Below are 57,671 nucleotides of genomic sequence, written 5' to 3'. Positions count from 1 at the left end.
TTTGGCGCTAGCTACGCGTACGGATGTCATTATGGGTACCGGACGGTCGGATTATCCGAATCAAGTAAATAACGTATTGGGGTTCCCGTATATTTTTAGAGGAGCTTTAGATGTTCGTGCAACCGCCATTAATGAGGAAATGAAAATTGCGGCCGTTCATGCCATAGCAGCGCTCGCAAAGCAACCTGTTCCGGAAGAAGTTAATCAAGCTTATGACACTAGTAATCTGAAGTTTGGGGCAGAGTATATTATTCCTAAACCAACAGATCCTCGTCTCATCACGGAGGTGTCTGTGGCGGTGGCAAAAGCAGCCATGGCATCGGGTGTGGCCAGAATAGAAATACAAGACTGGGAACAGTATAAAGAAGACCTACGCAAGCGTTTGGGTAAAGATGATCGGATTATCCGTAATTTGACGAGCAGAGCCAAGAAAAACCCTAAACGGGTGGTCTTTGCAGAAGCGGACAATTACAAAACACTTCGGGCTGCACAGATTGTAAAAGAAGAGGGAATTGCATTTCCTATCTTGTTAGGTAGTAAGGAAAAAATCCAAAGCTTAATCCAGGAATACGATTTCGATTTTGGTGATGTAGAGATCATCGACCCTACCGAAGAAAAAGGTTCCGAGCGCTTCAACAGGTTTGTACAACACCTTTATACCAAAAGGCAACGACGCGGTATGACAGAGCATGAAGCAACCAAGTTGATGGCCACTAATCGGAACTATTTTGCTGCAAGTATGGTACAGTTTGGCGAAGCGGATACTTTGATTTCTGGATTAACACGCAACTATGCAACAACTATCCGCCCGGCATTGCAAGTTATCGGTGCGAAACCGAACAGTCGCGTAGCAGGTATGTATATCATGCTCACTTCCAAAGGGCCTCTTTTCTTTGGTGATACAACCGTTAATGCAGATCCAACGCCCGAAGAGCTCGCAGATATTGCTATATTATTGGACGAAGCGGTGAGACGCTTCAATATAAAACCCCGTGTCGCGCTGCTATCGTATTCCAATTTCGGATCGAATGATGGACGAACCGCGGATAAAGTTCGGGAAGCCGCAAAAGCACTGCGGGAAAAAGCCCCACACATCACCGCGGATGGTGATATACAAGCGAACTTTGCTTTAAATAGTAGTCTTTTAAAAGCAAATTTTCCATTCAGTACACTAAACGGCGAACCTGCAAATACATTAGTATTCCCTAATCTGGAATCGGGTAACATTGCGTACAAGCTGTTGCAGGAAGCAGGAGATGCTGAGGCCGTAGGACCTATTCTGCTAGGCATGAACAAACCGGTACATGTATTACAACTGGATAGTTCCGTTCGCGAGATTGTCAACATGATCACTATTGCTGTGGTAGATGTCCAGGAGCACGAGAAAAACAAATAGACATGTATGATTATTTTAATGGGAAATTAGTAGTTAAAGCCCCTACCCATGTTATCCTCGACGTGGGTGGGATTGGCTACCACATCCATATTTCACTGACCACCTATAGCCAGATCAAAGATCAAGAGCAGTGTAAGCTATACATTTCTTTTCAAGTCCGGGAAGATGCGCAGACACTTTATGGTTTTGCGACGGAGGGCGAGCGTCAACTATTCAATCACCTCATTTCGGTGTCGGGTATCGGACCTAATACGGGGCGCATGATGCTTTCCTCTATTACACCGGAGGAAATCCAGAGCGCCATCATTAATGGACAAGTGCAGATTATCCAAAAAATAAAAGGGATAGGTCCAAAATCAGCACAACGTGTTATTTTGGAACTGCAAGACAAGCTAAAAAAGCAAGGGCCAGATACACTCATTCCACTTCCGCTCGCAAAACAGTCCGTACCCGAAGAAGCGCTCACGGCGTTGGTTATGCTGGGTTTTGGGAAACCACAGGCAGAGAAAGTGCTCAACAGCTTAGCGGCAAGCGATGCCGAGCAAACGGTAGAACAACTGATCAAAGCCGCATTGAAACGTTTATAAAAAGCTCACATCATGGCAGAAGACCTACAGATTGCAACCGGAACAAAAGAAGATCAGTACCGCTTACTAAGCAAACAAATAGAAGCCCTCATCAGTGGTGAGAAGGATACCGTTGCTAACCTCGCGAATATCGCTGCTGCTCTCAAAGAACAGTTTAACTTTTGGTGGGTTGGTTTTTATTTAGTAAAAAATGAGGAGCTCGTGTTAGGGCCTTTTCAAGGACCTGTAGCCTGTACGCGTATAGGTTACGGGAAAGGTGTCTGCGGATCGGCTTGGAAAACCGGAGAAACATTGATTGTTCCCGATGTGGACGCTTTTCCGGGACATATTGCGTGTAGCTCCTTATCCAAGTCGGAAATTGTCGTGCCTTTGTTCCATGAAGGACATTGCATAGGTGTGTTAGATGTAGACAGCGAACATCCCGACCATTTTGATAACGTGGATAAGAAATATTTGGAGGCTATCTGCCGGTTGATTGCGTTTTAAACCGTCTTTTATACCATTTCCTGCAGGGACACATTCCACACTTTCACCAGTTTGTCGTCACCGGCCGTAACCAGTTGATTATCGACCCAGGTTGCCGTATTGATAGATAAACGATGGGCGTCATATCCTCGTTCTATGCTGATGTTTCTAAGCAATGACAATGACAACGAATCCCATATTTTTATTGATTTATCCCGACTGATGCTGGCGACAATGGGTAATGTAGGGTGTGGAAGTATACCGTACACCGTAAACATATGCGGGGTTATGGATTGGAGAACCGATAGATCTTTTTTCGCTAGCCGAACGAGCTTCGCGTCCCGTCCGCCCGAGAGCAAACTGGTATCGGTGGCGGCCAATGCCGTAACGGGTAGACTATGGATCTGTTGTTTGGTTATCTCTCGAAAGTCCGTTGTATCATATAAATGTACAAAGCCGTTTTTATCGCCGAAGGCTACTTGATTCACTTGCGGATAAGGCTCGATAACACGTACCGTGGCGTCTGCTACATGAAATCTATATAACAGCGCATAGGTGTCCAATGACCAGACATAAGCAATACCTTCCTCTCCAGTAGCGATGAGCTCTCGTTTTTCCGTAAGCACTTTTATCGCAAAAACCGCTCCCTTTTCCGTCTGCGTCTTAGCTACAAGAGCCTGTTTTTCGATGTCTACAAACCACACCTCGCCATTCCGCAAACCAATAACTAAAATTCCCTCCTCCTTTAAGAGGTGTAAAGCATACACCGAGGCCGGAACAGCACACAAAATACGCTTAAACTTACCGTTTACCAAATCCCACTCCACGACACCTTTATCGTTTCCACCTGTGAAAATCGTCGTAGAATCTATCCCAGGAGATACGACAAAAATCGGGTTTTGATGACCGGATAGTGTATTAGATAAAGAAATATCGATTGTATGCATATCCCCACATTATTGATGTCTGCTTTCCAAGTTCTTAGCAATCGTCTGTAAATCTAACCCTTTTTCCCGAAGCAGCACTAAGAGATGGAAAAACAGGTCTGAAGACTCATTGATAAAATCATGCTCTGTTTCTGCCAATGCAGCAATGACTGTTTCCACAGCTTCTTCCCCTACCTTTTGTGCTATTTTATTCAACCCGCGCTGGCGTAACTTATTAACGTAAGATTCTTCGGTGGGCATATCGTAACGCTGTTGTACAATACGTTCCAATTGTAACAGAAAGTTGTGGTTGTACTCCGTTTTAAAACAACTGCGAGCACCTGTATGGCACGTAGGGCCCGCCGGTTTAACTTTTATTAATAGCGTATCTTGATCGCAATCAATATGAGAAGAAACCACTTCCAGAAAATTACCGCTTTCCTCCCCTTTTGTCCACAATCGATTTTTGCTTCGCGAGTAAAAGGTTACCCGTCCCTCTTGCTGGGTTTTCGTCCAAGCCTCCTCATTCATATACCCCAACATCAACACTTCTAGTGTTTGATTATCCTGTATAACTACGGGAATTAATCCGTCTCCTTTCGCGAAATCTACCTTCATTTTCTTTTTATTGTTAAAACTATCGTACCACAATCCCATTTGTCCGCAATGTTTCTTTCAGCTCTGGGATCAAGATTTCTCCATAGTGAAATACGGACGCTGCTAAAGCCGCATCCACATCCGTCTGCTGAAATACATCCACAAAATGCTGTTGCTGTCCAGCTCCGCCCGATGCGATCAAGGGGATATTTATGGTGTCGTTAATCTTTTTTAAAAATGTATTGTCGAAGCCATTCTTTGTTCCGTCATGGTCCATCGACGTTAACAAAATCTCCCCTGCTCCGCGCTGTTCAGCTTCCTTAACCCACTCCTCGGTTTCTATATCCGTCTTTTCCCGGCCACCGCGTAGAAAAACAAAGTTCTTGCCGTCGACGACACGGGTATCTATCGCTATCACGACAAATTGACGGCCAAACGAGCGAGCGAGCTCATCGATCAACGTCGGATTACGTACCGCAGCAGAATTAATCGAAATCTTGTCCGCCCCCGCGTTAAGCAGCACTTCGGCGTCGCTCAATTCATTAATCCCACCACCTATCGTAAAAGGGATATTGACCTGGCGTGCTACTGCTTTGACCAGTTCTATGGTCGTCTTCCGCTTTTCGTGTGTAGCTGTAATGTCTAGAAACACCAATTCATCTGCTCCTTGCTCCGAATATTGCCAAGCGAGTTCCACGGGATCACCCGCATCACGAAGGTCGACAAAATTAACCCCCTTTACCGTACGACCGTCTTTTACATCCAAACAGGGGATAATACGCTTCGCCAACATATTAAATACTGATGAGTGTCTTCAGGTTCCAATCTTTAATCTCATCGATGGAAATCTTGTTCTCGTAGATGGCTTTACCTACTACGCAGGATTCCATTCTGCCTAACGCATTTAGCGCTCGGATATCGTCCATAGAGCTGATGCCGCCAGAACCAATCAGTTTGATGATCGGAGAATGGTCTAAAAGCTTCTGATATAGTTCAACACCTGCCCCTCCTAACTTACCGTCTTTACTAATATCGGTACAAAGAAAACGGAAGAAACCTAAAGAAAGACATTTGTCTATATAAGAGATAAGTTTAATCGGCGAGCTTTCCAACCAACCGGAATATTTAATAACCTCATCCAAAACGTCAATCGCGATAACGATATGGTCAGCATATTTTACACGCCCTTCGTTCAGCTTGGCCAGTTCCTCTAAAAAAGTAGGATTGGTAATTGCCTGTGTTCCGACAATGACACGATAAATACCTGCATCAACCAGTTCCTTTACTTTCTCAATACTTCTCACCCCTCCGCCGTACTGCACCTTCATATCCGTTTTACGGATAATGTCAAACAGATAATCCTGATTGCTGAAATCGCCCTTTGCACCATTCAAATCGATGATGTGTACGAGTTCGGTGCCGTTGGCGTGATACATTTTTATTTGTTCTTCCAATGATATGTCATACGTCGTGACGTCATCGTAATTGCCCTCTCTCAGACGGACAACCTTTTTATCCAAAACATCAATAGCAGGAATGATATACATATTTAAAGTAATAAGTTAAAAGTCAAAAAATGTAACGTCGACCGTTAATGATCGACAATTATAAACAATATCCCCTATAATCGGGAAAAATTAAGCAATATCTGCTCGCCAGCTTTTCCGGATTTCTCGGGATGAAACTGTACACCGTAAAAATTTCCTTTTTGTATCGCAGCCGAAAAAGCGACATCATACGTGCAAAATGCACAAGTATATTGTTCATCCGCCTGAATAAAATAGGAATGCACAAAATAAAAATAGCTATTATCTGTAATATTCTCAAAAAGAGGACAATCCATTTTAGGCGATATACTATTCCATCCCATGTGGGGGACCTTTTTGCCGATACGCTTATCAAAATGTAACGTCTTCAGCGGTACAATATCCAAAAGCTCGGCCTGGCCTTCTTCCGAAAAAGAAGTTAGCAATTGCATACCTACGCAGATTCCTAGTACAGGTTTTTTTAGGGATATGATATGCTGTACTAACCCTGTTTCTTCAAGCTTTTGCATGGCAGCGCCTGCATGTCCTACACCCGGAATGATAATACGGTCGTACTGCTCGAAATCATCGACATTATTGACCATCCCGTACCCTATCCCGACCCGATCGAGTGCCGCTGTCAACGAAAAAATATTTCCTGCCCCGTAGTTTACTATTCCAATCATTTTTTACAATCTACAAAACCCCTTTTGTGCTTGGCAACTGCATGTTTTCTGCATCTCGCCGTACGGCCTTTTTTATTGATTTAGCAAAGGCTTTAAAGATAGCTTCGATTTTATGGTGTTCGTTATCGCCTTCTGCTTTGATATTCAAGTTCGATTTTGATGCATCGGAGAATGACTTAAAGAAATGGAAAAACATCTCCGTTGGCATGTCTCCTATTTTTTCCCGCTGGAAAGCTGCATCCCATACAATCCAGTTCCTACCTCCAAAATCGATCGCCACTTGCGCTAAGCAATCGTCCATCGGTAAGGTATACGCATAACGTTCGATACCCCGCTTATCGCCTAACACTTTCAGAAAAATTTCACCCAGTGCGATACCGGTATCCTCAATGGTGTGATGCTCATCAATATGTAAATCACCCTTAGCCTTAACCGTAAGATCAATTGCTCCGTGTCTGGCGATTTGATCTAACATATGATCGAAAAATGGCAATCCGGTGTCTATGTCCGATTTTCCTGAACCATCAAGATTCAACTGAATAAAGATATCTGTTTCATTCGTTTTACGATGATGTTCTCCCGTACGTGTGCCAAGTTTCAAAAACTCATATATGGATTTCCAATCGGTCGTTTCCAGTGCTATGGATTCACTTTGTAAATGGAGGTTTTCGGCTTTGCCCAACTCATCATTATTACGCAACCAAATGGCTTTAGCACCTAGATTTTCGGCTAGTTTTACATCATTGATACGGTCACCTATGACAAAAGATTCGGCTAAATTATATTGCGCGGCATCAAAGTATTCGTTTAACATACCAATACCGGGTTTGCGTGTTGGCGCGTTTTCATGTGGAAACGTACGATCGATATGCTCTTTAACGAAATAAACGTCTTCCCCCGCAAACGTATCGAGAATAAAATGGTGTACGGGCCAAAAATTCTCTTCAGGATGGGACGCCGTGCCCAATCCATCTTGATTGGATACTAAAACCAGCTCGAAATCCAGTTCTTTAGCGATACGGGGTAAATATTGCAGCGCTCCTGGGTAAAATTTGAGCTTGGCAAAAGAATCGATTTGCTCGTCTTCCGGTTCTAATATCAATGTACCGTCACGGTCTATAAATAATACTCTTTTCATCACTAAATATAATTATCTGCTATGAGCTCTCCGTCAGTTAACAGTTCGGTCATAACGATTGATCGTAAAATTTCCGAATATTTTCCAATAATGTTATATTTTCTTCAGGTGTGCCAATAGTGAAGCGTAAACATCCTTCGCATAACGCCACTTTAGAGCGGTCACGCACAATAATTCCATTGCTTACCAAAAAATTGTAAAGCGCTCTAGGCTCCTCCAACTTGACCAATATAAAATTAGCATCCGATGGTGTCACATGTGCAACTTGAGGCAATGTCTGTAAAGCTACAGCTAACTTCTCCCGTTCTTCGACTACTTCCTTAATCCATTCGTTTACGATGTCTACACCTTCCAGCGCCTCTAATACAATATCTTGAGTCGCTTGATTGATGTTGTAAGGTGGTTTGATTTTGTTGAATACCTCAATAATTTCTTTTCCCGCAAAGGCCATACCTAACCGTAAAGCTGCCAATCCCCAAGCCTTCGAAAGCGTCTGCAAAATCACTAAGTTTGGGAACTCCGCAAGATCCTGGGTAAAAGATGGTTGCCTCGAAAAATTGATATACGCTTCGTCCACGACCACAATTCCATCAAAATTGACTAAGATGGTTTCAATATCTTGCCGATGGATACTGTTTCCGGTAGGGTTATTGGGCGAGCAGATAAAAATCATTTTCGTATACGGATCAATCGCTTCCGCTATACGATCTAAATCCAACTGATAATCAGCTGTTAAGACCACCTTTTTATACGCTACGTTATTGATATTGGCTGAAACTTCGTACATGCCATAGGTGGGCGGCACCAAGATAACGTTATCTCTTCCGGGCTCACAAAATGCACGGAAAAGGATATCAATAGCTTCATCACTGCCATTCCCTAAAAAAATGTTTTCTATGGGAACGCCTTTTATATGATGCAACTTTTCCTTTACCCGATGCTGTAATGGATCTGGATAGCGATTATAATTTTTCGAATAGGGCGAACCGAATGCATTCTCATTCGCATCTAATAAAATAGAGGCTTCTCCCTTATATTCATCCCTTGCCGATGAATAGGGCACTAATGTTTTTATATTATCCCTCAGCAGCAGGTTCAGGCTAAAAGACGTCTTCATATTTTATTTTATTGAGGGTGTAAAGATGGGGAAAAATCTACAAAAACCCTATACTAAAAACCACTTACCTTCTTCAGACAGTTCTGTATGCGGGAAAACTGCTCGAGATTCGTCCAAAAGAGGTTGTAAATCTTTATATCGAGCAGAGAAATGTCCGAGAAGAAGTTTCTTTGCTCCAACGGTTTGGGCAACCTGTGCTGCTTCCAAACAAGTGGTGTGAAATGTTTCTTTGGCACGTTCTACACGATCATGAAGAAATGTCGCCTCGTGATATAGTAAATCCACTTCGCTGATAGCTTCAAAATAGTCTTCATTCATCACCGTATCAGAGCAGTAACCATAGCTCCGCGGACGCGGTGGTGGGTTTGTTAGGTCTTTTGCTCGATATACCGTACCATCATCTGCTACATAGTCTATCCCTTTCTTCAATAAACGCAAGTAGGGAACCGGTATATTTAACTTTTCTATCTGTTCTTTTTTTAGCGATGCAGATCCCACTTTTTCGTCAAACCGGAAACCCGTGCAAGCAATGCGATGCCGTAACGGGAAACTACGCACGCTGAGGTGCGTAGTTTCGAAAATTACTTCTGGAAGGTACTGATTCGTAGGGTGAAAAACCAATGGATAGCGTAGCCGCGTATCCGAGTGCTTAAATTGCAAATCTATTATTTCTTTTAATGCGGGAGGACCATATAGATGCAATTCACGCTGACGCCCCACCAGATGTTGCGAAGAAAGCAGCCCGACAAGCCCCAAATAATGATCTCCATGCAAATGGCTGATAAAGATATGGCTTATCCGGCTCCCTTTGATTCCGTAACGGAATAATTGCATCTGCGTTCCCTCGCCACAGTCTATTAAGAACAGTTGTTCGTTAAAGTTTAGAACCTGGGATGTAGGATGGCGACCATACATTGGCGTCGCCGAGCTATTTCCCAATATCAAAACCTCAAACTTTGTCATGTTGGTCCATTCTTAGATCTAGTCGCAGCTCATTGCCAAAAATCATGTCTTCAGCATTTGATACTGTTGTTGCGGTTTTGAAATAACCCTCCATATTGGCCATTTTTAGCAGGGTCTTCAGTTTCTCGTTCATCCCGGTAAGAATAAATAGCCCACCAGAAGCCTTACATAACCTACGTGCCAGTAACCCCATACGTAGTCCATCTTCATCCGCATCGGATACGTTACAAAGATCCAATACAATGTTACGTTGGCCGCCCGTATGACGCAACATAAACTCACCTTTCAATTTCGCTGCCGCTTCCCCATTGAGAAAATCTGTAAGTGGTTCAATAACCACATAGCGCTCGTGCTTGTCAACCGTAAATTTCATATATAATCTATAACAATTTATTTAAAGCTTCTGTAACGTTTTGTTCTACCCGCAAAACGATGTCTTCATTCGCCGGGTATTGAAACGCCTCGCCTGTAATATGCTCATAAAGCTCAATATAACGCTCGGATATGGATTGCACCACGTCGTCGGTCATTTTAGGCACTATCTGGCCTGCTTTTCCTTGAAAACCGTTATCCATTAACCATTCCCGTACAAATTCTTTAGACAGCTGCCGTTGCGGCTCGCCATTCGCTTGCCGTTCTTCGTAGCCCTCAGCATAAAAGTAGCGCGATGAGTCCGGAGTATGGATTTCATCCATCAAATATATTTCGCCATCTTTTTTTCCAAATTCATACTTGGTGTCTACCAGTATCAGCCCCCGTTCGTTCGCCATTTCCGCGCCTCGTTGATATAACGCACGAGTGTAGTTTTCTAACCTCGTGTAGTCTTCTTCACCTACAATACCTTTAGCGATAATGTCTTCTCGCGAAATATCTTCGTCATGTCCTACATCAGCCTTCGTAGTAGGTGTTATAATAGGTTCGGGAAGCTTATCGTTTTCGCTCAACCCCTCTGGTAAAGGCACTCCGCAAAGGACTCTTTTCCCATCCCGGTAAGTTCTCCACAAATGCCCTGCCAAATAACCTCGAATCACCATCTCTACCTTAAATGGTTGACACTTATACCCTATGGTCGCGTTTTGGTCTGGCACAGTAATGACCCAGTTTGGAAGGATGTCTTTCGTAGAAGAGAGAAACTTTTCCGCAATCTGATTGAGCACCTGTCCCTTGTAGGGGATAGGTCTTGGCAAAACGACGTCGAAAGCGGAAATTCTATCTGAAGCGACCATGACGAGGTATTCCTCGCCTATAGTATATACATCACGCACCTTACCTTTGTAAAAGGCAGTCTGCTTATTAAAATTAAATATTGTTTCTTTTATTGCGTTCATGTCATTTCTAATTTATAACTCATCCCTCATCACTTACAACTCTTAACTCAAATATCTCCGTAAGCTTCCAAAATACGTCTCACCAGTTTATGGCGAACAACATCTGATCCACTTAAATGGATGATATCGATGCCTTGAATGGCTTCCAAAAGCTTTACAGCCGTCGCCAGTCCTGACTGGGTTTTCTTCGGTAAGTCTATTTGCGTAAGATCACCGGTAACGATAAATTTCGCCGTTGGGCCCATTCGGGTAAGGAACATCTTTAATTGCATATCCGTAGCATTCTGTGCTTCGTCCAAAATAACAAAACAATTGTCCAGCGTTCGTCCTCGCATAAAGGCCAGTGGTGCTACCTCTATTACCCGGCGTTCCAGATAATCTTTCAATTTGTCCGCTGGAATCATATCATCCAACGCGTCATAAAGGGGCCGTAAATAGGGATCCACTTTCTCTTTGAGGTCGCCTGGCAAGAAACCCAGATTTTCCCCAGCTTCAACGGCCGGACGGGTCAGTATGATACGTTTTATTTCCTTATTCCTTAATGCTCGAACCGCCAATGCTACCGCCGTATAGGTTTTACCAGTGCCCGCTGGGCCAATGGCAAACAAAATGTCGTTTTTCCCTATACTCTCCACCATTTTAAGTTGGTTCGGCGTCCGGGCACGAACGATCAAGCCATTAGGTCCATATACAATCGGCTCTCCTTTAAAAACAGTTGGTTCTCCGACTTTCTTTTCGGTCGGCTTCTCGACAGTACCGTTTGCTCCTACTAAGCCCTCCAATACATTCGCGTTCAAAGTCTGAAATTGTTCGATGTGGCGTAATATGTCTTTGAACACCCGTTGAAATCGTTCCTGTTCAGACGTTTCTCCTAATACTTTTAATTCATTACCCCGGGCTACCAGTCGAAGTTTCGGAAAGCCTTTCTTTATCAATTCAAAATGCTCATTTTGGGCACCCCATAACGTCACCAAGTTAACGTCATCTAATGGTATAAGTACTTCGTTCAAATTGTTTGTTTTAATTTTATGTAATAAATATAAATGTTTTCCGGCAATCCGCTGCGTTTCTTCGTCATCTTTCTTGTAAACCGCTAAATTAAACCATTTAGTAAATCAAAAATACGAACTATAATTATCTATTTACGCACAATTATAAAAAATGGAAATTTAGCTATGCAACAATTCATATTGCATTTTCTTTTATTACTTTTGTAGTTCTTTTGCCGAGAGGGCATCACCGTATTTTAACGTTTTTAGTATCTTTACGAGGATACATAGTGTATGGGAGTAATAACGCTTACAACAGATTTGGGGCACCGTGATTTTTATCAGGCGGCATTAAAGGGCAGCATTATATCGCAATTGCCGGATGTTCGCTTGGTTGATATTACGCATGAGATCCCCTCTTTTGATATACAACGCGCTGCCGTTGTACTTCGCAATGCGTTCCGCTACTTTCCCGAAGGCACGGTTCATCTTATCGGAATCGATACGGTATTTCAGGAGGACTCCCATTATGCCATGATGAAATTTGACGATCATTTTTTCGTCGGAGCCGACAATGGCATTTTTAGCATCATCCTTGGAGAAAGCGACCCACAGGAGCTGTATGAAATTGATATTATGCAGGATTTACGTTACTTACACTTTCCTCTTGCTGATATTTTATCGAAAGCAGCCTGCCATATAGCCAAAGGAGAACCATTGTCCGAAATCGGGCAGCCTATCGACAAGCCCCTCAAAAAAGTCTTGGTACAACCATTGGTAGGGCCTAACACAATAAAAGGCCATGTTTCGTATATTGATGCATTCGGAAACGTTATCAGCAATATCAGCAAAGAACTTTTCAACGAAGTACAAAAGGGCCGGAGCTTTAAATTACACTTCAAAAGGAACGAGACTATAAATAAACTGAGTTGGCATTATAATGAGGTACCTGAGGGAGAAAAGCTCTGTTTATTCGGGATTAGTAATTTTCTGGAGATCGCAATCAATAAGGGGCATGCTAGCCGCTTATTAGGATTACAACAGGACGAGGTTGTTATGGTGGAATTTTTAGATAGTTAAATGAAACAGCTTTCGCTACTTCTTATTTTTTACTTCGGCATGCTTCACATGAGCAGGTCCCAAACGGACTTGGACACGGATTCCATCAGCTTCGAACAGCAACGCGAGCGCGTAAACAATCTATTAGAGAAACGCAGCAGGCGTTTCGGAGAGTTTGATAACAGCTTACGACAAAAGACGGGCGTATTTGGTATTTTCAAAAGAAAAAAAGATATGCAGAAGTCTATCGATATCCTTCGAGAGATCGTCTTGTCGGACAATGCTATCTTACTGGAAACAAAGAAACTACTCTACATAAAAGGGAACGAAAGCGACAAAAACGAGAATTTGGCCGCAGCATATGACAAGCAGTTATCAGGCTACATGCACACGGTCATGAAGCTGCAGACGGAAAACGAAAAACTGCGCAACCAAATTGATAATATAGAGGCTAGGCAAAGAAACAGTCACATCATCATCCTCGTACTGACGATTACCGTTTTGGCGCTGTGTGTCGCCTTTTACCTCCGGCTTAAACAGCATAAACACCAAAATTTGACGCAAGAGTGATAAGCTCACATAAATAATACTGTATTTTTGTGGCCTAATAATTCCAGTTAAAGAATGGCGAGATCGCGTTTGAACAGTGGCAATACACAGTCGGAAGACTTACCCAAACCCAAGCTTAGTAAGGATTTACTGAAGAAGGCATTAAAAATTTCCAGCTATTTAAAACCGTATAGAGGTAAATTTATATTGGGCATGTTTTTCCTTATCCTGTCTAGTTTGACCATGCTCACTCTCCCTGCCCTGCTCGGTGCTATGGTTGACGCAGCTCAGGGTCGACAGACCTATCCTTGGTTGCCCGCCAGTGTGTTTAGCATTGGTGCAATTTCGATGGTATTGCTTTTGTTTCTATCTATCGTATCTTTCGGTAGAATTCGACTGTTCGTCGAAATAGCAGAAAAAGCGTTAGCTAGTATTCGTAAAGACAGTTATCATAAGCTCATTACCTTACCAATCGAATTCTTTGCCAATAGACGAGTAGGAGAATTAAACAGCCGCCTTTCTACCGATTTGGCCCAGATTCAAGATACGCTAACAACGACATTGGCAGAAATACTACGACAGGCGATTATTCTGGCTTTTGGGGTCTGTCTTCTGGTATTCGTTTCTCCCAAAATGGCGCTGATGAACCTCTCCATTCTACCGGTTATTATTGTCATCGCCATTATCTTTGGCCGCTTTATACGTAATTTATCTCGCCAGGCACAAGATCAACTGGCAGACTCCAATACCATTGTACAGGAGACATTGTTAGGCATCAGCAATGTCAAGGCATTTGTAAATGAATATTACGAGACCAACCGTTATGCTAACAAACTGGATGCCGTCGTGAAACTGGCTGTTAAAGGAGCAACCTATCGTGGAATGTTCGCCTCCTTTATCATCTCCTGTATTCTTGGCGCGATTGTCGTGGTTATCTGGTACGGTGCCTCACTCGTTTCACAAGGAGATATTTCTGTAGGTGATCTTACAACCTATATTCTATATTCGATGTTTGTAGCCGGTTCGATGGGGAGTTTCCCCGAACTATATGCTAATATACAACGCTCCATTGGTGCCAGTGAACGTGTCCTTGATATTTTGGAAGAAACGCCAGAATTGATAGAAATATCGGAAACCAATAACGATATAGCAACGCCGATGCAAGGTGCACTCACCTTTAAGCATGTAGGATTCAGTTATCCTTCCCGTGCGGACATACCTACTTTAAAAGATATTTCATTCCATGTGGATGCAGGAAAAAAATTAGCACTGGTGGGGCCGAGCGGAACGGGAAAATCAACCATTGCTTCACTTATTTTACAATTTTACACCCCGACTTCTGGAGTCATTGCTTATGATGGTAAGGATAGCGCATCATATTCACTAACAGATATTCGTAATCAAGTTGCACTAGTTCCGCAGGACGTGTTATTGTTTGGAGGCACCATCCGAGAAAATATTGGGTACGGTCGGTTGGACGCAAATGCGGAAGACATTATTGAAGCGGCAAAGCGTGCAAATGCACACGACTTTATTATGGCTTTCCCTCAGGGTTATGATACCCTTGTCGGAGAACGAGGGGTAAAACTATCGGGCGGGCAGCGACAGCGTATTGCAATTGCGCGTGCATTGCTGAAAGACCCCGCGATTCTCATCCTGGATGAAGCAACCTCTTCCTTAGACTCCGAATCGGAAAGATTAGTCCAATTGGCTTTAGAAGAACTGATGCGCAACCGCACATCTGTCATTATCGCACACCGGTTGAGTACGATTAAAGATGCAGATCAAATTGTAGTCATAGAAAATGGTGAAGTATCCGACATCGGAAACCATGTGGAGCTTATGTCAAAAGGTAGCAGCCTCTATCAACATCTGTATTCTTTACAGTCCATCCAGCATATCACAGAAAGAGATTAGCTATTTTTTCATCAAAAAAATAGAAAAACACGCTTTACCAAAACTTTTATTAGTTTCTCTTGTTAACTTAAGAAAAGGGTCGTTAATTTTTAGAAAAGAAAAAAAGAATATTATGGAAAATAAAAATGGACTAATTGCATTTGCGCTTCTAGGTTTAGCTGCCGGTGCAGCAGCGTATTATTTGTTGGCTACAGACGACGGAAAACACCAATTGGAGCGTGCAAACAAAGGCGTAAAAGACCTTACCAAATCTATCAAGGAACTTTCTGAAAAAGAGGCTAAGCGGGCCGCTAAACTAGCGAAGTCTACTAAAGTCGAATTAGATAACTTAAAAGCGAAAGCGAAAGACGCTGGTGTACGCGCCGTGGACGCAGCTGCTGATAAGGCGCACAAACTGGCGGACAAAGCGTCACACGCTGTACACAGCGCGGAAAATCAGGCCGGACAAGTCGTTGAGAAAGCGAAATCAGAATTAGATAAAGCCTAATACTTAATGCGGGGTCAGCGCGGTTTCGAACGTAAGTATTCGTATCTTTGCTGTATAGATGAATATACTCCGACAGGTAAAAACTTTAGTTTATAAAGATATCGTTCTTGAATGGCGTTCAAAGTATGCCATAAATGGTATCTTATTATATGTTGTATCTACAGTATTTGTTTGCTATCAAGCATTTAAATCTGTAGATACACTTGTTTGGAATGCGTTGTTTTGGATCATTATGTTGTTTGCCAGCGTTAATGCTATCAGTCGGAGCTTCACGCAAGAAAGTCAAAACAGGCAACTTTATTACTATACGTTGATCAACCCCCGTGCGATCATATTATCCAAAATAATCTACAACACGCTGGTCATGGTACTCTTGTCGGTAATTGCTTACGCAGCCTATAGCGTAACATTTAGCAACCCGGTTAGCGACCCTCTTTTGTATACAGCGGCAGTTTTTTTGGGGAGTATCAGTTTCGCTTCGGTATTCACCATGGTGTCCGGCATCAGCTCCAAAGCGGGGAACAACAGTACGCTTATGGCGATCTTGAGCTTTCCCGTTATCATTCCGCTGCTCATCGTCTTAATTACCTTATCCCAAAATGCGTTAACAGGGGCTCCAAGATTTGAAAGCAATAATGAAATACTCGTTTTGCTTGCAATTAATGTAATTACGATTACTATTTCTTTGTTGTTATTTCCTTATCTTTGGCGTGATTAATTCTGTGTAACCGAGCTTTAGCAAGCTCATCTTTAGATAATTTTTCGAATCATGAGACAATCTTGGTGGAAGATATTGGGACTGGTAATGGTTGCTGCTAGTATAGTGGTGGGCTTCCTGGGTCCGGTTCCTGCTTTATTCCTCTTACACGAGACCATCCGCAATGTGTATTTTCATGTACCCATGTGGTCTGCTATGTTTGCCCTCTACCTTATTTCCGTTATTTATAGTATACGGTATTTAAGCAGGAGCCGTGTCAACGACGATTTAATGGCTGTCGAAGCTGTTAATACCGGTATTGTCTTCTGTATCATCGGTTTATTAACCGGCATGCAATGGGCCAATATCACTTGGGGAGATTTTTGGCCCAACGATCCGAAAACCAATGGTTCTGCTATCGCCACGCTTATGTATTTGGCTTATCTCGTATTACGAAATGCGCTAGAGGAAGAACAAAAGAGAGCTAAGATATCTGCGATATACAATATTTTTGCATTTCCTATTATGATCGTACTGATGTACATCATGCCTAAAATGACGGATTCACTACATCCAGGAAGTGGGGGGAATGGAACATTTGGTGACCTTGATATGGACAATCAGATGCGTCCTGTGTTTTATACCGCCACTATTGGCTGGATTCTCATAGGGGTTTGGATATGTACATTGCGTTATCGCGTGCGCCTGCTAGAAAATAAAAGAAACCTTATAGATTAATCTCAGACACCATGATCATCATGAAAAAGATCATCACGATTTTATTGTTTTGCATAACAAGTCATTATACTTTTGCCCAAAATCAGATAGAAATGGCCACAGGCCTACGTAGCTCCGGAAAGATATATGTCGTGGTACTCGTGCTATTAACTATCTTCGTCGTTTTAGGCGTATTTTTATTTATGTTGGATAAACGCATAAAGAAACTGGAGAAGTAGTTAGGCATGATCATAAGCCAACATCGAAAATATACACCAGTCAATATTGTTTTAGTATCGGCCATCGGTTTGGTGCTATGTTTAGGAATTTTTTTTGACCTTCCGGAACATATTACACCGGTTCTATTTGAACCTGCCATCAACAATCTCATCGGAATACGTTTAGGCACAGGTCTCGCTCCGGGAGAAAACGTGATAATTACATTAGCCCTTACGCTACTACAGGCTTTTTTCCTAAATAGGACGGTCAATAACTTTAATCTATTGGGTAAACCTAATTTTACCCCGGCATTGATGTATATGACGTTAGTCAGTTTGTTTACCCCGTTTTTAGTGCTTTCCCCTCCCCTGATCTGTAACTTTATTGCGATATGGATGCTTGGCAAACTATTCAATATCTATAAGCAGCATGATATAAAAGGATTGATGTTCGATTTAGGAATGATTGTCGCCGTCGGCAGCCTAATTTATTTCCCTTTTATGGTGATGATAATCCTTTTGTGGATAAGCTTACTGATTTTTCGGCCCTTTAATTGGAGAGAATGGATAACGCCATTATTAGGTTTTTCGACTGTTTACTTCCTCTTAGGTGTTATTTATTATTGGACAGGACGTTTACAGGAATTTATTGCTGTATTCAAACCGCTCGGTTATGCTTTCCCTACCGAGTTATCCTTAAGCATGTACGATTACCTCGTTATCATTCCGATCGTCGTCGCTTTATTGTTTTTTTTGGCGGTACTAAAAGAGCATTTCTTCAAAAGCGTTGTCCATTTACGTAAATCTTTCCAACTCTTATTTTTTATGGTGTTGTTGATTTTAGGGTCTTTTTATCTCAACCAACATATTACCATCAACCATTTTTTACTCTGCGCTCCAGCAATCGCCATCTACCTTTCGTTTTATTTCACCAATTCGAAATCAAAGTGGGTGTACGAGACACTATACCTTGTTATCGCGGCTGCAATTATCTATTTTCAGTTTGTTTAATCGATCGAATTCAGGTTCCAAAACAACAAATCATACATCTCTTACCGACCGCTTACACAAATCACTCGATATCAGTCGATTAACCTTTTTTAACAAATAGAACTAACGGAATAGTTAAAATTTAGATAGTTTTGTAGCAAATTTGGACCATGCACAGAAATTCAATAGGAAGTTTTACCAAAATAGCACTGCACTTGTTGTTAGGATTAGGCTTATTTGGCGCCGATCAGGTACACGCACAAAGATCTACCTCTCATTCTCCTTATTCGCAATTTGGGTTGGGACAAATGCGAAACGATTTGTTGCCACAGACGCGTGCTATGGGTGGTATCTCCACTGGCGTGAGATACCTCACCGGGCTTCCTACGTTAAACATTGCCAATCCTGCTTCCTATTCGGGACTAAATCGTACTGTCTTGGAAGCGGGTATGTATGGTAATTTCACGCAGCTATCAAGAGATAATTTAAGCGACCATACGGCCGATTTTGCTTTCGGACACCTCGCGATCGGAATACCATTACAAAAATATGGTGGATTTTCATTTGGTTTACTCCCCTTTTCGGATATGGGATATTCATCAAAAAATGTAGAGTCCATAGACGACCTCGTTTATGAAAAACAGATATTTGGCGAGGGGGGGATCAATAAAGCTTATTTAGGTTACGGTGTATCGCCCATTAAAGGATTAAGCATCGGCGCAAATGCCGGTTTTCTTTTTGGAAATCTCTATGATATCACACAGGTTAAATTTGTAAGTGACCTTTCCGCCTATCCGGCGGAGCTAAAGGAGACCCGCAACATCAGGGGGCTGGCCGTTGATTATGGGATTCAATACAGTAAGTCCATCAACAAGAAGTACAACTTAACATTGGGTTATACCGGGACTTTAAATAATAAGATCAATGCGAAGCCGAGTAGAATCATTACGATTTCGGAAAACAATTTTGATGATGATTATATTGCGCCCCCATTGGACACTATTAGTACAGGTACTTTCGCTACCCGAAAGATCCAACTTCCGCTAAAGCATAATGTTGGGTTCACGCTATCAAAAGGGTATAATTGGTTGGTAGGTGCTGACTTTAATTACGCAGACTGGTCGAAGTTTGAAGTACTGGATGGACAGAATAAACTGGAAAAAAGCTATGGCTTTGCTGTCGGAGGACAAATCAAACCTGACCCCACTTCCGTACGTTACTGGAATCAGGTAGATTATCGCTTGGGATTCCGTTACAACCAAACACCTGTTATGTATCGAAATCAACGTATTAACGACATGGCTGTGAGTGTAGGTCTTGGCCTACCCCTACCCGAGACAAATTTTGGACGTACATTTTCTCAAATCAATATTTCGGCCGAGTTCGGACAACAAGGTTCGCTTAACCATAATCTAGTACGGGAAAGGTACATCAATATCAATTTTGGTTTCACCATTAACGATTCCTGGTTTATTCGTCGAAGTTTAGATTAACCATGCGCTTTCGTCCTATCCATAATAGTTACAAAAAACTGTCCTTAACGATAAGTATGTTGTTTGGGACAATTGTATTTATGGCTTGTGAAAATGATCTGCGCGACGTAGAGAAAATTGCGAATATTCAACAAGAGGAGAATGTAAACGTTTCTAAAGACGTAACGGTCGTATACAGTGATTCGGCGAAGGTAAAAGCAGAACTAACAGCTCCTGAGCTGCGGGAATATCCAGACAGTATTGCTATGTATGAATTTCAAAAGGGGGTGTTAATACGCTTTTTCGACGAACATGGTAGCGAATCTCAACGTATACGTTCGGAGTATGCGATTCAAAAAATAAACGAAGGACTAACCGAATTTAGGAAAAATGTGGTGGTTAATATGGTCGACGGCTCTGTAATCAAAACAGAAGAGCTTTATTTTGACGAGAAAAAGAACATTTATTATAACACCGTTCCGATTACCTTTGATTTCAAAGATCAACGCGGAAGCTTGCAGGCAACCTCTTTCATTTCAGACACCGATTTTAAAAAAATTGACGGGCAAAACATGACCGGTTTCTATATTCCTTCGGGCGATCAGCAACTTCCTTCTTTTGGCAACTAAGATGTAGCACAATTTTTTATATTTTCCTCTATAAAATAGTCCTTAATGGCTGAGGAGAGCGAAATAAACCACGCAGTGCTCATGAATGCCTTTGAGAGTATACACTCATGAATAATTCATTTTATATTATGCGCAATTAACCTACATATAAAAAGAATTTATTTAAGTTTATTTCATAAAAGTTGTATCTTGCGCCTTGTTTTTAATAAAGGTCAATTAAGTAACTGAATAAACAGAGTATACAGACTATGGGATTAATGAGCTATTTGCGGAACCGAGCAGGACTGGTAGTAACGGTCATTGGTTTAGCAATTATTGCGTTTTTATTGGGAGATATCATCAGCTATGGAACTCCTTTTTGGATGAAGAATCAAAATCAAGTTGGTAGTGTAAATGGTGAATCGATCGACTACCAGCTATTTAACGCACAGGTTGATCAAACGACAGCGATGTATCAACAGCAAATGGGGGGAACGGCATCTCCACAGATGCGTAACTACGCGGTGCAACAAGTTTGGAATCAATTTATCTCGCAAGAGCTTTTAAAACAGGAGATCGAAAAAATAGGTCTTTCAGTTGGAAAAGATGAGTTAAATGGCTTGGTGTCTGGCAACAATCCTTCTCCACAAATTGTTCAGGCATTTACCAACCCCGAAACAGGTGTCTTCGATAAAACCCAGTTGAACACGTTCCTTTCACAAATCAACAGCCAGGGAACGCCAGAAATGCGTCAGCAATGGGAAATGCTGCTAGAAAATATTCGTAACGAGCGTTTGAATGAAAAATATTCGAATCTATTAACCAAGAGTGTATATGTTACTTCGTTGGAAGCTCAAGATGAATATAATCAACGCAACAAATTAGCAAATTTTAAATATTTGATGCTTGACTATTCTTCAGTGAAAGATTCTGAAATCAAATTAACAGACGCAGATTACAAAACGTATTACGATGCGCATAAAAACGCATTCAATAATGAAGAAGAAACCAGGACGATAGAATACGTATTGTTTGATGCCAGGCCTACTGCCAATGATACAGCGGCGACCAAATCGGTTATTGAGCAATTAAAATCGGAGCTAGTAAACGTTACCACAGACTCGTTATTTGCTTCAGTCAACTCTGACACCAAATATCCATATACTTATCTACGCAAAGGACAGGTGAGCCCAGCGCTGGATTCTGTGCTTTTCAATACCCCGGTTGGGACTACGGTAGGACCTTTCCTATCAAACGACAGATTTGAAATTGCTAAAGTTGTGGATGCGAAATTCAGTCCAGACTCGGTAAAAGCGTCGCATATTCTATTGAACACGACAGCAGAAGGCGGTATTGATAAAGCACAAGCGAAAGCAGATTCTATCAAAAGATTGGTTCAGCAAGGAGAAAGCTTCTCCGCTCTTGCTATACAATTCAGTTTGGATGAAGGCAGTAAAATAAATGGAGGAGATCTAGGCACCTTCCCGCGGGGACAGATGGTACCAGAATTTGATGAAGCGGTGTTTTCGGGTAAGACGGGTGATGTCGTCGTCGTTAACAGCAGGTTTGGAACACACATCATCCGAATCGAAAAACAAATTGGTAATTCGAAAATTGTCAAAGCGGCTATTGTAGATAAGGTGATTAACAGTGGGAAAGCTACTACTGATGCAGCCTATGCGAAAGCAAACAGTTTCTTTGGCGAAACAAATAATAACGACTTTGCAGAGATAGCCACTAAACAGGGCGCTACAGTCCATAAAGCAGAGCGCGTCGTACCAATGGACAATACATTCAACGGTGTTGAAGTGCCTAGAGATCTTGTACGTTGGAGTTTCGAAGCGAAAAAAGGAGAAGTTTCAGAACGTATATTCGATACAGAAGATCATTTTGTTATTGCCCGTGTAGTTGATGTACAGCCTAAAGGTACCCTTTCGTTAGCGGCAGTAAAACCACAAATCGAGGCACGCGTACGCAATGAGGTAAAAGCAAGAATGCTTACGGAAAAGCTAAACAATGCATTGAATGGTACCTCCTCCATTGATCAAGTGGCACAAAAGCTGGAAAAAGCGGCAGTGGATATAGAGAATATCGTTATGGCTAACCCCGTTCTGCCTGGAATTGCGATGGAGCCTGCTGTGGTAGGAACGGCTTTTGGTCTACAACCGAACAAATTGTCTAAAGCGATAAAGGGTGAACAGGGAGTTTACGCGGTACAGGTGACGGGTTTTGTTAATCCGGCTGAACTTGTAGCCAGTGATATGAACAACCAAAAACAGCAAATGCAGACGGCAAAAGGGCAACGTTCTTGGAGTGCAATTTATCAAGCCCTCCAACACAAAGCCGATATTTCTGACAATCGCATTAGATTCTATTAGGATATAATAGTTAACTTTATAGCCGGACAAAAACATGTCCGGCTTTTTTTGTTTTGATAGTATATGGACATTCAGGAAAATATCGTTAATAAAGTTGCCCAAAGCGGTCTAATTACCATTGATTTGGCGCATTATGCACCAAAAGAAGAAGTTGTCGTATATGATATTAAGGACAATCTATTTCACGGACTTATATTAAAAGAGAAAGATTTTCGTACGTTTATTAAGGAACACGATTGGACCCAATACCAGCATAAGCATGTCGGTATTATCTGCTCAACAGACGCTATCGTTCCTACCTGGGCGTATATGCTCCTCGCCAATAAGCTTGAGCCCTATGCGCTTTCGGTACATTTTGGAAATAAAGAGACCGTACTGGATAATCTGTTCGGCCAAGCCTTAGACCAAGTCGACTTCAGCACCTATCAGGATGAGCGCGTGGTAGTAAAAGGATGTGGCGATATCTATGTGCCTGAATCTGCTTTTATTAAATTCACCATAGGTTTAAGTAAGGTTGTCAAGAGCATGATGTATGGAGAACCCTGTTCCACGGTACCTGTCTATAAGCGTAAAAGTTAAACTATTGACGACGATTTTTGTCCATTATTATATGAAAAAGATTTATACGCTTATCGCGTTTTTCATCTGTAGCGCAAGCTTGGCTATCGGACAGACCTTACCATATCTTCCACAACCTACGTATCAAGCCGGGGAGAAATTGACTTACAAGTTAAAGTACGGCATTTTATCCGTGGCTACCGGCACGTTAAAGGTGGAAAAATCAAAGTTACGCTTCAGCAATCCTAACGCCTTCCATCTATCGGCTTTCGGTCAGACCTCCGGAATATTCGCGGTTTATAAAGTACGAAATAAGTACGATTCCTATATTGACGGCGATACCTACCTTCCATATCTCTATATAGAAGATATACATGAAGGAAGTTATACACGCGAGGAATATGCCACTTTTGACCATCGGAGTAAAAAAGTTTCGGGTAAGAAGGGTACGTTCACCAGTCCAACATCACAATTTTTTGATTTATTATCAGCCTATTACTTTTCTCGTAACCTAGATCTTTCGTCTCTTAAAAAAGGTGATTCCTTTAAAATCACCTATTTCCTGAACGACGAGGTCGCTCAATTAGGGGTTAAATATATTGGTATCGAAAAAATTAAAACGTCGCTGGGAGAGCTGGAGTGTATTAAATTCAGCCCGGAGATTACGCCCGGCCGTATCTTCAGAAAAGATAGCCAGCTTTTCCTATGGGTCACCAACGATGGCAACCGTATTCCCGTAAAGGCACAGGTAGAGATTTTGGTAGGCAGCGTAACGATGGAGTTAATTAGTGCAAAAGGATTAAAACACACGCTAGGAAAACGCGTTAGTTATTCAAAATAAACAACATGATTGAAGTAGGCAACGTATTGGTTCATGAAGATATCATCAAGAATGACTTCGTTTGTAATTTAAATAAATGTAAGGGCATCTGCTGTGTAGAGGGCGACTCGGGAGCACCTCTAAATGAAAAAGAAACGGAGATTCTTCGAGATATTTATCCACATGTCAAACCCTATATGACCGAAAAGGGTATCCAAGCTATCGAAGAACAGGGGACACACGTCATTGATGCAGATGGTGACCTAACCACTACTTGTGTGGATGGCAATAAAGAATGTGCTTACGTAACCTGGGATAACGGTATTACGAAATGTGCAATTGAAACCGCCTACGAACAAGGTAAAATTACGTGGAAAAAACCTATTTCCTGCCACCTCTATCCTATCCGCACAACACGTTATCCGGCATTTGACGTGCTACATTACGACCGTTGGCATATCTGTAGTGATGCATGCACATTTGGTAAGGAGCTAGGCATCCCTGTATACAAGTTCGTCAAAGAACCACTCATCCGTGAATATGGTGAAGAATGGTATAACGAATTAGAATTAGCTATCGACGCTTTATAGCGTATATTATTTACTTTTCCTTTTTTATCCGCCAAATCGTATATCCACATTATTTTCTTTCGTATTTGTATCTGCGCTACATGGATATTTCTTATATTTATTGCAATTTTAACTGCTTTAAAAGCCATGGTTATATAACCATTTTTCATGCTGAAATTAAAAGATATACAAAACCCGATAGCACAAGAGCTAAAAGAATTTGAAAGCCGATTTAAAGAATCGATGCACAGCTCTGTACCTTTGTTAAATCGCATCACACAATATATCTTAAAACAGAAAGGGAAACAAATGCGTCCGATGTTTGTTTTTCTCTCGGCTGGATTATGCGGGAACATCAACGATTCTAGCTATCGGGCAGCCTCATTGGTTGAATTACTGCATACGGCGTCCTTAATTCACGACGATGTGGTGGACAATGCAAATGAACGCCGGGGCTTTTTTTCCGTAAATGCTTTGTGGAAGAATAAAATAGCCGTACTGTTAGGCGACTTTCTACTTTCAAAAGGCATGTCTCTCTCTGTTAAGCACAATGAACTCAACCTACTAAAAGTCATGTCCAACGCTGTAGAAGAGATGAGCGAGGGTGAGTTGTTGCAAATAGAAAAAGCACGCAAGCTCGATATTGAGGAAGAAGTATATTTTGAAGTTATCCGTAAAAAAACGGCATCCCTTATTGCCGCTTGTTGCGCCTGTGGCGCTTCTTCTGCTAAAGCCTCACAGGAGACGGTTGACCGCTTACACCTATTTGGAGAAAAAGTAGGCATAGCCTTTCAAATAAAAGATGATCTTTTTGACTTCGGTTTAGACGATATTGGAAAACCTGTAGGGAATGATATCAAAGAGAAAAAGATGACGTTACCACTCATCTACGCGCTCAAAAACACCGATCGTGCAGAGAAGAGGCGTATCATCAATCTCGTAAAAAACCATAGTGAAAACAAAGATAAGGTCGCCGAAGTTATTACCTTTGTCCGGCGTAGCGGAGGTTTGGACTATGCAAAAGAGAAAATGTTACAATATCAACAAGAGGCCTTCGATATATTAACCGCATTTCCTAACAATACGTATAAGGATGCGCTAGAACAATTAGTTAGATTTACAACAGAAAGAAATAAATAGAATCACATTATGAGCCACGAACTGTTATTTTTTGGAGGGTTTATTATATTCATCGTCCTTATGCTCGCCATCGACTTGGGATTATTCTCCAAGAGTGACAAGCCAGTGTCATTCAAAGCCGCTGCTATCATGAGTGCAATCTGGGTTTTCTTTGCGCTGGCATTTGGTTTGGTATTGTATGTCTGGGGAAACGAGCTCCACAATGTTCATGATATTGCAACGCTTAAAGAAATCATTGCAAAGCATTATCATAACATCCGCATTAATGAGAACGATTTAGCAGCAAGTATTCAGTTGTATAACAAGACATTAACTATCGAATACCTCACGGGTTATGTCGTGGAATATGCCTTATCAGTAGATAACATCTTTGTTATGGTGCTTCTCTTTTCTTCCTTTGGCATTCCAGAGAAATACTACCATAAAGTGTTGGTATGGGGAATTATTGGCGCTATCGTTCTTCGTTGTATATTCATCTTCGTTGGAGCAGCATTGATTGCAAAATTCGGATGGATACTCTATGTCTTCGGGGCCTTCTTGGTGTATACAGGGATCACCATGTACATCAATCGCAACAAAGAGGAGGAAGTTGACCCCCAAAACCATCCCGTGGTAAGGTTTGCATCCAAATATTTTAAGGTTACACCTCGGTTGGACGGTGGCCGTTTCTTTCTTGTAGAAAACGGTGTGAGGTATGTTACCCCCTTGTTTTTGGTATTATTAGTTATCGAATTTACCGACTTGATTTTTGCCGTAGACTCTATTCCGGCTATCTTTTCGGTGACGAAGGATCCTTATATCGTATTCTTTTCCAATATCTTCGCCATTTTGGGATTACGCTCTATGTTCTTTCTTTTGGTGAATATTATCGACAAGTTCCATTACCTGAAAGTCGGTTTGGCATTTCTATTGATTTTCATCGGAGCAAAAATGCTGTTGCATAGTTGGTTGGAAGAATTCGGTTTCCAAACGGTTCACTCCTTGATTATTATTATATCCATTCTGGCGATTAGTATCGTGGCGTCGTTGATGTTTCCGAAAAAAGAAGAGATTTAATTCTTTTCTTTTTTCCTTGATGAAAAAAAGAAACAAAAAGTCAAGACTTGCATCGTTCCGCTACCTTTACTAGTCTATTCCTAAATATTCTTTAATTTCTTTTTCCTTGACGAAAAAGAAACAAAAAGTCAAGACTTGCATTGTTCCGCTACCTTTACTAGTCTATTCCTAAACAGAATGGAACTCGCTAGCGCTCAGACAACATGCTGTTTTAACTGAATATTCTGCGTAAAGCTGGCCGCGGAACAATGCTAGGTCGTTTATTTCCGCATCACCGCAATCAAATATCGATCGCGTTTTTATACGCGTTTGCAGTATCCCCTCTTTAACTCCCCATGTCGCATCCGGAGATTTGACAACTGCACAAATTCATCCTTAGTACTATCCCGTCCTGTCAAATCTCCGAAGCGACGATTTTTTTGTGTACTTTTTTGAGGTAAAAAAGTACACAAAGATCAATTGATAAAATCTCCTTGTTGAGTGACCGCTTTAACGTAAGGGTTAGCATATCGATCCATAATAACAGCAAATTGATAGCGGCTGACAAAGGCTTCTTCGTCGAAACTACCTTCAAATTTAAGCTTTGACGACCACTCTTTTGCTATCTGCTGATCCATTGCATCCCCACGTAGTCCTACAAATTTGATTAGGGACAGGAAATCTTTCCATTGGAAATAATCACCTTGATTATCCAAAAACCATAATTGACTTCGGGAATACAATCTGTCAAAAATAGGTTCTACTTCATCAAAACTCACGCGCTCATCTTTTTGAAAACGAAAACCCTCACCTTGATGTAGATGTGGCAACACACTCGCTAACCCAAAGCGTTGTAATGCGTAAAAGTGTACATCACTAATGGCAACATCTTGATAAGGTAAAATGCGGGCGCTATAGGTCATTAATTCTGTTTGCAATTTTCGCACATCCACCTTATCAGCAGAAGTTTTGAAAAATGCTAAATAAGCTGCCGTTGCACCGACAGCTTGTCCTACCGCAGCCCGAAAAGGACTTAGCGCTATATTTTCATTTAGCAACTCCGCTACCCCTCGAAAGTTAAAAAAGCCATCCTTTTCTCCCTCCAAAATATTTGCCAGTTGCGCTCCGTATAGCGTATCACCAATTTGGCCCGCGGTCACTAATGTACGCACTTGTGCCAAAGACAATGCATGAAGCGGCTGCATCGGTTCGATATCGTCATTCCACGTTATATCCGCTAGTCCCGATAGCTTTTGGTTTTGGGATGCGTCTACCACACATCTTACAACATATTTATGTTTACTGGACAATTGGACTTCCCAATCTCGCTTTCTTCGTTTAATAGATAACACATCTTCTCCTCTCAATACCGTTAATTGCGGTAGCTTTCGCAACACCTTTTCTACAGCATTCTGAAATAGCCGGGGGTTCATCTCCCGTTTGACAACCTTCGCCAATGAATCATCTGGAGACTTTGCAAGCGCCATTTCCATCAATAGTTCCATCCAAATCCCACCATCTATGTGCGGCATGGTTTCTATTTGTACTTCCTCCGTGGAAAACTCAGGCAGCAGTTGTTCATCTTCCATTAGCCATATCGTTGGAACACTCGATTTAGCGCTCTGTACAGCCACAGAGAATGCTAAAAGATCCGATCCGTATACAATAACTTGGGGTTTCTTTGCTTTTTGTCCGAAACAAGGTTGTAAAATAATAATCAGTAAAAGAAAACTATTGCTTATGAGATGTTTCATATTCGAAAATACAGAATTTTTGTCTTTCTTTTTTTCTTGACAAAAAAAGAAACAAAAAAGTCAAGGCTTAATATGGTTTTGCTATTTTCCTTTGTTTATTCCTAAACAAAATAAAACTCGCTTCGCTCAAACATTATTTTGTTTTGAACGGAATAACCTTCAGAAAAATAACCGCAAAACAATATAAGGCCGTTTTAATCCGCGTAAAAGCTGCTTGTTATTGTTCGCGTTTATCTACGCATTATGCACGGTCCGCCCTTAACGTCTGATGTCGCCTTGGAATTTTGCATCTGTACAAATTTGCCTTTTGCACTGCCCATTATGCAAAGATTCCCAGCGACGAGTTTTTTTTGGTTACTTTTTTTTGAGGTAAAAAAAAGTAACTTTGTAGTTATGTTAAACGAAGAAAAACCACTCAATTTCATTGAGGAGATTATCGAAGAAGATCTACGCAAAGGCAAACATGACGGACGTGTTTTGACACGTTTTCCGCCTGAGCCTAATGGTTATCTCCATATCGGTCATGCAAAGTCCATTTGTCTAAATTTTGGACTTGCTCAAAAGTATAATGGAAAAACCAACCTGCGGTTCGATGACACTAACCCCGTAACAGAAGATACGGAATATGTGGACAGCATCAAACAGGATATTCAGTGGTTAGGTTTTCAATGGGCTGAAGAATTATATACTTCCGACTACTTCGAGACATTATATACATACGCTATCGATTTAATACAAAAAGGACTAGCTTACGTAGACGATAGCACATCCGAACAAATTGCGGCTTCGAAAGGTACGCCTACAGAACCTGGGGTACCGACTCCATATCGTAATCGTAGCATCGAGGAAAACCTAAAGCTTTTCCAAGAGATGCGTGAGGGGAAATATAAAGACGGTGAAAAGGTTCTCCGCGCAAAAATAGATTTGGCAAGTCCAAATATGCATTTACGTGATCCGTTGTTGTATCGTATAAAACATGCGAGTCATCACCGTACCGGCGACAAATGGTGTATTTATCCTATGTACGATTTTGCTCATGGTCAATCAGATTCCATTGAGAAAGTTACGCACTCTATTTGTACATTGGAGTTTATTCCGCATCGCCCGTTATATGATTGGCTGATTGAAAAACTAGAAATTTTTCCGTCCAAACAATATGAATTTGCCCGTTTAAACATGACCTATACCGTGATGAGTAAACGCAAATTATTGCAATTGGTCAAAGAAAAATATGTAGAAAGTTGGGATGATCCCCGTATGCCTACTATTTCGGGTTTAAGACGCCGTGGTTATACACCTGGTTCGATCCGTAATTTCGCTGAACGAATCGGCGTACAAAAACGGGAAAATATGATTGATGTTGGCTTATTGGAGTTCTGCATCCGGGAAGATCTTAATGCTACCGCATGGCGACGGATGGCGGTACTGAATCCGATAAAGCTCGTTATTACCAATTATCCAGATGGACAAACCGAGGAATTAATCGGGGAAAACAACCCGGAAGTCGAAGGTGGCGAAGGCTCTCGTGTACTTCCGTTTTCCAAGGAACTTTGGATAGAACGGGATGATTTCATGGAAGAACCTCCGAAGAAATTTTTCCGCCTTGGCCCTGGCCTTTCTGTACGTTTAAAGCATGCATACATTGTACAATGCCATGATTTTGTGAAAGACGAAGATGGTAATGTCTCAGAAATACATTGTACTTACGTTCCTAACTCAAAATCAGGCGAGGATACATCGGGACTGAAAGTAAAAGGAACAATTCACTGGGTATCAGTAGCGCATGCCCAAGAAGCAGAGGTTAGGCTTTATGATCGTTTGTTTAACGAAGAAAACCCCGCTGCCGCAGAAGATTTCAAAGCGTCTATCAATCCCAATAGCCTGCAAATCATTAACAAGGCTTATATCGAACCTGATTTAGCAACAGCGGAAGCAGGTAAAGGGTATCAGTTTATCAGATTAGGCTATTTTACCTTGGATAGTAAATCTACAGCAGCACATTTGGTATTTAACCGTACAGTTACGTTAAAAGATAGCTGGGCCAAAGAGGTAAAGAAGGGATAACAAGCAAAACAGCTAGGAGACAAATTTTCATCTCCTAGCTATTTGCTTATATACTTTTCTCTATAGTAAGTGAACGCCTCATTCACCTGGGTGTATAGTTCTCTTTCATTTGTATCTTCCAAAATAATATTATACATCTCTAGAGCGGCCAGAGAAAATCTTATCTTACGCACATCTAAAGCATCGGGCTTATCCCGAGCGAGGGATTCCGCATAATCTAAATAATCACTAACGAACCCTACATTGCGCTTCACTACCTGATTAGCCAGGTCAATTTCCCCTGTTTTATATAAAGTATCTACAATATCCGTGTAGGTAAGCGCCTCATTTAAGCTATATTTCCGTTTTGGTAAAATATCGACAGCTTTAACGGCAACAGCTTTCGCTCGTTCCATGTCACCTTGCTGTTTCAATAATTGCGTCGTTTGCGCATAAACATCCGGATAGATAAAGTTCTCCATCATACGACGGGAATCTGTATCCACGAAGTTCAGCAAACCATATTTCCCCCACCTAAAATTTTGGGTTGCGTGCTCATATAACTTTTCCACATTCGCCATCATTTGCCCTTCTTGCCGATCGGGGAGCTCTACCGGCATCAGTTTACGAACGATACCTTCATCTACAATGTACTTATCCAGCCCTGCCATGAGATTTGTAGGCGTGTAATTCGTAAAGTAAATAGGTCTCTCCCAGTTATTCGTCAAAACAATCGACAACAAACTCAATTCCGCTCGTGAAACGTGATTCTGAGGATAATCCCATTTCATCTTGTCAACAACATAATCAGACCAGTTCGACGGAACGACATGATGCTTTATTACCGCCTGTTTATCGACCGCCATTTCTATCTTTTTCGCCGGCAAATAGCTTAACATCCTTCCTTTTTGGACTGAAACTTGATTTGTAGGGTTATCGGACAATAAGAACGCTAACAAGGAATCGAGGTGAACGTAATTTTCTATTCCCCTATCCACAAAAGGCATGTAATCTCGAACACCTTCCGCTAGCTTAGCTGTATCAAAATTTAGTTTAACTGGAGCAGCGTCATTCACCTGGTTAGACAATTGCCTTACATACCAATGTGACTGCAGATAACTTAAATTGACAATGCGTACGTCGGTACGGATTCCCTCTACTTCTTGTAAATACCATAGTGGAAAAGTGTCGTTGTCGGCGTAAGTAAACAAAATGGCATTGGGTTCGCAAGATGTGAGATAATTGTAGGCCATATCGCGTGCTAATGATCTACCAGACCGGTCGTGGTCATCCCAGTTTTCTGAAATCAAAAGGACAGGCGCTGCTAATAAACACACCAGACCCGACGTAATTGTCGAAATCTTTAAACTAAACTTCCTACTCAGAAAGTCCATAAGCCCCAACACTCCTAAGCCTATCCAAATCGAAAAGGCATAGAATGATCCAGCGTATGCATAATCGCGTTCGCGAGGTTGAACAGGCGTCTGGTTAAGATAAATAACAATAGCTGCACCCGTAAAAAAGAAAAGCAATGCGACTATAGAAGCAAATCGCTTATCTTTTCGGAAGTGCCATATTAAACCAACCACACCTATTAACAGGGGAAGAAGATAATACACATTTCGACTAGGATTGGCATACATTGATTCCGGGAGATCCGTTTGACCACCGACAAACCGATTGTCTATTGACTTCAATCCTGAAATCCAATTGCCCTCACTATATCCACCATAATTCTGCTCATCATTTTGCCGGCCGGCAAAATTCCAAAAGAAATAACGAGTATACATGTTTCCTAATTGATATCTAATGAAAAAATTTAGATTATCGGAGAACGTAGGTCTTTCGTTTGTCGCCAACCCGAGGTAGCTTCTATAATAGTCCGCATGCTTCTCACTGTAAAGACGCGGGAAGAGCATTTCATTATCATAAGTATATTGGGAAACACCATCGATTTTTTCATATTTTTTCGTTCCTCTTTTATAGGTTTCCGTCGGTGTTACCTCCGTTACTTGTGCATCAAAAGTCTGTCCCTTTAATAAGGGCTCCTTACCATATTGTTCGCGATTGAGATAACCCAGAAAAGCGTAGATATTATCAGGTGAGTTGTTATTCAAAGCAGGGTCAGCATGTGCACGGATAGCAATCATCGCATAGGATAAATAGCCAAAACAAATAAAACTCAAACTCAATAAACTGACATTTAAAATCGGTTTGTTTAGCTTTACACTGTACCGAATACCCCATATTATACCACCAACAAGAAGCAAGAAGAAAAAAACAATTCCAGAGCCAAATCCCAGCCCGAGTTGATTCACAAAAAAGACATCAAAGGCAGCAGCCATACGTATAGAATACTGAATAACGCCCCAAAGTATCAACGCCAGTACCATGACACCTATCGCTAATGATTTTACGGTCCCGTTCCAAGTGATATGCTTATTTTTCTTAAAATAAACCACCAAGGCTATCGCCGGAATAGTCAATAAATTTAGCAAATGCACACCGATAGATAACCCCATAATATAGGCTATCAAAATCAGCCAGCGGTTAGCATCAGGTTCTGCTGATCTTCTCTCCCATTTCAAAATCAACCAAAAGACGACAGCGGTGCATAACGAAGACATGGCATACACTTCCGACTCGACAGCAGAATACCAAAATGTATCCGTAAAGCCATAAGCCAAAGCACCTATTACGCCCGCCAGCATCATTTGAATTATTGTCCAAGTTGATGGCGTTTCTCTCCTTCCAATGAATATCTTTCTTGTAAGCGCTGTAATTGTCCAAAAGAGGAATAAAATCGTGAGCCCACTGCATACTGCAGAACCTATATTCATCCAGTACGCAACCTTTGACACGTCCCCTAAAGCAAAATTTGAAAATATATTTTGTATTATTAAAAACAGGGGTGCCCCCGGCTGATGAACGATTTGGAGTTTATAAGCAGAAGCAATAAATTCCCCCGTATCCCACCAACTGGTAAAGCGATCCGTAGTTATAATATAGACAGTCGTTGTGAGGATAGCACACAGCCATCCGGTTAGATTATTAATTTTATCGTAGCTTTTCATTAAAATAATTTTTCTTTTAATGGTAATGAAGCTATGTTAGCCCATTAAAACTACGTATATCTGTTATCAAAACCTGTATATTAACAAATTTTAACAGATCAAAAATCTATCGCTAAGCCAGTCGTTCGACAATTTTCTTGGTCGGCCCTGGATTACTCATGGTGTAAAAATGTAACACAGGCGCCCCAAATTTAATCAGCTCTTTACATTGTTCCACTAACCATTCCTCCCCTACCTGTCTTACCTCAGCATTCGTTTTGCACGCTTCTACCGCTTCGCTTAATTCCTCTGGAATATCCAAATGAAAAATCTTGGGTAGCATAATCAACTGCCTTTTGGTCGTCATGGGTTTTAGTCCGGGGATAATAGGTACATGGATTCCATTGTCCCTACATTTCGTGACAAACTCTTTGTATTTTTCGACGTTAAAAAACATCTGTGTTACGATGAACTCGGCACCCATCTCTACTTTTTTCTTCAGCCATTTAAAGTCCGTATTAAAATTCGGTGACTCAAAATGCTTTTCTGGATAACCCGCTACGCCTATGCAGAAGTCTGTTTTCGCCGTACTTTCAATATCTTCATGTAAGTACTTCCCGCTATTCATATCAATAACCTGTTGGAGCAGTTCCGTTGCATAACCGTGTCCGCCCGGTGTGGGGACAAAGTCAGGATCGCCTTTTCTGGCGTCACCACGGAGTACCAATACATTATCTATACCCAAAAAGTTTAAATCGATAAGCGCATTTTCTGTCTCTTCTTTCGTAAATCCACCACAGATTAAATGAGGCACGGCATCCACTTTATACTTATTCATAATAGCCGCACAAATAGCGACTGTGCCGGGCCGCTTTCGGTAAGCAACACGTTCCAACAGCCCGCTCTCATGCTGCTTATACATATAATCTTCCCGGTGATAGGTCACGTCAATAAACGGAGGTTTGAACTCCATAAGCTCATCCATCGTTTTAAAAATACTCTGGATACCCTGCCCTTTTGCAGGTGGCAATAACTCGAATGAAAACAAGGTTTTTCCGTTTGCATTCTTTATATGGTCTATAATCTTCATTTTTATCTAAAAGTTACGAAAGATATGGAAGTTATAGGAGTTATGAAAATGAAATTCAACTTTGATCAGGACTCTCGATATAGGTCGATCAAGCCTTCCGGCAGCTCCACTTCTATAATATGTTCGTCTTCATCAATTCCCAAAATAAGGTCTTCACTCAAAGGAAACATTAATTCTTTTCCCGCAAAATCAACAGTAGCGATAAATTGTTGTGGAAACTCTTGTACGTCGATTATTTCACCGATTTCGCCGTCGTGCTCATCTACCACAACGTACCCAATAAGATCGGTATATCGAAAATCGTCTGGATCCCTTTCAGGCATTTTATCCTTGGGCAGATAGACCTTCTTTTTTATAAGCTCTTTCGTTTTGTCCACATGATCTATGTCTTCCAGATTTAAATACGCTGTGCTGTTGTTGTGCAACTTTATACTGTCTACAAAATAAGGGACTAACTTTTTGTTCACCTCCAAAAAGAGGACATCGAGATCTAATTCATCATAATCCTCGAATTCAAAAAACAGCTGCAATTCGCCTTTTAGTCCGCGTGTTTTTGTGATATAGCCTATATAAAATGCTTCGTTAATGTTCATAATAGTATTTTTTATCTTTTTTTCTTGACAAAAAAAGAAACAAAAACCGACCGTAGGGAGCTCATGGATACCAAAATAAACACGAGTCCATAAATCAAGACTGAATATGGTTCTGCTATTTTCCTTTGTCTATTCCGAAACAAAATAAACTCGCCTCGCTCAGACAGTATTTTGTTTTTTACGAAATAGCCTGCCGAAAAATGGTCGCAGAACAATATAAGGTCGTTTATAGCCCGCGTAACCGCTATCATTACTGATCGTGAGCGTTCCGCTATTGTACTATCCCTCCTTACCACTCCAATGTCGCATCCGGAGATTTGAAGTCTGTAGAAACTCATCCTTAGCACTATCCACTATTTCAAATCTCCGAAGCGACGAGGTTTTTGGTTCTTTTTCACGGGGAAAAAGAACATAAGAAAAGCCGAATTTCATAAACTCGGCTTTTCCTGAATCTGTATGAATAAGATTTATCCTTCAGTTTCTTCTGTGCTTGCAGCGTCTTCTGCCGTTGTTTCTGGAGCGTCAGCAGGTGCTTCTGCTTCCGTTTCTTCCACAACTGGTGCATTTTTAGCAGCAAGAGCAGCAGCTTTTTCTGCATTTTTCTTCGCTTCGGCAGCAAGAGCAGCTTTTTTAGCTTCTTCTTTCGATTGAACTAATCCTGTTTTCTTGCCTTCAATCTTAGCGGCTTTCTCTTCCAACCACTTAGCGAATTTCTCTTCTAATTGACTTTCGTCAAAAGCGCCTTTCTTCACACCACCTTCTAAGTGTTTTTTATAAAGAACACCTTTGTAAGAAAGGATAGCACGAGCTGTGTCGGTAGGTTGTGCACCTACGTTCATCCAGTACAAAGCTCTGTCGAAATCCAAAACGATAGTCGCTGGGTTTGTGTTTGGGTTGTAAGAGCCTAAACGCTCGATGAATTTACCATCACGTGGAGCACGTGAATCTGCTACTACTACGTGGTAAAAAGGTTTTCCTTTTTTACCATGTCTTTGCAATCTGATTTTAGTTGCCATTCTTTTTAATTGTTTATGTATTCAACATATCCCCCGTGCTTCGCGCAAGAGGGGACGCAAAGATAAAAACTAAAAAGGAGAAATTAAAATTTATATAAAAATCAGGTTATTCATAGGTAATTACCGTGCGCTGCATAGTACCATCCCCTTCTCCAACAATTTCAATGGGTAGTTCCAATACATTGAAACGATAGCTATATGTTGTTTTTCCTTCAAAGGAACCAAGCCCCGTGCTTACCGAGATATCTTCTGCTCCAACATCAGTCCAATGAATCCCCCCTTCCTCAGGAGGTGTAAACTCTACATCTTCAACATGTTCCGTTTCGATTTCTCGTTGGATCGTACTAACACAGTTTAAAGGAATAACTCCCGCAAGATCAGTAGGATGAAAACCTAATTGCGTATATAACTTCGCTAAGGGGTGTATATTAGGCAAATATGCATTTACCGTCGTTATCTGAAAAGGACGTCCTTCAGGTGAAGTCGGCGAGATAGAAACATCCATAACCCCCGTTAATAGACTGGAAGAAGGGTTCTCACCCGCATACCTATAATCTATGCGTTCTTCAGCTTTTATCGCGATAATATTTGACCCAGAACGCGTCAGCGGACGATAGACAATACTAGATGGCTTCCGATTGACACCTTCATAAGTATACGTTGCCAACAAAGTATTTTCCAGCAAATTTTCGGAATCGCCTATTACAATCCCCCCTGGAATAGCCGGTGTTTTTTTGTAAAGACTGTCCAAATAAACCTCTTTCAGCCGTCCCCGTTCGTCCCAATGATAAGATAATCGCTCCGTATACACCGCCTTGCCGTGCGGATGAGGAGATTCCAAGAAAACACGGCTATATGTTACTTTGCCGTCTGTTCCGTAATAAAACACCTTATCATTTACCTTTTTCAAACGACCTTGCTCATCATAAACAAATGTAAGACGTCCGTCAGATGACGGAAGTCCATAACCTACCGTGGCAACGGTCTCCATACTCGAAATCCTATCCGATAAAAGCGCTTCCATATCATCCGATGCACAGGCTGTTAACAACCCGCAAACGAACAACATATAGAGCAGTCTTTTCATAACTTTAATTAATCAGTAGTTATACTATTACATTCAAATATATGAAAAACAAGTTGTTACTTGCTACATTTTATTATTTTTCTTTCTATATATTTACTTTTTTGCCGTTCTCATTTTTACTCCTTACTTTGTATTATGAATCCTGTTGCTCCTTTAAAAATATTAAAAGCCTCGGCCGGTTCGGGGAAAACTTTTAGTCTTACGCTTCATTACCTTACCCTATTGCTATCTAATGAAAACAGCTATCGGGAGATTCTTGCCGTAACGTTTACCAACAAAGCGACGGCAGAAATGAAGGAACGCATACTTAGTGTTCTACAAGGATTAGCTACCGCTGATAAAAACCAAAAAATAGCCGATTTTAGGCAACTTCTACTTGGACAATTTCCGGAATGGGATGCATCGCAATTGCAACAAAAAGCATATAGCGTCTACCGTAAAATCCTACACGATTACAGCCGTTTTACGGTTAGTACCATAGACGGGTTCTCGCAAAAGGTTATCCGCAGCTTTACCTATGAACTCAATCTTGACGCGGCGTATAAAATAGAGATGAATACCTCAAAAGTAAAACAGGATTTATCCATTATGCTCAACCAGCTGTTGGACGAACGTCCTGATTTACTCGAATGGATTATCGACTACGCTGAGAAAAAAATAGCGCGCAATGAAAACTGGAATTATCGGCAACAACTCCTTAGCCTCGCTAACTTAATTTTTACGGAGAATTTTCAAGAGTTTAATGCTTATTTAGCCTCTGCCCAAGGAGGGGATATATTTACGCTTCTTAACAATGATGTGCAGGAAAAAACCAAATTTTTTCTCGATACTTTAAGCCAGACCATCCAGACCTTTACGGTAACCTTTCGATCATTTGATGTCACCGCCGAGGAACTAAAAGGAAAATCTCGCAACAAGCTTATCGCCGCTAGCAAAATCAGCGAGCATATCCATAAACAATCCGCCTCCGAACTTCAGAAGCATTTTGATCGTTTCTTGATATTATTGGATAACGAAGATGCCTATACTACAACCGATAAAAGCATACGTTATGATATCAAGCAAGCGATGCAGCCCATCCTCCAACAATTTGCCGACTTATACCGACTATTTCCAACATTCATCGCCTACCAGTCCGTACAAAATAATCTATATTATTTACGGTTGCTTAAAGAGATGAGCGATCTGCTAAGTCAATGGCGAAAAGAAAACGGTGCGCAACTCATTTCGGATGCACAGATACTACTAAATAGATTAGGGCTGGACGAACATAACGACCCAACTTTCATTTGGGAAAAAATTGGCAATCGGTACAACTATTTTCTATTTGATGAGTTTCAGGATACATCCCGTATTCAGTGGAAAAATTACAGTCCGTTATTAATTAACGCCCTCGGGAACGCCAAACGAAAAATTAATGAACACCTCATCGTTGGTGATGTAAAACAAAGTATCTATCGTTGGCGAAATGGCGACTGGCGTATTTTACTACAGCAGGTAGAAGATCAAATAGCACAGACTTTCCATTTATCCGAACAGCAACGCGCCGACTTTATAGAGAATGGCTCTTTAGAAACAAATTTTCGGAGCTATCCGCATATTATTACCTTTAATAATTACCTCTTTGGTGCCATTCCGCAAAAGCTACAGGACGTTCTCAACGAGAAAGTGATGGAGTGTCTGGATGAGGAAGGGCAACATTGGTGGACGGCTTCCGGCAACGTCGATATGCTCGTCAAGGCCTATAAAAATAGCCAACAGCAAATCCCTCCTCATCGGCAAAATGACCCAAACAAAGTAGGTTCGATAGAAATTCAGTATCTGCCTGTGCAGGACGGACGCTACCGGCGGAACCAAGTCATGGAAGACGCTTTACAGCTCCTCTGCGACAAAATCCAGAATTGGATTTCTTCAGGTCGGTATGAGGCAAAGCAAATCGGTATACTCGTGCGAAGCAATGCCCAAGCACGTCAGGTCATTGAGACATTAATGCTTTTTAAAAACAGTACAGATCAGGATTTTGATGTTATTTCGGGCGACGCATTGTATTTATCCTCCAATGATGCTATCCTATTGCTTATCGAAACACTCAAAGCACTGGTATATACAACAGACAAACATGTCATCCATCGGGCAAAAATGGCTTATCTTTATCAAATCATCAGCCGGCAACAAACATTTGATCACGCATACTGGTTAGTATTCAAAAACAACAATCTTAGTGATATCGAGTCCATTCTGCCTACCGAACTGCCAAAGCAATGGTCCAAACTACAACAATCTCCTCTTATACATCTTGTTGAACAATTGATCGAAATCTATGGACTACAGAAAACCAACAATATCCATATCCCTTATCTACTGGCATTCAAGGATATCGTTTCCACCTTTTCCGCCGCAGGCGAACGCGGTATCACGCAATTTTTAACATATTGGGAAGAAGACGGTAACAACACGGCCTTACCAACAAACGGAAAAGTAGATGCAATTGAAGTGACGACGATACACAAATCCAAAGGGCTGGCTTATGATGTCGTGATGCTCCCTTTTTGCTCTTGGGATCTGGACGGTATGACCAACGGTGATTTTTGGATCGATACCGCAGATTCGCCATTTCAAGCTTTAGGCAAAATACCTATAAAATACAATGGCGCCATTGGTAAGTCGATTTTCTACAAGCAATATTTTGAAGAGATGTTGTTCAATTACATGGACGCACTGAACACATTTTATGTTGCAACCACCAGAGCCGTGCAACATCTGTACGTATTAGCGCCATCGTTCAAGGAAAATGTCGATAAGAAAACCGGCGAAGTACTTGGGTCTGAAATCAAGAATGAATACATCAGCGACTTGCTGTATCAAGTCTTAACGGACAAGCGCTCTCCCTTTCCTTTCCTCGAGAACCAGCTATTGGAAGACCACCCCAGCTCCGAAACACCAGAAGAACCATCAAAACAAAATCAGGATGATCCAATGTCGGTCGAGACGAAAATGATACACCGTAATATCAGTTTGTCGTCCTACCCTGTCTCATCGGAATTACAAAATGCTTTCGATAAATCCAACAAACGAAGTATCAACAATATCTTGATGTTGGAGAAAGCCGCGCAATATGGTATTCTTGCACACGAAATTATGGCGGAGATCACCATAGAACGGGAAATAGGTGAACTCGTTGACAATTATATTGAAAATGGCATTCTGACAACGGAAGACCGCCCGTTTCTTTTGCAAGAAATCCATCAGATATGGCATCATCCTATGATCAACCAGTGGTTAACGGGTAACTACAAGGTATGGAACGAAGCGAGTATCATCCTGGAAAACGGGGAGACCATCCGACCGGATAAGGTTTTTACCAGTGAGGAAGAAACGATTGTGCTCGATTTTAAATTTACAAAAGGTGATTACGCCGACCACCAATGGCAGGTGGACAGTTACAAAAAAGCGCTGCGTAACCTCGGATATACCCGCGTAAGGGGATACCTCTATTACGCAAAGATTAATGAATTAGTTGAAGTAAAATGAACAAACCTTTCTTATATATTGTTGCAGAAGATATTTATCAGCGCTTTGGGAATGATTTAGCCGACATCGCCATCATATTTAACAATAAGCGTCCCATTACCTATCTGAAGAAGCATCTGGCAGACGTATACGGTCAAGCGATATGGTCTCCGCAGTTTTTTACCATTCAGGAATTTTTCAAACAGGCTACCGATGCAGCTGAGGCTTCACAGCTCACGCAATTCTTTTATCTATTCCAACTGCACAATGAATTGCTGGTTACAGAAGGCGTCGAACCAGAAACACTAGAAGATTTTTATCCGATCGCAGAAATTATCTTAAGCGATTTTGGGCAATTGGACTATGAACTGGTTGATATTGACCAGATTTTTATGGAACTGTATGATACAACCAAGATTGACATCACCTTTCAGCATTTTACCGTTGAACAGCAACATTTCATCCGTCAGTTTTGGCAATCGTTCAGCATCGCCGGTCATAGCGGTCTGCAGCAACGCTTTCTGAAACTATGGAAGCGACTCCCTAAGCTTTATAAGGCTTTCAAACAAAAATTAGCACAGGAGAAACAATTAAATTATCCAACGTTGTATCGCAATCTGGTGGAAGGGCATGTAACCTACCCTTCTTTTACGCATCGTTATAAAAAGATCCTATTTGTAGGTTTTAATGCGCTGAGCAAAGCGGAAGTACGGTTATTTCAAAAATGGCAGGAAGAGGAACGGGCACTGTTCTATTTCGATACGGATGCCTATTACATAGACGACCCTCAACAAGAAGCTGGTCTGTTTATCCGTCGTAATATCAAAAGCTATGGATTATTAAATGCGCTTGGTGCTCCCCCCGATATACTAGGCCATAGAGACACGGCAGTACAGCTTTATGCCGCTAATGGCAAGAATAGTCAGACAAAGATTTTACACGATGTTTTAAAAGCATCCGAATCACCTGATCAAAGTGCAGCTATCCTGCTAGCCGACGAAAGTCTTCTCGTTCCCCTACTACAAAGTTTACCTGACGCGAAGCCCAATATCACAACGGGCTATCCGCTTACACAATCGCCAATATATGGACTTTTGAATCTATGGATGGATGTGCAAGAAGAAGTTTCCCATCGCAATAGACTAAAAATTCCTTTTCAGTTTATAGAAACATTCATTAACCACCCCCTAACCGGTGTTGCTCCTGTCGAAAGAGAAATTTTGTTAAAAGAAATAACCGACAAGCAACTATTGGAGGTTGATATTCGCATGGTAACGGTCGCAAGTAGCGTATTCCCTCAATTTTTTAACCCATTACCCGGCCCCGCTATGCTTATACCAACGCTGGTACACTTAATCGAGGGTTTACTTGTATCCATAGCTGCACGCGACCGCATTAGCCAAATCGACAGCAACCTGCTAATTGAAACAAAGAAGGTGCTGAATCAGCTAAAACAAGGGATAGATAACATCGCGCCTACTTCCGTTGCTTTCCAAATTGGATTAATCCGGAAAGCCATAGCCCCCATCAACTCAGCAATCGAAGGCGATCCTTTAAATGGCTTACAGATCATGGGGTTATTGGAAAGCCGTTGTTTGAATTTCGACCATATTTATATACTTGGAGCCAACGAAGGTATCCTGCCAAAAACAGCAAGTTCTCCTACTTTCCTTCCTAACAGTTTGCGTCGGGCCTATGGCCTCCCTGTTTTGGAAAACCAAGATGCGCTTTCCGCTTATCTATTTTATCGACATTTTCAATATAGCCATAAGCTACACGTCTTTTACAACAGCTTGGTCGATGAGAGCAGCACCGGCGAAGAAAGCCGTTTCATCAAGCAGTTGCAATTCGAGAGCAATTTCCATTTCACCGTTAATACACAGCAGCAACCTATACGTTTTCAAGAGGCTGGAGAAGAATTGGTCATACCGAAAGAAGGCGCCATATGGAGAAAATTATGGAACAGCTTTATTATGGAAAAGAAAAAATTCTCCGCTACCGCACTGACCACCTATTTACAATCGCCACTACAGTTTTTTCTGAAACATGTTGCCGAGATCAAAGAGCCACCGGCTATTTCTCATGAATTCGAGATGAACAAGCTGGGTATCGTTATTCACAATGTGATGGAAACCATCTTAAAACCTTACAAAGGATTATCGGATTTCACCCCCACAAAAGTGTTGGAAACAAAACTGTCGGATATTGACGAATTGGTTGTTCGGGAAATCGGCACGCAATATTATACAGAAATCACCTCTGTTAATGCGTTGAATAGTATGCAACGTATCATGCACAAGATTGCTACAGCATACATCGAGGTGTATTTAGCATACGACATAACGCATTATAAGGGCTTCCGGATCATCGAATTAGAGAACACGGAAGATTATACATTCGATTTCCCGATTCTTGTCAACGGGAAAGAAGAGACGGTCCGCTTGTTTGGTATTATTGATCGCGTGGATGAGATGTTGACCCATGAAAACCAGGTTATACCACGTATTGTGGATTATAAAACCGGAGGAGATAGTGTCGCGTTTAAAAACATCGACAAAGTATTTGCGGCAAACACCGAAAACAAAGCGATGATACAAACGCTGTTCTATGCTTATGTATTTGAGCAAGTAACGGGTCGAAAGCACCTAGAACCCCATTTATATGTCGCACGGCGGATGCGTGAAGAAGGAACTTTATTTTGCAAGGGAAGTGATACATTAGCAGGAGAGACCTTGCATGCCATAAAAGCGGATTTCGTAACTTTTCTCCGCGCGACGCTGGAGGAAATCTTTAACCCGGATATCCCTTTTAAACACGATCCTGAAAGTATGGTTTACCCATCAGATCCTTATACGTTGTTTTATCGGAACGCCTTGAAAGATGTGGAGGAGTGATTACTCCTCACCCTCCACTTCTTTGCCAAAAAGTTTTTCCAGCAGGCTTCTTCGCCGGGCTTCGTCCCTTTCCATCTCCCGCATAATAGCTTCTTGTTCGGGGTCTATTTCGTTGAAAGTTGTATCTATCAATCCTTTTGGTCTTGGCGGTCGTAACCCCGGTTCGAGCACAACACCGTAAAAACCATAGGCTTCCGGTACTTGTTCGTCTTGCAGCTGTCCGAGTTTATTCATGATATAACCATAGGTATTGAAATGCCGCTGTACCCACGGTTTAAGGCTCCCTGTATAATCAAAAGACGAAAGCCCGGTCTTTGGACGTGGAATAATACTGGAAAGGAATAAGCTCTCGCCAATGTTTAACTGAGCAGGCGTTTTACCAAAATAGTAAGCCGATGCTTCATGGATACCGTATACATTTTTACCCCATTCGATTACATTTAGATAAACTTCAAACATACGGTCTTTGCTTACCTGTCCGGAGCTTTCCATCAACCATACCAACAAAATCTCTTCGAATTTCCGCATCATCGTTTTATTGCGGTTCAAGAATACATTTTTCACCAATTGCATTGTAATTGTACTCGCCCCGCGTTTGAATGCACGTTCCTTAACATTTGTAGCGATAGATAGCTTAAAAGCTTCTTCTTCAAATCCTTTATGTTGGTAGAAATACGGATCTTCCGTATTCAGTACTGTTTTCTTTAGAATAGACGCCACCTGATTTAAAGGTGTGAATTTAGGATTTTGCGGACCTACCACAATCTCTCGCATACGTATCGTATCTTCATATGCATTGTAGGTAAATGCAGTGTTTAACTGGCCGATATCCGCTTTTCCCCATTTGACTATTTTCAGCTCCTTATCGTCGATTTTGGAATTGAACAGCAAGCTATCTGGCTCTGCGAGGTTAATGGAGAAGTCCAGATCATACGCTATCTTTCCCTCCACTTGAATGCCATCTAATGTTTCAAACAAGCCCTGCGGAATAGCATCAAATAACTTTTTTGCTTCGAACTTACCCGTATGAATAGATAAACTAACCACTTTATCCGGTTTGGGAATAAATTTGATGTAGGGATGAAATTCAAATTCCTTTACCCGGATTTTGCTTGCTGGATCAATTTCTATCGCCGCTTTACCAATATTGAGTTGCCCTTCACCGGTAGCTTCAGGAAGAACAACCTCATCTTCGGAAAGTCGTGGATGCTGCACATGCAGGTTATCAAAGGACCACTTGCCAGCAAGTGTTAAAGAATCTTTAGTGACACGCTTCACTTGTGCGAGATCGAACATTATTTTATCAAACCTTACCCCCAAACCAAACTTTCTCCGTAAAAAAGGAAGTTCAACGTTCTTTTCTTCAGATGATACTTCTATTTTTAATTGTTGTCTGCCGGGATTCACACGTCCACTCACATTCCATTGCGCGTCATGATCATTCAGAAAAAGACTTGTCTCGAAATCGCCACCATCCATCACGGCTTTCGGCAAACGAATTCGTTGGTGGACGCTATCGTCCTGATAGGAGAGCTGAAAGTTTTCCAATTCCATATTTCGGGGAATCTTAAAAAACACCTGCTTTACCACCCCGTCAATCAAAGAAGCGTAATTACTTTCTATATCTTCTTCCACCTGAGCCGTCGTATCTTTGGTTTGCCTTTTAAACAGAAAATCGTAGTTACTGGTAGAATCACGTTTTAGAAGCGTTACATCCGCTTTTTGTAAAATCAGATTACCGATTTTCACATCGCCGAACAGCAGCGGAAACAAGCGAACCGACACGGCCATACGTTCAATTTTTGCTAAGGTATCCCGCTGTTGCGGTATAACTTCAATATCCTGGAAAGTTACGGTAGCCAGACCTGTAAACGAATACGCTTGTACATTAAAATCAATATGATAACGCTCACGTAAAGTGTTCTCCACTTTCACCATAGCCTCATCAAGCATTCGCGTACGAACGGACAGTGCTACAACAAGGCCAATTATCAACAGCAAAAGAAAAGTGCCCCCAGTTATTAGGGCAATTCTCTTTTGCTTCAGTGTTAAAGAAGGTAACTTTTCAAATATCCGCATACCAATCTATTTCCGTTCTAAAAATAGGGTATTTTTTCTGAAAAGTATATATCCTCTTCCCTTATGGATTCAGCAAATCGTAAACGCGTACATAATCAACCTGATATCGAGCAGGGAACGCTTCATCGTCGATGCCCTGCTGCCCGCCCCAGTCGCCACCAACAGCTAGATTCAACAGCCAATGGAACTTCTGATCAAAAGGCCAAGCTCCATACCCAGTCCCTTCGTTGGGGAAGTTAAATAATTGGACATCATCTACAAAACCGCGGATATAGGTTGGCGTCCAATCCACTCGGAAGATATGAAACTCGGTCGTCGCATTTTGTATCTTCTTAAAAGCCGTCTTCTGTGTGCCGATGGAATGGTTATAAGCTTCCGTATGCACGCTGATATGCACGACGTCTTGATCATATCCTACGTGCTCCAGAATGTCAATCTCGCCCGATGCCGGCCAATCCCCATAGGTCCACTCAGTAGGTAACATCCATGCTGCCGGCCAAGTTCCACGGCCCTGCGGCACTTTGGCTTTCACTTCAAATCGGCCATAGAGAAAATCACCCTTTCCTTTGCTTATCAAGCGCGTGGACGTATATCCGCTACCTTCGTAAGCTTCTTTACGGGCGGTGATCGTCAATAGGCCATCTGCTACTTGCACATTTTCCGAACGCGCTTCTGTATAATATTGTAACTCATTATTTCCCCAGCCGCTCCCTCCTATATCGTAGCTCCATTTATCCGTATCTGGAAGCCCTTCGTAATCAAACTCGTCGGCCCAAGACGGTGTACTCGAAAACTCATATTCCTTTGGTGCTGGAGGTTCGGGAATCACGATATTGTTCACGTACGACTTTTCAGAACACGACAACAGGACTGCAAAAGGTATTAGCCAAAAATTCATATTTTTTTTCATTTTAATTTAATCAAAGGATTGTTTCAAATTATCATATCACTTAAAGGATCTTAATGTAAATGTCCACCAACCATCGCCTCCGATATTGACCCCAATTTTCAATAAGTCGTACCCCTGTCCGTTCACATCTTTCTGCATATCCAAAATATCGTATAATACATAATCCCTTACAGGACCTGTATCTGTTTCGCCGCCGTTGTGCGCTTTCTTTACACCGATATGTGCGCCTTTGCCCATTAAGCGAAGCTGCCCTAATTTCTTTATACCTGTTCCTTCTACGACACCGAACTGAAATGTTCCAGAATTCCAAAGTAGCTGCTCTCCTTTCAGATTGCTGGCAGGCTCGCAACCTGCCGTTTTATTCCCAAGGTAGCCATCGGCAAAAAAATCACCTTTATTGTCATAAACAAATGTGCCTTCGGCATTAAAAGAAAAGGTAAATTCATCATTAAATTCACAAGATCTGGTAGCGATATCTGCCATACTACTGCTCCACCATTCACCATTATCTGGCCCTGGCCCTACCTTAAACGCCCCTGCTTCTGGATTTAGTCTCCATGTTTTCTGTGTACAACTAGCTAGAAAGCCTAGTAATTTATCATCGCTGCACGCCTGTGGATCGTCCGCAGAGACCGATACTGTTTTGGTGACACTCGCCATCCCTCCTTGTCCTGCCACATCTAACTTCACGTCATACGAGCCTTCAAAAATTAAATTAATCTCCACCACATCTCCTTCCAGTTTCTGTCCGCTACTCATCACCGTCCATCTCGCAATGGTTGGTGTGCTGGTTTTATTTATCAGTTTAATACGTCCTGGGCCTATCTCCTCAGCATCAAAATCGGGCTGTGGTAAACCACTCAGCGATAAGTTATCACCTTCAATCTGACAGGATTGCACGAAGAACAGCAGGAGCAAAGCACTCCAGATTTTCACTTTCGTTAATACTTTATAATCGATTATCATGATATCATTTCTTATTTTGTTCCACCGTATTCTTTATTTTGTTCCAATAGGGTATTATCCAACTCCAACAACGGAATAGGCAATACCTCGTGTTTACCCGCGACAAAGCCTCGGTCTCCGAGTACTGTCGGAGCATCTCCCCAACGTATAAGATCAAACCAACGATGTCCTTCACCCGCTAGTTCCAATCTACGTTCACGTTTGATGTTTTCGAAAGTAGCTGATATAGCAGCTAGTCCCACCCGAGCGCGCACCGCATTTAAGAGCGCCGCCGCTCGCGTGGCATCGCCTCCTCCTCTTACTAAGGCTTCCGCTTCAAGCAGATAGGTATCTGCCAATCGGATTTCCAAAATGTTTTGTGGAAAATTGAGTTCATATGTGCCCGCACCAGTCCAACGATTAGATTCCCTACCGGCATATTTTTCTAGAAAATAGCCCGTATCCATGTAACCCGGCGTATAAGATGCCTTTCCTTCCGCTACCAGTTGGTTCATATCAATGATCGTATAGGGGTATCGCGGATCATTCCGCATCACATCTGCCAAATTTTGTGTTATCGGTAAAAACCCCCAGCCGGCCACATAATCCGGCGCTCCTGCGCCTTGTCCGTAACTACGTGGACCTGCCATGATGTTCAGGATGTTCCCTTCGGTACATTGGATACAATCCCAAATCCCGACGGACGTATTGGTAAATGAAATTTCTAGGATAGATTCGGTATTGAATTTATTCTCAACTTGGAAGATGTCTCGATAATTGTCCAATAGCCGGTAGCCATATTGGCTACTTTGGCCGGGTGTTCCGTTCACGTCGGCAAGTTCCGCTGCGGCTTGGGTAAATTTTTCCTGCTGCAGATATACTTTTCCCAAAATGGCCTTAGCCGTACCTTGAGAAAACCTTCCTGCTTCTTTCTCACGCGAGACGGTTGATGGGAGATCAGGTATCGCTTCATTCAAGTCTTTCTCCATCAATGCATATACATCGGCAGGATTGGCTTGCGTTACCTGATATATCTCATCTCCTGCTAACGGCACTTCGATTAACGGGATATTACGGAAATAGCGAATGAGATCGAAATAAAAATAAGCTCTCAATGCTTTCGATTCAGCCGTGAACCTCGCTTTTTCCTGTTCGTCCATCGGAATATCTGGTAATTTTTGCAACAACACATTGGCACGCATAATGCCCATATAATTTCGTTGCCAAAGATCTTCCTGCGGCCCTACCGCCGGCGTAAGCGAATAATTCGACCACGCCTGAAGATGTGGAAGATCAGATGAACCTCCTCCCCCTGCATAGTGGTCGTCAGAAGCTGCCGACGTGGTTAATATTTTTGTGGTGTAGTTGGACGCCTGATATCCTACCACATCGTAGATGGCCACCAAACCATTGTAGGCTTCCTGCCTGTTTTTATAATAATTCTCCTCCAAATCCGTTCCACGCGGTTTCAATTCTAAAAAGCTGTCTGAACAGGATTGCAGACCGAGAAAAGAAAGACTTGCTATGGCGGTAAATACTTTGATATATCGTTTCATTGTAACGTTATTTAAAATGCAACATTAAGCCCAAACATAAACGACCGTGCTTGTGGATAAATACCCCGGTCAATACTCATGACGTCGCCACCGATTTCCGGGTCAAAACCGGAGTACCGGGTAAAGGTCAGCAAGTTTTCCGCCATGACATATATCCTTGCCTTTTGCAATTTGATACGCTGTGTCCAATCCGTTGGCAAGGTATAACCCAACTGCACCGTTTTAAAACGGAAATAACTACCATCCTCCAAATAGAAATCGGATGGATTCGTGAAATTGTTGTTATTATCTGCATCCGTTAGGCGTGGAAAATCAGCGGAAGATCCCTCCCCTGTCCAGCGACCTAAAGCACGCTTTGAATAGTTGGCGTTGTTCACGTCCAATCGGCGTAAACCTTGAAAAACTTTGTTTCCTGCAACACCTTGCCCGAAAATTACAGCATCTAAATTTTTCCATGCCAGGTTTAATGTGAAACCGAACGACCAGTTGGGTGTCGGATCGCCGATAAAAGTGCGATCATTCTCATTGATAACACCATCGCCATTGATATCTTCCCATCTAAAATCACCCGGACGTGCATTGGGTTGGATCAAATTGCCTTCACTGTTAGTATATGCATCAACTTCGGCTTCGTTTTGAAATATCCCAGCAGTTTGGAAGCCATAAAAGGAATTATAGGCTTGGCCGACAATAGTTCGCGTAATCTCATAACTGGATGCCTGAAACCGCTCCCCGCTTAAAAAGCTTACGCCTGCGCCTATATCGGTTACCTTATTTTTTAAATAAGACACATTTCCGTTCAGCGAAAATTGAACCTCCCCTATCTTATCGTTATACCCCAGTTCCAATTCCACACCTGTGTTTTCCATATCCGCTACATTTGCAGCGGGATTTCCAATAGCGCCTACATAAAATGGAATACGGGGATTCTGTAAAATACCGGTAGTCACCTTTTTATACCAGTCAAAGGTCACACTGAACTTTTTGAGGACAGTCGCCTCCAATCCGATATTCGCTTGGCTTGTTTGCTCCCATCGCAAGTCTGGATTGGAGGGTGCATTTGGGCTATAGCCTATGGTCGGCATGTCGCCTGTACCAATAGTGTAATTTCTTCCGCCGCTGACTGTTGAAAGATAGGCAAAATCACCGATGTTATCTATACCCACTACACCGTAGCCTCCCCTAATCTTCAACATATTGATATAAGGATTGCCGGCTAGAAAATCTTCCCGACTGGCGACCCATCCCAATGAAAAGGAAGGAAAAACACCATATTTATTATTGGACCCAAAGCGTGAAGATCCATCACGACGCACCAGTCCCTCCAACAAGTACTTTTCTCTGTAGTTATAATTGATACGGGCAAATAAAGATGATACCGTATGTCCAACATCTTCGTATCCCGTTGCCTCCCGTTGGTCGGACGGTAGGTTGTAATTGAGAGACGCATCTTCATAATTATTGACTGGCAGACCGAAATAGGTTACATAAAGGCCTCTAGCCCGATTGTCATAATACGCTCCCTGCCCTAGCAATACGGTAAAATTATGTCCTTCGATATCACGGGTATAGGAAATCGTATTTTCCAAATTCCAATCGAAACCCCTATGGTTCGCACGACCAAAACTATTTTCATCTCTTTTGACTAGGCTATTCAGGTAATGAACGGGTGTAAAGTTCTCGTCGCCCCAGAATGATAGCTTCGAACCCAATGCAGACCGTATTTTCAACCCTTCCAAGGGGCTGATTTCTCCATATACATTCCCAACAATATTATCCGACCACCCATGGTTGCCCAATCGGGTTTGCATATACGCCAGCGGGTTTGTCAATTCCTGCAATACCAGGGTAGATATTCCGTAGGGGTTACCGAATGCATCTCTTGGCACCGCTTCTGTAAGATACGGCCTATCCGTATCATTTAAGACATCTGGATCGGTTTCTATGACGGGCGTAACGGGATCAAGGTTGATAGCCGACGAAAGGGGACCACCATATTCACTGTTGGTATTTCCGATTCCTTGGCTTCGCTCATGGGAATAACCCAGGTTCTGTCCTAAAGTCAGCCATTTTGCAATTTTGTGCTCCGAGTTTAGACGAATGTTTACCCGCTTATAGTTCGAAATTTCTGAAGCTACAATCCCTTCTTGAGACAGGTAGCCAAAGGAGCTATAAAACGTAGATACATCATTTCCACCGCTTACACTCAATTCATGATTCTGCCGAAAAGCGCTATTATTGAAAATTTGTTCTTGCCAGTCTGTGCCTTCGCCCAATGATAGTGGATCACTGAATCTAGGCGTTCCCCCTGCTGCTATCGCCGACTCGTTGCGTAGCGTAGCATATTCGGCGGCATTCAATAAACTTAGTTTTCGTGCCGGTGCCGAGGTACCTAAAAAGGTATTGTAATTAATTCTAGGGGTACCTATAGCACCTTTCTTAGTTGTTACCAAGATAACGCCCGCGGCTGCCCGTGCACCATAAATCGCCTGTGAAGACGCGTCTTTCAGTACTTCAATAGATTCGATATCCGATTGATTAAGGTAACTGATCCCCCCAGCATCGACGACAACGCCGTCAACTACCCACAACGGATTATTATTACCGAAGGTCGTAATACCCCGAACACGGATGGTAGCTGCTGAGCCCGGTTGTCCCGAATTAGCAGCGATAGTCAAACCCGAAGTTCTTCCTTGCAGGGACTGTTCAATACGGGTAACAGGCATTGTCTCGAGATCACTGGCTTTCACACTGCTGATCGCGCCTGTAACAACGCTCTTTTTTTGCGTTCCGTATCCTACTACAACGACTTCTTCGAGTTCATCCCGATTTTCCTGCATCTGTACGTTATACGTTTCCCCTGCAGCTACTTTTACTTCGAGCGCATACATACCCACTTGCCTAAATATTAATGTGGCTCCTTCAACAGGTACTTCCATAACATAGGATCCGGAAGCATCTGTACTTGTGGCTACTGAACTTCCGCGGACAGCGACTGTAACTCCTGCCAAAGGTTCTTGGTTGGTCGCGGACGTCACCCGTCCCCGTACTTGCCGTGTTTGCGCAGTAAGTTCCGTTAGGGAAAAGTACACACACAGCAGCAAACATGCATGTAAAATTCTAATTCTCATAAGCTGAAATCATTTAACATGGTTTATAAAATTTTGGTTCACTCCGATTCTCTGTGGTTGCAAAGAATATGGTTCAAAAGTAGCGCTGTAATCGATAAAGTATATTTTTTTCGTGACTACAATTACCACTACAAAAAGTTGTTTTGTACGTAAAAAAGGAATAAACACCCCTACAAAAACCCTACACACGAAAATCAACAGACTATCTACCAACTACTTATAGAAAAGAATCGATAATTTAGCCGGATATATCACGCGTCACTTCTGGCGTACTGCATCAAATAGTCATATAGGTTTACTTCGGAATCGATTTTCAATTTTTTCCGCAAGCGGTAGCGACTCACTTCGACAGCCTTGACCGTAACATGCATAAGCTGTGCAATTTCTTTGGAGAGGAGATTCATCCGTAGCAAGGCGCATAATTTCAATTCATTTGTGGTGAGATCAGGATGTTGCTGTTTAAGCCTTAGGAAGAAATTTTCGTTAGCATGGTGGATATGTGCATTAAATTTTTCCCAATCGTCATTTGTTCGTTCCGCAGACCGGATAAGTCGAATCAGTTGTTTAAAGTTTTGTTGCGCGTCTTTATCTTCCAGGCGGTTCATCGTTTGGTTAATATTGTCTTTGATCTTACTCAGCACCTCACCCCGCTGTATGATATTCATGGTTAAATTTGCCAACTCTTTGTCCTTGAATCCAAGTTCTGCTTCGAGGTTTTCATTACGGAGTTTGATAACCTCTTTCTCTTTCTTCTCAATTTCCAATTGTCGTATATGAAGCTCATCCCGGTGCCTTTCTTTTAGCTTCTTACGTTGTATCCCCAAAAGCCAGAAAATAAATACGAGGAACAACACACCGTACAATATATAGCTTACCGGATGCGCATACCACGGTGGTGCAACACGAAAGGAAAATGTCTGTTCCTCTGATTCATTCCCCATCCCATTTCGGGATTTCACGCTAAAAACGTACGTCCCTGCCGGCAGATTGGTGTACTCTTTTTCACTCCTGTTGCTCCATGCTGACCATTTTGTCTCTAGCCCCTTCAACATATAACTGAACTCTACTTGATCCTGTTGATCGTACATGGTTGAACTAAAGTTAAACTGAAGGGAATTAAAGGCATACTGCAGTTTTTTACGTGAAATCTCTTGATACCGATATCCCCCAAACAACAGTTCCTCCTTCTTATCGCTATCAAACGCTTTGACCGTACGGAGCAGCATATTAGGTTTAGATGCACGTTCCTGATAGGCTTTATAGTTAAGTAAAATTCCCCCCTTTTGTCCACTTATAAACACATTTTCTGCGTCATGCACATAGACCGATTCAAACCCTCCCAATATTTCTCCGTTCAATTCCGGAAAATAAGAAACCGTATACGGAGATTCTGCTAGTGGCTGGGAAAAGTCTAGTACGCCTAGTCTCTTATTGCTGGCAAACCATACATTTCCCATCTTATCCTCCATCATGTACTGAATGGGCATATCAACAAGCGCCTGATACTGTTGTGCTGGTATAAAAGCATCGTGTCCGGCATCGTATATATATACACCTTTTGATGTCGAAACAAGTATATCATTTCGAATATGAAAAACATGATTGTGCAGTATAGCGGGTAATCCTTCCGCAACATCATATCGTTTCTGTCGAATGATTTTCTTAAAGTCTGGTGATAAGGATAACTTAAAAACGCCTCGATATGGGTGTGATACCCATACCACGTGGTTTTTATCATCATAATACACGAATCTTAAAGATTCGTCTGAACCGTCTATATGTCCATTATCCACAAAATGCTGACCGTCGAATAAGAGATGTCGTAGTCCCAAATAGGAACCGACCACAACGTTCGAAGATGGGGAAACCCGGGAAGCCGCTTGATACGTCCAAATTCCTGTGTTTGTATGGATAGGTTTTACATCACCATCTCTCACTTCAAAACTCCCCTCTTCATGTCCAATCAACAACCGTCCGTTTACCTCTTGGATAGACCATATCTGCCCATCACTATGAGGCACCTTTTCAAACCGTGCCGCTGACATTCCTATGTTTTCCAAGCCGTTGCCTTTATAAGGTGTTACATACAAACCATTGGACGTTCCGAGATACAGCTTATGGTTGAAAATACGGACACTATATGTACCCAACTTTGTATGTTGATCGGGATAAATATATTTTACGGCACTGTTGATCGCGATATAGTCTATTCCATCATCCAAAGCTAACCATAGATTGCCATCTCTGTCTTTAAATATATCGCGGATATTATTCGTCTGCAAACCCTCTCCGTAACTATAGCGCTGAACGACCGCTCCACTTTTATCCATGATTAACATGCCACCAGGATACATGCTGAGGGCAAACAGATCATTTCCCAAAAATCGGATACTTGAAATTCGGTTTGTTAAGAATCGGGAGTCCATTGGCGTTGCCTTCGGAAAAAAATGACCATTTGCTAAGTAAAAAAGACCGTCTTTCATCGTCGCAACCAATAAGGTATCAACCCCGAATGGTACTATACCCGTAATGATCGACCCTTTTTTTAGGGAATTTTCTTTGGCGACCGGTTTCCAAACACCATCTTCATAATGCAGAAGCCCGATTTCCATATCCTGCGCATATAACCTGCTCCCAACGGATGTCAGATATTGCCAACTGCTGTGTGGCCGATCAACATTAATCTTGCCTTGATAGTAATGAAAAATATGATTATTAGCTTGAAAAAAGACATGTTCCCCTGCTGCAGCGATGTGCCATACATCGGCAAATTGTCTTTCCTTCGCGGGGATTTTATCCACTAAGGAATTGTAAACCAAGCTACCATTCTCATCGGCTTCGAAATATCCTATTTCATCTTGTCCGCCTACATAAATTCTTTCATTTCCGTCAAAACATACCGAACGCATGATCGTAGCATTCGGCAAGGGATAAATATGCCAATATTGCCCATCGAAGGATAGCAATCCTTCATTGTTGCCGAAATACATGACACCTTGGTTATCCTGTGCTACGTCCCAGTTTTGTATTCCGCCTTGGTATGTTTTACTGGAGTAATTTATAATCTGCGGCATTGCAATCGTACGCTGTGCGCAGGTATCTTCACAAAGTATAAGAAAGGGCAGTAAAAGAAGAAAAATATATTTAGCTTTTCCCATGTCGTTAGCCTCGGTCGGCGCTCATGGACGAAGATAATAAAATACACTTAACTTGACAATTTAGCTTAACAACAAACCTATGACAGGATTGTCTTTCGCAATGCGTAAATTTGTACGGTAACAAATCATTGTCATGATTACAAAAGAACAAGTATTACATGCGTTAAGTCACGTAGAAGAGCCAGATCTAAAAAAAGATTTAGTGACGTTGAACATGATCCAAAATATAGAGATTTTGCCGGGTAAGATTAAGTTTGACGTGGTATTGACGACCCCTGCCTGCCCTTTGAAGGGGCATATTGAACATGCCTGCCGAAATGCCATTGGTCTTTTTATAAGCAAAGAGATAGCAGTGGATATCCATATGACGTCCAAGGTAACGGGAGTAGACGCGGCTCAATTGGATGGCATTAAAAACATTATTTTGGTCTCGTCAGGCAAAGGCGGTGTGGGCAAATCAACTGTGGCAAGTAACTTGGCATTAGCCTTAGCGGAAAGCGGTGCGAAAACAGGTTTATTAGATGCTGATATTTATGGGCCTTCGCTACCGATTATGTTCGGCTTGGAAGGTACACGTCCTGAATCGATACAAATTTCCGGTAAACAAAAAATAGCACCAGTAGAAAAATTCGGGTTGAAGTTGTTGTCCATCGGCTTTTTTACCGACCCTAATCAGCCTATTCCTTGGCGTGGGCCCATGGCCACATCGGCTATCAAACAGCTCTTTGGCGATGCACATTGGGGAGAATTAGACTATCTGGTTGTTGATATGCCTCCCGGAACAGGCGATATTCACATTACCGTAGCACAGTCTTATCCTATTTCGGGTGCCGTCATTGTAACCACACCGCAACAGGTTGCTTTAGCTGATACCATGAAAGGCATGGCGATGTTCCATATGGAAGGTATCAATATTCCCATTATCGGGATTGTGGAAAACATGGCGTATTTTACGCCAGCCGAATTACCGGATAACAAGTATTATATATTTGGCAAAGATGGCGGAAAACGGCTTGCCGAAGACAACAATGTACCTTTTTTAGGAGAGATCCCGCTAGTAAAAGCTGTTGCTGATGCAGGAGACAATGGTTTCCCTATTCTGCTAGATGCGGATGAGCCTGTTGCCAATGCCTATAAAGAAATAGCTGGTCGTGCCGCACAGGAGTTGAGCATATTAGCCAATAAAGTGGGCTAAGCACCAAAAGCGCCATAATAACCGGCGCCGACTAATGCGGCCTGACTATTTAAAATAACATGGATAGGTACTTTCTCCAACAGATGTGTCATATGCGCATTTTGGATAAACTGTTCACGGAAAAGGTCGGCTTTCAGCAATGGGAATATTCTGGGTGGAATTCCACCCCCTAACCATAAACCGCCTACGGCTTTATGTTTCAGCACCAAACTAGCCGACTCACGTGCCATATAACTTACAAACAAGTCCATTGTTGAACTGCAGGTTCCGTCTAACTCCCGCATAGCGGCATGGCTTATTACAGCTGCTGGGTTATCATTGTTTTTGAAGTTTTCTTGCAGCCAGGCAGGCTCCTTGTTGCCTTTAACATCCCGGAGGAATTTATATATTCTGTATATGCCTGGGCCGGATACGACATGCTCCCAACTAATAATTTCATCTTCTTGCTGGAGATACTTCAATAATTCCACATCTAGATCCGTCCGTGGCGCAAATTCACTATGCCCGCCTTCAGTTGCAAACGGGCGATGGTATTCTCCATCCCAAAACATCCCTGCTTCACCCAATCCTGTTCCCGGTGCCAGTACCGCCATATTACCCAGGATGGTTTCTGAACCTTCAAACAAGGGCACCGTGTCCTCTGCACTTAATCCAGCTAAACCATATGCTGTAGCTTCTAAATCATTGATAATGGATACTTTTTCTATATTAAATTCGGTTTTTAA

47 protein-coding genes (2 of these 47 cut by a window edge) are annotated in these 57,671 nt (G+C 42.0%); 23 read left to right on the top strand and 24 right to left on the bottom strand.

Annotation, left to right across the window (positions count from 1 at the left end):
• The 3 genes in view from C5749_RS12570 to C5749_RS12560 are tightly spaced (at most 12 nt apart) and all read left to right on the top strand, a layout consistent with a single transcriptional unit that may run on beyond the window.
• On the top strand, positions 1-1,396 hold the 3' portion of the coding sequence (locus C5749_RS12570) for an NADP-dependent malic enzyme (RefSeq protein WP_105726524.1). It extends 881 nt beyond the left edge of the window; only the last 1,396 of its 2,277 coding nucleotides appear in the window; its start codon lies beyond the left edge, outside the window; its stop codon occupies positions 1,394-1,396.
• Positions 1,397-1,398: 2 nt separating this feature from the next.
• On the top strand, positions 1,399-1,983 hold the full coding sequence (gene ruvA / locus C5749_RS12565) for a Holliday junction branch migration protein RuvA (RefSeq protein WP_105726523.1): 585 nt from the start codon (positions 1,399-1,401) through the stop codon (positions 1,981-1,983).
• 12 nt (positions 1,984-1,995) lie between these two features.
• The gene (locus C5749_RS12560) at positions 1,996-2,469 is read left to right on the top strand and encodes a GAF domain-containing protein (RefSeq protein WP_105726522.1); all 474 of its coding nucleotides are present in this window, start codon (positions 1,996-1,998) and stop codon (positions 2,467-2,469) included.
• An 8-nt stretch (positions 2,470-2,477) separates the two neighbouring features.
• On the opposite strand, the gene C5749_RS12555 is transcribed toward C5749_RS12560, so the two are convergent.
• The 11 genes from C5749_RS12555 to C5749_RS12505 form a co-directional block, all read right to left on the bottom strand.
• Positions 2,478-3,395, bottom strand: coding sequence for a WD40 repeat domain-containing protein (locus tag C5749_RS12555; protein ID WP_105726521.1), 918 nt, complete (start codon positions 3,393-3,395; stop codon positions 2,478-2,480).
• Between the two features lie 9 nt (positions 3,396-3,404).
• Positions 3,405-4,031: a bifunctional phosphoribosyl-AMP cyclohydrolase/phosphoribosyl-ATP diphosphatase HisIE gene (hisIE, locus tag C5749_RS12550; RefSeq protein ID WP_281258071.1), complete on the bottom strand. Its 627-nt coding sequence runs from the start codon at positions 4,029-4,031 to the stop codon at positions 3,405-3,407.
• The gene (gene hisF / locus C5749_RS12545; RefSeq protein ID WP_105726520.1) at positions 4,012-4,764 is read right to left on the bottom strand and encodes an imidazole glycerol phosphate synthase subunit HisF; all 753 of its coding nucleotides are present in this window, start codon (positions 4,762-4,764) and stop codon (positions 4,012-4,014) included. The genes hisIE and hisF overlap by 20 nt, the downstream gene beginning before the upstream one ends.
• A 1-nt stretch (position 4,765) precedes the next feature.
• Positions 4,766-5,518: a 1-(5-phosphoribosyl)-5-[(5-phosphoribosylamino)methylideneamino]imidazole-4-carboxamide isomerase gene (locus C5749_RS12540; RefSeq protein WP_105726519.1), complete on the bottom strand. Its 753-nt coding sequence runs from the start codon at positions 5,516-5,518 to the stop codon at positions 4,766-4,768.
• Positions 5,519-5,592: 74 nt separating this feature from the next.
• The gene (gene hisH, locus C5749_RS12535; RefSeq protein WP_105726518.1) at positions 5,593-6,183 is read right to left on the bottom strand and encodes an imidazole glycerol phosphate synthase subunit HisH; all 591 of its coding nucleotides are present in this window, start codon (positions 6,181-6,183) and stop codon (positions 5,593-5,595) included.
• 10 nt (positions 6,184-6,193) lie between these two features.
• Complete coding sequence (hisB, locus tag C5749_RS12530; protein WP_105726517.1) at positions 6,194-7,321, bottom strand: bifunctional histidinol-phosphatase/imidazoleglycerol-phosphate dehydratase HisB; 1,128 nt, start codon at positions 7,319-7,321, stop codon at positions 6,194-6,196.
• 49 nt (positions 7,322-7,370) lie between these two features.
• Entirely contained in the window at positions 7,371-8,438 is a 1,068-nt protein-coding gene (gene hisC, locus C5749_RS12525; protein ID WP_105726516.1) for a histidinol-phosphate transaminase, read from the bottom strand.
• A 48-nt stretch (positions 8,439-8,486) separates the two neighbouring features.
• Positions 8,487-9,401 (bottom strand): ribonuclease Z, encoded by a 915-nt coding sequence (locus tag C5749_RS12520; RefSeq protein ID WP_105726515.1) that lies wholly within the window; start codon positions 9,399-9,401, stop codon positions 8,487-8,489.
• Positions 9,388-9,774: an STAS domain-containing protein gene (locus C5749_RS12515; RefSeq protein WP_105726514.1), complete on the bottom strand. Its 387-nt coding sequence runs from the start codon at positions 9,772-9,774 to the stop codon at positions 9,388-9,390. Before C5749_RS12515 ends, C5749_RS12520 begins: the two co-directional genes overlap by 14 nt.
• Positions 9,775-9,781: 7 nt before the next feature.
• Positions 9,782-10,729 carry a phosphoribosylaminoimidazolesuccinocarboxamide synthase gene (locus tag C5749_RS12510; RefSeq protein ID WP_105726513.1) on the bottom strand — a complete coding sequence of 316 codons (948 nt, stop codon included), beginning with the start codon at positions 10,727-10,729 and terminating at the stop codon, positions 9,782-9,784.
• 47 nt (positions 10,730-10,776) lie between these two features.
• The gene (locus C5749_RS12505; RefSeq protein WP_105726512.1) at positions 10,777-11,739 is read right to left on the bottom strand and encodes a PhoH family protein; all 963 of its coding nucleotides are present in this window, start codon (positions 11,737-11,739) and stop codon (positions 10,777-10,779) included.
• Between the two features lie 273 nt (positions 11,740-12,012).
• Between C5749_RS12505 and C5749_RS12500 the strand changes: the two genes are divergently transcribed.
• The 16 genes from C5749_RS12500 to C5749_RS12425 all read left to right on the top strand — a co-directional run bounded on the left by C5749_RS12500 (position 12,013) and on the right by C5749_RS12425 (position 26,953).
• A complete protein-coding gene (locus C5749_RS12500) occupies positions 12,013-12,798 on the top strand; it encodes an SAM hydrolase/SAM-dependent halogenase family protein (protein ID WP_105726511.1) in 786 nt (261 codons plus the stop codon).
• A gap of 48 nt (positions 12,799-12,846) precedes the next feature.
• Entirely contained in the window at positions 12,847-13,347 is a 501-nt protein-coding gene (locus tag C5749_RS12495; RefSeq protein ID WP_146113749.1) for a hypothetical protein, read from the top strand.
• A 54-nt stretch (positions 13,348-13,401) separates the two neighbouring features.
• Positions 13,402-15,243 carry an ABC transporter ATP-binding protein gene (locus C5749_RS12490; protein WP_105726509.1) on the top strand — a complete coding sequence of 614 codons (1,842 nt, stop codon included), beginning with the start codon at positions 13,402-13,404 and terminating at the stop codon, positions 15,241-15,243.
• Positions 15,244-15,355: 112 nt separating this feature from the next.
• Positions 15,356-15,730 (top strand): hypothetical protein, encoded by a 375-nt coding sequence (locus tag C5749_RS12485; RefSeq protein ID WP_105726508.1) that lies wholly within the window; start codon positions 15,356-15,358, stop codon positions 15,728-15,730.
• A gap of 58 nt (positions 15,731-15,788) precedes the next feature.
• A complete protein-coding gene (locus tag C5749_RS12480; RefSeq protein WP_105726506.1) occupies positions 15,789-16,448 on the top strand; it encodes a heme exporter protein CcmB in 660 nt (219 codons plus the stop codon).
• Positions 16,449-16,499: 51 nt separating this feature from the next.
• Positions 16,500-17,165, top strand: coding sequence for a cytochrome c biogenesis protein (gene ccsA, locus C5749_RS12475; RefSeq protein ID WP_105726504.1), 666 nt, complete (start codon positions 16,500-16,502; stop codon positions 17,163-17,165).
• 20 nt (positions 17,166-17,185) lie between these two features.
• Positions 17,186-17,383, top strand: a complete 198-nt coding sequence (locus C5749_RS12470; RefSeq protein WP_105727034.1) for a CcmD family protein — start codon at positions 17,186-17,188, stop codon at positions 17,381-17,383.
• Positions 17,384-17,389: 6 nt separating this feature from the next.
• On the top strand, positions 17,390-18,373 hold the full coding sequence (locus C5749_RS12465; RefSeq protein ID WP_105726502.1) for a DUF6427 family protein: 984 nt from the start codon (positions 17,390-17,392) through the stop codon (positions 18,371-18,373).
• Positions 18,374-18,522: 149 nt separating this feature from the next.
• A complete protein-coding gene (gene bamG, locus C5749_RS12460) occupies positions 18,523-19,845 on the top strand; it encodes a BamG family beta-barrel-assembly machinery protein (protein WP_105726500.1) in 1,323 nt (440 codons plus the stop codon).
• A gap of 80 nt (positions 19,846-19,925) precedes the next feature.
• A complete protein-coding gene (locus tag C5749_RS12455; protein ID WP_245893763.1) occupies positions 19,926-20,453 on the top strand; it encodes an LptA/OstA family protein in 528 nt (175 codons plus the stop codon).
• Between the two features lie 248 nt (positions 20,454-20,701).
• Positions 20,702-22,810, top strand: a complete 2,109-nt coding sequence (locus tag C5749_RS12450) for a peptidylprolyl isomerase (protein WP_105726496.1) — start codon at positions 20,702-20,704, stop codon at positions 22,808-22,810.
• 63 nt (positions 22,811-22,873) lie between these two features.
• Positions 22,874-23,389 (top strand): DUF2480 family protein, encoded by a 516-nt coding sequence (locus C5749_RS12445; RefSeq protein WP_105726494.1) that lies wholly within the window; start codon positions 22,874-22,876, stop codon positions 23,387-23,389.
• 31 nt (positions 23,390-23,420) lie between these two features.
• Complete coding sequence (locus tag C5749_RS12440) at positions 23,421-24,209, top strand: DUF3108 domain-containing protein (protein ID WP_105726492.1); 789 nt, start codon at positions 23,421-23,423, stop codon at positions 24,207-24,209.
• Between the two features lie 5 nt (positions 24,210-24,214).
• Positions 24,215-24,778 carry a DUF3109 family protein gene (locus C5749_RS12435; RefSeq protein WP_105726490.1) on the top strand — a complete coding sequence of 188 codons (564 nt, stop codon included), beginning with the start codon at positions 24,215-24,217 and terminating at the stop codon, positions 24,776-24,778.
• Positions 24,779-24,925: 147 nt separating this feature from the next.
• Entirely contained in the window at positions 24,926-25,897 is a 972-nt protein-coding gene (locus tag C5749_RS12430) for a polyprenyl synthetase family protein (protein WP_105726488.1), read from the top strand.
• Positions 25,898-25,906: 9 nt separating this feature from the next.
• Positions 25,907-26,953 carry a TerC family protein gene (locus C5749_RS12425; protein ID WP_105726486.1) on the top strand — a complete coding sequence of 349 codons (1,047 nt, stop codon included), beginning with the start codon at positions 25,907-25,909 and terminating at the stop codon, positions 26,951-26,953.
• A 455-nt stretch (positions 26,954-27,408) separates the two neighbouring features.
• On the opposite strand, the gene C5749_RS12420 is transcribed toward C5749_RS12425, so the two are convergent.
• Positions 27,409-28,686: a hypothetical protein gene (locus C5749_RS12420; protein WP_105726484.1), complete on the bottom strand. Its 1,278-nt coding sequence runs from the start codon at positions 28,684-28,686 to the stop codon at positions 27,409-27,411.
• 393 nt (positions 28,687-29,079) lie between these two features.
• On the opposite strand from C5749_RS12420, the gene C5749_RS12415 reads away from it, so the two are divergent.
• Positions 29,080-30,750, top strand: coding sequence for a glutamine--tRNA ligase/YqeY domain fusion protein (locus C5749_RS12415; RefSeq protein WP_105727033.1), 1,671 nt, complete (start codon positions 29,080-29,082; stop codon positions 30,748-30,750).
• Positions 30,751-30,788: 38 nt separating this feature from the next.
• Here the strand turns inward: C5749_RS12415 and C5749_RS12410 are convergent, their stop codons facing one another.
• The 5 genes from C5749_RS12410 to C5749_RS12390 all read right to left on the bottom strand — a co-directional run bounded on the left by C5749_RS12410 (position 30,789) and on the right by C5749_RS12390 (position 37,568).
• Positions 30,789-33,803 (bottom strand): glycosyltransferase family 117 protein, encoded by a 3,015-nt coding sequence (locus C5749_RS12410; protein WP_105726482.1) that lies wholly within the window; start codon positions 33,801-33,803, stop codon positions 30,789-30,791.
• A 112-nt stretch (positions 33,804-33,915) separates the two neighbouring features.
• Positions 33,916-34,872 (bottom strand): methylenetetrahydrofolate reductase [NAD(P)H], encoded by a 957-nt coding sequence (gene metF / locus C5749_RS12405; protein ID WP_105726480.1) that lies wholly within the window; start codon positions 34,870-34,872, stop codon positions 33,916-33,918.
• Positions 34,873-34,937: 65 nt separating this feature from the next.
• The gene (gene rimM / locus C5749_RS12400; RefSeq protein ID WP_105726478.1) at positions 34,938-35,465 is read right to left on the bottom strand and encodes a ribosome maturation factor RimM; all 528 of its coding nucleotides are present in this window, start codon (positions 35,463-35,465) and stop codon (positions 34,938-34,940) included.
• A 467-nt stretch (positions 35,466-35,932) separates the two neighbouring features.
• Complete coding sequence (locus C5749_RS12395) at positions 35,933-36,481, bottom strand: 30S ribosomal protein S16 (RefSeq protein ID WP_105726476.1); 549 nt, start codon at positions 36,479-36,481, stop codon at positions 35,933-35,935.
• A 106-nt stretch (positions 36,482-36,587) separates the two neighbouring features.
• Positions 36,588-37,568 carry a hypothetical protein gene (locus C5749_RS12390; RefSeq protein ID WP_105726474.1) on the bottom strand — a complete coding sequence of 327 codons (981 nt, stop codon included), beginning with the start codon at positions 37,566-37,568 and terminating at the stop codon, positions 36,588-36,590.
• A gap of 135 nt (positions 37,569-37,703) precedes the next feature.
• On the opposite strand from C5749_RS12390, the gene C5749_RS12385 reads away from it, so the two are divergent.
• On the top strand, positions 37,704-41,099 hold the full coding sequence (locus C5749_RS12385) for a UvrD-helicase domain-containing protein (RefSeq protein WP_105726472.1): 3,396 nt from the start codon (positions 37,704-37,706) through the stop codon (positions 41,097-41,099).
• Complete coding sequence (locus C5749_RS12380) at positions 41,096-43,972, top strand: PD-(D/E)XK nuclease family protein (protein ID WP_105726470.1); 2,877 nt, start codon at positions 41,096-41,098, stop codon at positions 43,970-43,972. Before C5749_RS12385 ends, C5749_RS12380 begins: the two co-directional genes overlap by 4 nt.
• On the opposite strand, the gene C5749_RS12375 is transcribed toward C5749_RS12380, so the two are convergent.
• The 6 genes from C5749_RS12375 to C5749_RS12350 all read right to left on the bottom strand — a co-directional run bounded on the left by C5749_RS12375 (position 43,973) and on the right by C5749_RS12350 (position 55,751).
• Positions 43,973-46,051: a transglycosylase domain-containing protein gene (locus tag C5749_RS12375; protein WP_105726468.1), complete on the bottom strand. Its 2,079-nt coding sequence runs from the start codon at positions 46,049-46,051 to the stop codon at positions 43,973-43,975. It abuts the gene before it with no gap.
• Between the two features lie 61 nt (positions 46,052-46,112).
• Complete coding sequence (locus C5749_RS12370) at positions 46,113-46,949, bottom strand: glycoside hydrolase family 16 protein (protein WP_245893761.1); 837 nt, start codon at positions 46,947-46,949, stop codon at positions 46,113-46,115.
• 48 nt (positions 46,950-46,997) lie between these two features.
• Entirely contained in the window at positions 46,998-47,927 is a 930-nt protein-coding gene (locus C5749_RS12365) for a hypothetical protein (RefSeq protein ID WP_105726464.1), read from the bottom strand.
• Positions 47,928-47,938: 11 nt separating this feature from the next.
• A complete protein-coding gene (locus tag C5749_RS12360) occupies positions 47,939-49,462 on the bottom strand; it encodes a RagB/SusD family nutrient uptake outer membrane protein (protein WP_105726462.1) in 1,524 nt (507 codons plus the stop codon).
• Positions 49,463-49,473: 11 nt separating this feature from the next.
• On the bottom strand, positions 49,474-52,593 hold the full coding sequence (locus tag C5749_RS12355) for a SusC/RagA family TonB-linked outer membrane protein (protein ID WP_105726460.1): 3,120 nt from the start codon (positions 52,591-52,593) through the stop codon (positions 49,474-49,476).
• 251 nt (positions 52,594-52,844) lie between these two features.
• A complete protein-coding gene (locus C5749_RS12350) occupies positions 52,845-55,751 on the bottom strand; it encodes a two-component regulator propeller domain-containing protein (protein ID WP_105726458.1) in 2,907 nt (968 codons plus the stop codon).
• 133 nt (positions 55,752-55,884) lie between these two features.
• On the opposite strand from C5749_RS12350, the gene C5749_RS12345 reads away from it, so the two are divergent.
• Positions 55,885-56,946 carry an Mrp/NBP35 family ATP-binding protein gene (locus C5749_RS12345; protein WP_105726456.1) on the top strand — a complete coding sequence of 354 codons (1,062 nt, stop codon included), beginning with the start codon at positions 55,885-55,887 and terminating at the stop codon, positions 56,944-56,946.
• On the opposite strand, the gene glk is transcribed toward C5749_RS12345, so the two are convergent.
• Positions 56,943-57,671, bottom strand: the 3' portion of a protein-coding gene (glk, locus tag C5749_RS12340; protein ID WP_245893759.1) for a glucokinase. 672 nt of this gene lie beyond the right edge of the window; only the last 729 of its 1,401 coding nucleotides appear in the window; its start codon lies beyond the right edge, outside the window; it ends in the stop codon at positions 56,943-56,945. The genes C5749_RS12345 and glk overlap by 4 nt on opposite strands.

Origin of the sequence: Sphingobacterium gobiense, assembly GCF_002980575.1 — a bacterium.
GTDB classification, from domain to species: Bacteria; Bacteroidota; Bacteroidia; order Sphingobacteriales; family Sphingobacteriaceae; genus Sphingobacterium; species Sphingobacterium gobiense.
The sequence above is the reverse complement of the archived record's forward strand: the minus strand, read 5'-3'. Positions and strand labels throughout refer to the sequence as shown.

Bases quoted from the DNA above. Each gene is read 5' to 3' on its own strand.
- C5749_RS12350 (WP_105726458.1), bottom strand. From the start codon at position 55,751: ATGGGAAAAGCTAAATATATTTTTCTTCTTTTACTGCCCTTTCTTATA.
- C5749_RS12345 (WP_105726456.1), top strand. From the start codon at position 55,885: ATGATTACAAAAGAACAAGTATTACATGCGTTAAGTCACGTAGAAGAG.
- C5749_RS12500 (WP_105726511.1), top strand. From the start codon at position 12,013: ATGGGAGTAATAACGCTTACAACAGATTTGGGGCACCGTGATTTTTAT.
- ruvA (WP_105726523.1), top strand. From the start codon at position 1,399: ATGTATGATTATTTTAATGGGAAATTAGTAGTTAAAGCCCCTACCCAT.
- C5749_RS12425 (WP_105726486.1), top strand. From the start codon at position 25,907: ATGAGCCACGAACTGTTATTTTTTGGAGGGTTTATTATATTCATCGTC.
- C5749_RS12395 (WP_105726476.1), bottom strand. From the start codon at position 36,481: ATGGCAACTAAAATCAGATTGCAAAGACATGGTAAAAAAGGAAAACCT.
- C5749_RS12355 (WP_105726460.1), bottom strand. From the start codon at position 52,593: ATGAGAATTAGAATTTTACATGCATGTTTGCTGCTGTGTGTGTACTTT.
- C5749_RS12380 (WP_105726470.1), top strand. From the start codon at position 41,096: ATGAACAAACCTTTCTTATATATTGTTGCAGAAGATATTTATCAGCGC.
- rimM (WP_105726478.1), bottom strand. From the start codon at position 35,465: ATGAACATTAACGAAGCATTTTATATAGGCTATATCACAAAAACACGC.
- hisC (WP_105726516.1), bottom strand. From the start codon at position 8,438: ATGAAGACGTCTTTTAGCCTGAACCTGCTGCTGAGGGATAATATAAAA.
- metF (WP_105726480.1), bottom strand. From the start codon at position 34,872: ATGAAGATTATAGACCATATAAAGAATGCAAACGGAAAAACCTTGTTT.
- C5749_RS12415 (WP_105727033.1), top strand. From the start codon at position 29,080: ATGTTAAACGAAGAAAAACCACTCAATTTCATTGAGGAGATTATCGAA.
- C5749_RS12485 (WP_105726508.1), top strand. From the start codon at position 15,356: ATGGAAAATAAAAATGGACTAATTGCATTTGCGCTTCTAGGTTTAGCT.
- C5749_RS12450 (WP_105726496.1), top strand. From the start codon at position 20,702: ATGGGATTAATGAGCTATTTGCGGAACCGAGCAGGACTGGTAGTAACG.
- C5749_RS12540 (WP_105726519.1), bottom strand. From the start codon at position 5,518: ATGTATATCATTCCTGCTATTGATGTTTTGGATAAAAAGGTTGTCCGT.
- C5749_RS12560 (WP_105726522.1), top strand. From the start codon at position 1,996: ATGGCAGAAGACCTACAGATTGCAACCGGAACAAAAGAAGATCAGTAC.
- hisB (WP_105726517.1), bottom strand. From the start codon at position 7,321: ATGAAAAGAGTATTATTTATAGACCGTGACGGTACATTGATATTAGAA.
- C5749_RS12495 (WP_146113749.1), top strand. From the start codon at position 12,847: ATGAGCAGGTCCCAAACGGACTTGGACACGGATTCCATCAGCTTCGAA.
- C5749_RS12390 (WP_105726474.1), bottom strand. From the start codon at position 37,568: ATGAAAAGACTGCTCTATATGTTGTTCGTTTGCGGGTTGTTAACAGCC.
- C5749_RS12455 (WP_245893763.1), top strand. From the start codon at position 19,926: ATGGCTTGTGAAAATGATCTGCGCGACGTAGAGAAAATTGCGAATATT.
- C5749_RS12490 (WP_105726509.1), top strand. From the start codon at position 13,402: ATGGCGAGATCGCGTTTGAACAGTGGCAATACACAGTCGGAAGACTTA.
- C5749_RS12470 (WP_105727034.1), top strand. From the start codon at position 17,186: ATGAAAAAGATCATCACGATTTTATTGTTTTGCATAACAAGTCATTAT.
- ccsA (WP_105726504.1), top strand. From the start codon at position 16,500: ATGAGACAATCTTGGTGGAAGATATTGGGACTGGTAATGGTTGCTGCT.
- C5749_RS12555 (WP_105726521.1), bottom strand. From the start codon at position 3,395: ATGCATACAATCGATATTTCTTTATCTAATACACTATCCGGTCATCAA.
- hisF (WP_105726520.1), bottom strand. From the start codon at position 4,764: ATGTTGGCGAAGCGTATTATCCCCTGTTTGGATGTAAAAGACGGTCGT.
- C5749_RS12520 (WP_105726515.1), bottom strand. From the start codon at position 9,401: ATGACAAAGTTTGAGGTTTTGATATTGGGAAATAGCTCGGCGACGCCA.
- C5749_RS12410 (WP_105726482.1), bottom strand. From the start codon at position 33,803: ATGAAAAGCTACGATAAAATTAATAATCTAACCGGATGGCTGTGTGCT.
- C5749_RS12435 (WP_105726490.1), top strand. From the start codon at position 24,215: ATGATTGAAGTAGGCAACGTATTGGTTCATGAAGATATCATCAAGAAT.
- C5749_RS12430 (WP_105726488.1), top strand. From the start codon at position 24,926: ATGCTGAAATTAAAAGATATACAAAACCCGATAGCACAAGAGCTAAAA.
- C5749_RS12465 (WP_105726502.1), top strand. From the start codon at position 17,390: ATGATCATAAGCCAACATCGAAAATATACACCAGTCAATATTGTTTTA.
- C5749_RS12515 (WP_105726514.1), bottom strand. From the start codon at position 9,774: ATGAAATTTACGGTTGACAAGCACGAGCGCTATGTGGTTATTGAACCA.
- C5749_RS12370 (WP_245893761.1), bottom strand. From the start codon at position 46,949: ATGAATTTTTGGCTAATACCTTTTGCAGTCCTGTTGTCGTGTTCTGAA.
- C5749_RS12420 (WP_105726484.1), bottom strand. From the start codon at position 28,686: ATGAAACATCTCATAAGCAATAGTTTTCTTTTACTGATTATTATTTTA.
- C5749_RS12480 (WP_105726506.1), top strand. From the start codon at position 15,789: ATGAATATACTCCGACAGGTAAAAACTTTAGTTTATAAAGATATCGTT.
- hisH (WP_105726518.1), bottom strand. From the start codon at position 6,183: ATGATTGGAATAGTAAACTACGGGGCAGGAAATATTTTTTCGTTGACA.
- C5749_RS12375 (WP_105726468.1), bottom strand. From the start codon at position 46,051: ATGCGGATATTTGAAAAGTTACCTTCTTTAACACTGAAGCAAAAGAGA.
- C5749_RS12445 (WP_105726494.1), top strand. From the start codon at position 22,874: ATGGACATTCAGGAAAATATCGTTAATAAAGTTGCCCAAAGCGGTCTA.
- C5749_RS12440 (WP_105726492.1), top strand. From the start codon at position 23,421: ATGAAAAAGATTTATACGCTTATCGCGTTTTTCATCTGTAGCGCAAGC.
- C5749_RS12510 (WP_105726513.1), bottom strand. From the start codon at position 10,729: ATGAACGCAATAAAAGAAACAATATTTAATTTTAATAAGCAGACTGCC.
- bamG (WP_105726500.1), top strand. From the start codon at position 18,523: ATGCACAGAAATTCAATAGGAAGTTTTACCAAAATAGCACTGCACTTG.
- C5749_RS12365 (WP_105726464.1), bottom strand. From the start codon at position 47,927: ATGATAATCGATTATAAAGTATTAACGAAAGTGAAAATCTGGAGTGCT.
- hisIE (WP_281258071.1), bottom strand. From the start codon at position 4,031: ATGGGATTGTGGTACGATAGTTTTAACAATAAAAAGAAAATGAAGGTA.
- C5749_RS12385 (WP_105726472.1), top strand. From the start codon at position 37,704: ATGAATCCTGTTGCTCCTTTAAAAATATTAAAAGCCTCGGCCGGTTCG.
- C5749_RS12360 (WP_105726462.1), bottom strand. From the start codon at position 49,462: ATGAAACGATATATCAAAGTATTTACCGCCATAGCAAGTCTTTCTTTT.